Annotated in this window: 52 protein-coding genes, 1 pseudogene and 1 riboswitch (2 of these 54 running past the window's edge); of the genes and pseudogenes, 17 read left to right on the forward strand and 36 right to left on the reverse strand. The window is 64.0% G+C overall.

Annotated elements, in window-relative coordinates:
* The 5 genes in view from ligD to WM94_RS11235 are tightly spaced (at most 54 nt apart) and all read left to right on the forward strand, a layout consistent with a single transcriptional unit that may run on beyond the window.
* Window positions 1–1330, forward strand: the 3' portion of a protein-coding gene (gene ligD / locus WM94_RS11215; protein ID WP_061551222.1) for a DNA ligase D. 1163 nt of this gene lie to the left of the window's left edge; 1330 of the gene's 2493 nt are visible here — the last part of the coding sequence; its start codon lies off the left edge, out of view; it ends in the stop codon at window positions 1328–1330.
* Window positions 1331–1384: 54 nt separating this feature from the next.
* On the forward strand, window positions 1385–2428 hold the full coding sequence (locus WM94_RS11220) for an acyl-CoA dehydrogenase family protein (RefSeq protein ID WP_061551223.1): 1044 nt from the start codon (window positions 1385–1387) through the stop codon (window positions 2426–2428).
* Window positions 2425–3180 carry a PIG-L deacetylase family protein gene (locus tag WM94_RS11225; protein ID WP_061551224.1) on the forward strand — a complete coding sequence of 252 codons (756 nt, stop codon included), beginning with the start codon at window positions 2425–2427 and terminating at the stop codon, window positions 3178–3180. The genes WM94_RS11220 and WM94_RS11225 overlap by 4 nt, the downstream gene beginning before the upstream one ends.
* A gap of 11 nt (window positions 3181–3191) precedes the next feature.
* Window positions 3192–3791: a bifunctional 2-polyprenyl-6-hydroxyphenol methylase/3-demethylubiquinol 3-O-methyltransferase UbiG gene (locus tag WM94_RS11230; RefSeq protein WP_013972635.1), complete on the forward strand. Its 600-nt coding sequence runs from the start codon at window positions 3192–3194 to the stop codon at window positions 3789–3791.
* Window positions 3788–4447 carry a glycosyltransferase family 2 protein gene (locus WM94_RS11235; protein ID WP_061551225.1) on the forward strand — a complete coding sequence of 220 codons (660 nt, stop codon included), beginning with the start codon at window positions 3788–3790 and terminating at the stop codon, window positions 4445–4447. Before WM94_RS11230 ends, WM94_RS11235 begins: the two co-directional genes overlap by 4 nt.
* A 222-nt stretch (window positions 4448–4669) precedes the next feature.
* Here WM94_RS11235 and WM94_RS11240 read toward each other — a convergent pair whose 3' ends face one another.
* The 11 genes and pseudogenes from WM94_RS11240 to WM94_RS11290 all read right to left on the reverse strand — a co-directional run bounded on the left by WM94_RS11240 (window position 4670) and on the right by WM94_RS11290 (window position 14409).
* Window positions 4670–5491: a Ku protein gene (locus WM94_RS11240; protein ID WP_015270347.1), complete on the reverse strand. Its 822-nt coding sequence runs from the start codon at window positions 5489–5491 to the stop codon at window positions 4670–4672.
* Window positions 5492–5565: 74 nt separating this feature from the next.
* Window positions 5566–6471 (reverse strand): SDR family oxidoreductase, encoded by a 906-nt coding sequence (locus tag WM94_RS11245; protein ID WP_061551226.1) that lies wholly within the window; start codon window positions 6469–6471, stop codon window positions 5566–5568.
* Between the two features lie 127 nt (window positions 6472–6598).
* The gene (locus tag WM94_RS11250; protein WP_061551227.1) at window positions 6599–7186 is read right to left on the reverse strand and encodes a nucleosidase; all 588 of its coding nucleotides are present in this window, start codon (window positions 7184–7186) and stop codon (window positions 6599–6601) included.
* Between the two features lie 56 nt (window positions 7187–7242).
* Window positions 7243–8349, reverse strand: coding sequence for a carboxylate-amine ligase (locus WM94_RS11255; RefSeq protein WP_015270349.1), 1107 nt, complete (start codon window positions 8347–8349; stop codon window positions 7243–7245).
* 6 nt (window positions 8350–8355) lie between these two features.
* Complete coding sequence (locus WM94_RS11260; RefSeq protein WP_015270350.1) at window positions 8356–9309, reverse strand: class I SAM-dependent methyltransferase; 954 nt, start codon at window positions 9307–9309, stop codon at window positions 8356–8358.
* Window positions 9309–10643 carry an iron-containing redox enzyme family protein gene (locus WM94_RS11265; protein ID WP_061551228.1) on the reverse strand — a complete coding sequence of 445 codons (1335 nt, stop codon included), beginning with the start codon at window positions 10641–10643 and terminating at the stop codon, window positions 9309–9311. The genes WM94_RS11260 and WM94_RS11265 overlap by 1 nt, the downstream gene beginning before the upstream one ends.
* A 21-nt stretch (window positions 10644–10664) precedes the next feature.
* Complete coding sequence (locus WM94_RS11270; protein WP_039613375.1) at window positions 10665–10862, reverse strand: hypothetical protein; 198 nt, start codon at window positions 10860–10862, stop codon at window positions 10665–10667.
* Between the two features lie 60 nt (window positions 10863–10922).
* A pseudogene (locus WM94_RS11275) lies at window positions 10923–11042 on the reverse strand (general stress protein); the annotation flags it as partial.
* Between the two features lie 205 nt (window positions 11043–11247).
* Window positions 11248–12543 carry an NTP/NDP exchange transporter gene (locus WM94_RS11280; protein ID WP_061551229.1) on the reverse strand — a complete coding sequence of 432 codons (1296 nt, stop codon included), beginning with the start codon at window positions 12541–12543 and terminating at the stop codon, window positions 11248–11250.
* A 4-nt stretch (window positions 12544–12547) separates the two neighbouring features.
* Window positions 12548–13456, reverse strand: coding sequence for an aldo/keto reductase (locus WM94_RS11285; RefSeq protein ID WP_061551230.1), 909 nt, complete (start codon window positions 13454–13456; stop codon window positions 12548–12550).
* Between the two features lie 89 nt (window positions 13457–13545).
* Window positions 13546–14409 carry a Dyp-type peroxidase gene (locus tag WM94_RS11290; RefSeq protein ID WP_013972645.1) on the reverse strand — a complete coding sequence of 288 codons (864 nt, stop codon included), beginning with the start codon at window positions 14407–14409 and terminating at the stop codon, window positions 13546–13548.
* Between the two features lie 184 nt (window positions 14410–14593).
* On the opposite strand from WM94_RS11290, the gene WM94_RS11295 reads away from it, so the two are divergent.
* On the forward strand, window positions 14594–15487 hold the full coding sequence (locus WM94_RS11295) for a bile acid:sodium symporter family protein (protein WP_023661652.1): 894 nt from the start codon (window positions 14594–14596) through the stop codon (window positions 15485–15487).
* A 168-nt stretch (window positions 15488–15655) separates the two neighbouring features.
* Here WM94_RS11295 and WM94_RS11300 read toward each other — a convergent pair whose 3' ends face one another.
* Complete coding sequence (locus WM94_RS11300; protein ID WP_013972647.1) at window positions 15656–16123, reverse strand: sterol desaturase family protein; 468 nt, start codon at window positions 16121–16123, stop codon at window positions 15656–15658.
* Window positions 16124–16289: 166 nt separating this feature from the next.
* On the opposite strand from WM94_RS11300, the gene WM94_RS11305 reads away from it, so the two are divergent.
* Window positions 16290–16799, forward strand: coding sequence for a GNAT family N-acetyltransferase (locus WM94_RS11305; protein ID WP_061551231.1), 510 nt, complete (start codon window positions 16290–16292; stop codon window positions 16797–16799).
* A 334-nt stretch (window positions 16800–17133) separates the two neighbouring features.
* Here WM94_RS11305 and WM94_RS11310 read toward each other — a convergent pair whose 3' ends face one another.
* Complete coding sequence (locus WM94_RS11310) at window positions 17134–18702, reverse strand: sensor domain-containing diguanylate cyclase (RefSeq protein WP_061551232.1); 1569 nt, start codon at window positions 18700–18702, stop codon at window positions 17134–17136.
* Window positions 18703–18854: 152 nt separating this feature from the next.
* On the opposite strand from WM94_RS11310, the gene WM94_RS11315 reads away from it, so the two are divergent.
* The gene (locus WM94_RS11315) at window positions 18855–19355 is read left to right on the forward strand and encodes a DUF4142 domain-containing protein (protein ID WP_013972651.1); all 501 of its coding nucleotides are present in this window, start codon (window positions 18855–18857) and stop codon (window positions 19353–19355) included.
* An 8-nt stretch (window positions 19356–19363) separates the two neighbouring features.
* The gene (locus WM94_RS11320; protein ID WP_013972652.1) at window positions 19364–19615 is read left to right on the forward strand and encodes a hypothetical protein; all 252 of its coding nucleotides are present in this window, start codon (window positions 19364–19366) and stop codon (window positions 19613–19615) included.
* 108 nt (window positions 19616–19723) lie between these two features.
* Here the strand turns inward: WM94_RS11320 and WM94_RS30740 are convergent, their stop codons facing one another.
* From WM94_RS30740 to WM94_RS11340, 5 genes are all read right to left on the reverse strand, one after another.
* Window positions 19724–19894, reverse strand: a complete 171-nt coding sequence (locus tag WM94_RS30740; protein ID WP_230397094.1) for a DUF6021 family protein — start codon at window positions 19892–19894, stop codon at window positions 19724–19726.
* Window positions 19895–19949: 55 nt separating this feature from the next.
* A complete protein-coding gene (locus WM94_RS11325; RefSeq protein ID WP_023661657.1) occupies window positions 19950–20930 on the reverse strand; it encodes a DNA-binding protein in 981 nt (326 codons plus the stop codon).
* A 228-nt stretch (window positions 20931–21158) separates the two neighbouring features.
* A complete protein-coding gene (gene codA, locus WM94_RS11330) occupies window positions 21159–22400 on the reverse strand; it encodes a cytosine deaminase (protein WP_061551233.1) in 1242 nt (413 codons plus the stop codon).
* 223 nt (window positions 22401–22623) lie between these two features.
* Window positions 22624–23286, reverse strand: a complete 663-nt coding sequence (tenA, locus tag WM94_RS11335) for a thiaminase II (protein WP_013972655.1) — start codon at window positions 23284–23286, stop codon at window positions 22624–22626.
* Window positions 23283–23930: a TenA family protein gene (locus WM94_RS11340; RefSeq protein WP_061551234.1), complete on the reverse strand. Its 648-nt coding sequence runs from the start codon at window positions 23928–23930 to the stop codon at window positions 23283–23285. Before WM94_RS11340 ends, tenA begins: the two co-directional genes overlap by 4 nt.
* Before the next feature lie 80 nt (window positions 23931–24010).
* Window positions 24011–24125: riboswitch (TPP riboswitch) on the reverse strand.
* Between the two features lie 225 nt (window positions 24126–24350).
* Between WM94_RS11340 and WM94_RS11345 the strand changes: the two genes are divergently transcribed.
* The 4 genes from WM94_RS11345 to WM94_RS11360 all read left to right on the forward strand — a co-directional run bounded on the left by WM94_RS11345 (window position 24351) and on the right by WM94_RS11360 (window position 32377).
* Complete coding sequence (locus WM94_RS11345; RefSeq protein WP_061551235.1) at window positions 24351–27743, forward strand: Ig-like domain-containing protein; 3393 nt, start codon at window positions 24351–24353, stop codon at window positions 27741–27743.
* Window positions 27744–27925: 182 nt separating this feature from the next.
* A complete protein-coding gene (locus WM94_RS11350; protein WP_061551236.1) occupies window positions 27926–28909 on the forward strand; it encodes an SCO family protein in 984 nt (327 codons plus the stop codon).
* 81 nt (window positions 28910–28990) lie between these two features.
* The gene (locus tag WM94_RS11355) at window positions 28991–31312 is read left to right on the forward strand and encodes a bifunctional diguanylate cyclase/phosphodiesterase (protein WP_061551237.1); all 2322 of its coding nucleotides are present in this window, start codon (window positions 28991–28993) and stop codon (window positions 31310–31312) included.
* Window positions 31313–31426: 114 nt separating this feature from the next.
* On the forward strand, window positions 31427–32377 hold the full coding sequence (locus WM94_RS11360) for a site-specific integrase (RefSeq protein ID WP_013972660.1): 951 nt from the start codon (window positions 31427–31429) through the stop codon (window positions 32375–32377).
* On the opposite strand, the gene WM94_RS11365 is transcribed toward WM94_RS11360, so the two are convergent.
* The 3 genes from WM94_RS11365 to WM94_RS11375 form a co-directional block, all read right to left on the reverse strand.
* Complete coding sequence (locus WM94_RS11365; protein WP_247847743.1) at window positions 32367–33284, reverse strand: SMP-30/gluconolactonase/LRE family protein; 918 nt, start codon at window positions 33282–33284, stop codon at window positions 32367–32369. The two genes, WM94_RS11360 and WM94_RS11365, sit on opposite strands and share 11 nt — an antisense overlap.
* A 165-nt stretch (window positions 33285–33449) precedes the next feature.
* A complete protein-coding gene (locus WM94_RS11370; RefSeq protein WP_061302250.1) occupies window positions 33450–34589 on the reverse strand; it encodes a glycerate kinase in 1140 nt (379 codons plus the stop codon).
* Between the two features lie 222 nt (window positions 34590–34811).
* Window positions 34812–35909, reverse strand: a complete 1098-nt coding sequence (locus WM94_RS11375) for a sugar diacid recognition domain-containing protein (protein ID WP_061302249.1) — start codon at window positions 35907–35909, stop codon at window positions 34812–34814.
* Between the two features lie 163 nt (window positions 35910–36072).
* On the opposite strand from WM94_RS11375, the gene WM94_RS11380 reads away from it, so the two are divergent.
* From WM94_RS11380 to WM94_RS11390, 3 genes are all read left to right on the forward strand, one after another.
* Window positions 36073–37401 carry an MFS transporter gene (locus WM94_RS11380; RefSeq protein ID WP_013972664.1) on the forward strand — a complete coding sequence of 443 codons (1329 nt, stop codon included), beginning with the start codon at window positions 36073–36075 and terminating at the stop codon, window positions 37399–37401.
* Window positions 37402–37598: 197 nt separating this feature from the next.
* Window positions 37599–39119, forward strand: a complete 1521-nt coding sequence (locus WM94_RS11385; RefSeq protein ID WP_061551239.1) for an FAD-dependent oxidoreductase — start codon at window positions 37599–37601, stop codon at window positions 39117–39119.
* 71 nt (window positions 39120–39190) lie between these two features.
* The gene (locus tag WM94_RS11390) at window positions 39191–40201 is read left to right on the forward strand and encodes an aldo/keto reductase (protein WP_039613607.1); all 1011 of its coding nucleotides are present in this window, start codon (window positions 39191–39193) and stop codon (window positions 40199–40201) included.
* A gap of 116 nt (window positions 40202–40317) precedes the next feature.
* On the opposite strand, the gene WM94_RS11395 is transcribed toward WM94_RS11390, so the two are convergent.
* The 15 genes from WM94_RS11395 to WM94_RS11460 form a co-directional block, all read right to left on the reverse strand.
* On the reverse strand, window positions 40318–41298 hold the full coding sequence (locus WM94_RS11395) for an LLM class flavin-dependent oxidoreductase (protein WP_054573268.1): 981 nt from the start codon (window positions 41296–41298) through the stop codon (window positions 40318–40320).
* A 100-nt stretch (window positions 41299–41398) separates the two neighbouring features.
* Window positions 41399–42310 (reverse strand): LysR family transcriptional regulator, encoded by a 912-nt coding sequence (locus WM94_RS11400; protein WP_061551240.1) that lies wholly within the window; start codon window positions 42308–42310, stop codon window positions 41399–41401.
* A 77-nt stretch (window positions 42311–42387) separates the two neighbouring features.
* Entirely contained in the window at window positions 42388–43080 is a 693-nt protein-coding gene (locus tag WM94_RS11405) for a TraX family protein (protein ID WP_082810560.1), read from the reverse strand.
* 3 nt (window positions 43081–43083) lie between these two features.
* Window positions 43084–44160, reverse strand: a complete 1077-nt coding sequence (locus tag WM94_RS11410) for a metal-dependent hydrolase (protein WP_061551242.1) — start codon at window positions 44158–44160, stop codon at window positions 43084–43086.
* 267 nt (window positions 44161–44427) lie between these two features.
* A complete protein-coding gene (locus WM94_RS11415) occupies window positions 44428–45678 on the reverse strand; it encodes an OprD family porin (protein WP_061551243.1) in 1251 nt (416 codons plus the stop codon).
* Window positions 45679–45732: 54 nt separating this feature from the next.
* Window positions 45733–46932: a benzoate/H(+) symporter BenE family transporter gene (locus WM94_RS11420; protein WP_061551244.1), complete on the reverse strand. Its 1200-nt coding sequence runs from the start codon at window positions 46930–46932 to the stop codon at window positions 45733–45735.
* 161 nt (window positions 46933–47093) lie between these two features.
* Complete coding sequence (gene catA, locus WM94_RS11425) at window positions 47094–48008, reverse strand: catechol 1,2-dioxygenase (RefSeq protein ID WP_061551245.1); 915 nt, start codon at window positions 48006–48008, stop codon at window positions 47094–47096.
* Window positions 48009–48038: 30 nt separating this feature from the next.
* Window positions 48039–49367 (reverse strand): aromatic acid/H+ symport family MFS transporter, encoded by a 1329-nt coding sequence (locus tag WM94_RS11430; protein WP_061551246.1) that lies wholly within the window; start codon window positions 49365–49367, stop codon window positions 48039–48041.
* A gap of 57 nt (window positions 49368–49424) precedes the next feature.
* Window positions 49425–50186, reverse strand: coding sequence for a 1,6-dihydroxycyclohexa-2,4-diene-1-carboxylate dehydrogenase (locus WM94_RS11435; RefSeq protein WP_061551247.1), 762 nt, complete (start codon window positions 50184–50186; stop codon window positions 49425–49427).
* Between the two features lie 144 nt (window positions 50187–50330).
* The gene (benC, locus tag WM94_RS11440; protein ID WP_061551248.1) at window positions 50331–51341 is read right to left on the reverse strand and encodes a benzoate 1,2-dioxygenase electron transfer component BenC; all 1011 of its coding nucleotides are present in this window, start codon (window positions 51339–51341) and stop codon (window positions 50331–50333) included.
* Between the two features lie 72 nt (window positions 51342–51413).
* Window positions 51414–51899, reverse strand: a complete 486-nt coding sequence (gene benB, locus WM94_RS11445) for a benzoate 1,2-dioxygenase small subunit (protein ID WP_013972678.1) — start codon at window positions 51897–51899, stop codon at window positions 51414–51416.
* Window positions 51896–53254 carry a benzoate 1,2-dioxygenase large subunit gene (gene benA / locus WM94_RS11450; RefSeq protein WP_039613617.1) on the reverse strand — a complete coding sequence of 453 codons (1359 nt, stop codon included), beginning with the start codon at window positions 53252–53254 and terminating at the stop codon, window positions 51896–51898. The genes benB and benA overlap by 4 nt, the downstream gene beginning before the upstream one ends.
* An 83-nt stretch (window positions 53255–53337) precedes the next feature.
* Window positions 53338–54045, reverse strand: coding sequence for an RHS repeat-associated core domain-containing protein (locus WM94_RS31100; RefSeq protein ID WP_082810561.1), 708 nt, complete (start codon window positions 54043–54045; stop codon window positions 53338–53340).
* A 94-nt stretch (window positions 54046–54139) separates the two neighbouring features.
* Window positions 54140–55096: a benABC operon transcriptional activator BenR gene (gene benR, locus WM94_RS11455; RefSeq protein ID WP_061551249.1), complete on the reverse strand. Its 957-nt coding sequence runs from the start codon at window positions 55094–55096 to the stop codon at window positions 54140–54142.
* A gap of 258 nt (window positions 55097–55354) precedes the next feature.
* On the reverse strand, window positions 55355–56086 hold the full coding sequence (locus WM94_RS11460; RefSeq protein ID WP_061551252.1) for a hypothetical protein: 732 nt from the start codon (window positions 56084–56086) through the stop codon (window positions 55355–55357).
* A gap of 373 nt (window positions 56087–56459) precedes the next feature.
* Here WM94_RS11460 and WM94_RS11465 point away from each other — a divergent pair, with 373 nt between their 5' ends.
* Window positions 56460–56560 carry the beginning of a S8 family serine peptidase gene (locus WM94_RS11465; protein ID WP_061551250.1) on the forward strand. The gene runs 1534 nt beyond the window's last position, so 101 of the gene's 1635 nt are visible here — the first part of the coding sequence; the start codon lies at window positions 56460–56462; the stop codon falls past the right edge of the window.

The raw sequence follows: 56560 nt of genomic DNA on the forward strand, positions 1-56560 counted from the left end.
CCGCAGCCCTGACTGGATCAAGCTCAAGTGCAAGCAGCGCCAGGAGTTCGTGATCGTCGGCTACACCGACCCCAAAGGCAGCCGCAGCGGCTTTGGTGCCCTGCTGCTGGCCTTGCACGACAACGAGAGCGGCGAGTTGCGCTATGCCGGCAAGGTCGGCACCGGCTTCAGTGCAACCACGCTGGCCAGCATCCATGCCCGGCTGAAACCGTTGGAAATCGCCAGGCCGGCCCTTCCCAACCCGCCCACCGGGGCCGAAGCCCGGGGCGTGCACTGGCTGAAACCGCAACTGCTGGCCGAAGTCGCCTACGCCCAGATGACCCGTGACGGCATCGTGCGCCACTCAGTGTTTCACGGCCTGCGTGATGACAAACCGGCTACCGCCATCGACCTGGAGCGCAGCATGCCCGCCAAGACCCTGCCCAAGCGCAAGCAGGCCAAGGCCCCCGAGGCCTTGGGCGAGCTGCGCCTGACCCACCCCGAGCGGGTGGTCGACGCCACCAGCGGCGTTACCAAGCGCGAGGTCGCCGAGTACTACGCCGCCGTCAGCCAGTGGATACTGCCCCAGCTCGAGCACCGCCCGGTGGCGCTGGTGCGCGCGCCGGATGGCCTGGCCGGGGAGCTGTTCTTCCAGAAGAACGCCGGCCAACTGCATCTGCCCAACGTGCTCAGCTACGACAAGGCCGAGGCCGGCCAGGCGGCGATGGTCGTCAACCGCGCCGACACCTTGCTGGGTGCCGTGCAGATGAACATGATCGAGCTGCACACCTGGAACGCCACCGACAAGGACTTCGACAAGCCCGACCGCTTCGTCCTCGACCTCGACCCGGACCCGGCGCTGCCGTGGAAGGCCATGCTCGAAGCCACCCAACTGGCCCTGACGCTGCTGGATGAACTGGGCTTGAAGGTGTTTCTCAAGACCAGTGGCGGCAAAGGCATGCACCTGGTCGTGCCCCTGACCCGGCGGGCCAGCTGGGATGAAGTCAAGGCGTTCAGCCACGGCATCGTCGATTACCTGGCCAGGCTGTTCCCCGACAGGCTCAGTGCCGTGTCCGGGCCCAAGAATCGCATCGGGCGCATCTTCATCGACTACCTGCGCAACGGCAAGGGCGCGACCACCGCCTGCGCCTATACCCTGCGCGCCCGCGAAGGCCTGCCGGTATCCGTGCCGATCTGGCGCGAGGAACTGCCGCAACTCAAGGGCGCCAACCAGTGGAACATCGGCAACGTGCTTGAACGCCTGGGTGATGTGGACGACCCCTGGGCCGATTATGGCAAGACCAGGCAATCGATCACCGTGGGCATGCGCAAGCAGCTGGGGCTGGCCTGATGACGGCTTGCCTGCAGCGCCACGCCCGCAATGCCTCACCAAGGAGCCGAGCCCATGAGCATCGTCCAGGATTTTGACCTGACCAACCTTGATCGCCTGTTGCGAGCCTTCGGCGAGCGGCAGCAACCGCTCAACCTCGATACCCAGTTGCCGCAGCTGATTCAGGCACTGCAAGCCGACCACCTCGACCTGCTGCCCCTGCCCGGCCAGGGCAATACGCTACGGCGCTGGCAAACCCTCGCCCGGGTGGCAGGCTGTGACCTGGCCTTGGCCAAGCTGTACGAGGGCCACACCGACGCGTTGGCGATCCTTGCCGAATGCGCGGCTGCACACCACGCTGCCGAGGGTATATGGGGCGTGTGGGCCGCCGAACCGCCGGATTCCCGCGCCTGCATTGTCGCCCGTGATGGCGACCAGGTTCGCCTGGAGGGTCGCAAGGCCTGGTGTTCGGGCGCACTGCAGATCGACCGGGCGCTGATCACGGCCTGGGACCAGCATGACCAACCCCAGCTGGTGGCCATCGAACTGTCCCATCCCAGCCAGGGCCTTGTCATAGACCGCTGGCAGGCCATCGGCATGGCCACCACCGCCAGTGTCGAAGTCGAGTTCAACCACACCCCTGGCATCGCCATCGGCCGCCCCGGGCAATACCTGTCACGCCCCGGCTTCTGGCATGGCGGTGCTGGCATTGCAGCCTGCTGGTACGGCGCCGCCGAGGCATTGGCCGATTACCTGCGCGAACACTGCCGCAACCCCCGCCCCGACCCACATGCCGACGCTCACCTGGGCGCGGTCGATGCCGCCTTGTACGGCGCCAGGGCGGCACTGCGCGAATGCGCGGCATGGATCGACCGCCAGCCAGGCGCAGACGCCAGCTTCGAAGTGCGCCGCACCCGCGCCCAGGTGGAACAGGCCGTTGAACAGGTGATCCACCACGTTGGCCGGGCGCTGGGCGCCACTCCTTTCTGCCGTGACAACCACTTTGCCCGGCTGAGTGCCGACTTGCCGGTGTTCCTGCGCCAGAGCCATGCCGAGCGCGACCTGGCGGCGCTCGGGGAGCAATTGGCAAAACAGCCGGCGGGAGTCTGGCAACTATGAGCGAGAACCTGATCCAGGCGAACAGCGGTACACCGTGGGCGGACTGGCAGCAGGCCGCGCACCTGGCCAGGGCCACCTGGATCACCCCTCAGCAATTGTGCCCGCCGGGCCGCCGCCTGGTGCTGCTGGCACCGCACCCCGATGACGAGATTCTCATGGCCGGCGGGCTGCTGGCGGGCTTTCATGGCCGGGAAGACGACCTGGTGTTGATCTCCGCCACCGATGGTGAAGCCAGCCACCCTGGCTCTACCCACTGGAGCGAACACCGCCTGCGCCGGCAAAGGCCACTGGAGAGCCGCCATGCCCTGCAACAGCTTGACCTAGACCTCGGCCGCCTGGACTGGCGGCGGCTCCACCTCAAGGATGGCGCGTTGCCACGTGACGAGGCCTTTCTGCTCAACCACCTGAGCCAGTTGCTCAGGCCTGACGACCTGCTGATGGCCACCTGGAGCGGCGATGGCCACTGTGACCACGAAGCAGTAGGCCGGGCTGCCGCGCAGGCGGCCCGGATGCGCAAGGCGCAATGCCTGGAGGTACCCGTGTGGGCGTGGCACTGGGCACGACCGGACGACCCGCGTCTGCCGTGGCCGCGTGCCCACCGCATTCAGCTGGACGAGGCCAGCCTGGCCCGCAAGCGCAAGGCCCTGGCCGCCCATGTCAGCCAACTCGAACCGGACGGCCAGTGCCCGCCCGTACTGCCGCCGAACTTGCTGGATTGTCTGCTGCAACCTTTCGAACTGGTGTTCCTGTAAAAGGAGTTGTCATGAGCCTCGACCCACAGTATTTCGCCGACCTGTACGCCACCAGTGAAGACCCTTGGGCCTTTCGCACCCGCTGGTACGAAAAGCGCAAGCGCGAGCTGGTCATGGCCTGCCTGCCGCGCCAGTGCTACCAGCGCGTGTTCGAGCCCGCTTGCGCCAATGGCGAGCTCAGCGCCTTGCTGGCCGAGCGTTGTGCCAACCTGGTGTGCCAGGACCTGGACCCTACTGCGGTAGCGCTGGCCGGTGAACGCTTGGCTGGGCTGCGCAATGTCTCGGTGGAACTGGCGCGGCTGCCGGCGGACTGGCCAGGTGGGCGTTTCGACCTGATCGTGCTGAGCGAGGTGGGTTACTACCTCGACCCGACCGACTGGTTGCAGGTGATCGAACAGTCGGTGGCCAGCCTGACCTACGACGGCGGGCTGCTGGCCTGCCACTGGAAGCATCCCATCGCCGGCTGCCCGCAGGACGGGCGTGAAGTGCACCGCATGCTGGCCCGTCACCTTCCGCTGTATCTGCAGTTCCAGCATGACGAGGCGGACTTCTTGCTGGAGTACTGGTCCTCTCAGCCCAGCGTGGTCGACCTCGATGAGACCTGCCCATGATTGCCGTGGTGATCCCGGCCCACAACGAGGCCCGGCGCCTTGGGCGCTGCCTGCGGGCAGTACTGGCTGCCGCCCTGCAGGCGCAGCAGGCGGGGCACCAGGTGGAGGTGCTGGTGGTGCTGGACCGCTGCAGCGATGGCAGCGCCGCCGTGGCAAGGCGGTTCGGTGTACAGGTGCTGACCGTGGATGCCGGCAACGTCGGTATGGCCCGCCGGGTGGGCGCGGCATACATGCTCGAGCGCGGCGCGCAGTGGCTGGCGTGCACCGATGCCGACAGCCGGGTGCCGGCGCACTGGCTGCTGTCGCAACTGGCCTGCAGGGCCGAGGTAGTGTGCGGCACGGTGCACGTCGAGTACTGGCAACCCTGGCAGACAGCGGCCTTGCGCAAGCTGTACCACAGCCGTTACCAGGCACATGAAGGGCATCGGCATGTGCATGGGGCCAATCTGGGTGTGTGTGCCGACGCCTATGATCGTGTGGGCGGCTTCCAGCCACTGGCGGCGCATGAGGATGTGCAATTGGTCAGCGACCTGCAGGCCAGTGGTGCGCAGATCGTATGGACCGCCAGGCACAGCGTGGCCACCAGCAGCCGGCGCGACAGCCGCGCCCGCGAAGGGTTTGGTGATTATCTGGCGGGGTTGCAGACACAGGTTTGAGGAGGCTTGTGTTTGACTCTTGGTTCAGCAGTTTCTGTAGGAGCAGCCTTGTGCTGCGAAGAGGCCGGTCCTGACAAAGCCTTTCTATTGCTTGTACCGGCCTCTTCGCAGCACAAGGCTGCTCCTACAAAGGACGCTTCAAACGAGCGATATTTGTTCTCCGCGCGACAGCGCGGCCCCAAAGGGCTGGGCAATTTCCCACCCAGTGCAAGCGCAACGGAATCACGACGCCTTGCGTGTCTTCTTCGCCGGCTTCTTGCCACCGAGGCTGCGCTTGAGCAGTTCGGTGAGGTCGAGGATGTCTGCGCCTTTCCCTGCTTCCGTCGCCTCGCCCTTCTCCACGGTCTCGATCTTGCCCTTGCTGGCCTTTTCTTCCACCAGGTCCATGATGGTCTGGCGGAAGGCATCGTGGTAATCCGCAGGCTTCCACTGCCCGCTCATGTCCTCGACCAACCGCTTGGCCATGTCCAGTTCGCGCTTGTCCACCTTGGCCTCGGTGACGCTGCTGTCCAGCTCCAGCGTTTCCAGCCCACGCACTTCTTCAGGCCAGCGCAAGGTGATCATCACCAGCGCATCATCCAGCGGCCGCAGCAACGCCAGGTGCTGGCGGGTGTGCAGCACTACCGTGGCCAGCGCCACCTTGCCGGTCTTCGCCAGGGTTTCGCGCAGCAAGGCGTATACCTTGCCGCCACGGCGGTCGGGGGTAAGGTAATACGGCGTGTCGAAGTGCTGCAGCGGGATCTCGCCAGCCTCCACGAAGGAGAAGATATCGATCGTCTGGGTCGCCTCGGGCCGGGCCTTGCGGATTTCCTCCTCGCTGATCACCACATAGCGGCCCTTCTCGAATTCGACGCCCTTGACGATGTTGTCCTTGTCGATTTCCTTGCCAGTGACCTTGTTCACCCGCTTGTAGCCGACCGGCTCCATGCTGCGCTTGTCGAGCCAGTCGAAATCGACCCGCTCGGTTCGCACCGCGGTATTGAGGGCCACGGGGATATGCACGAGACCGAAACTGATGGCGCCTTTCCAGATTGCCCTAGCCATTGAAGGTGCTCCCAGGGTTGCCTGCCAATACCTGAATCGACTGCAACGGGCGGCGAAGGTTTAGCCGCCCCGCCCTACGGCAGCGGGTTGCCGCCGGTCACGCCGAACACCTCGCCGGTGATGTAGCTGGACTCCTGGCTGGCCAGCAACACATACACCGGCGCACACTCGGCGGGTTGCCCCGGTCGCTTCATCGGCGTTTGTGCGCCGAACTCGGGAATTTTCTCCGGCGGTTGGCCGCCACTGGGCTGCAACACGGTCCAGATGGGCCCCGGGGCCACGGCATTGACCCTGATGCCGCGCTCGATCACCTGCTTGGCCAAGGCCTTGGTGAAGGCGACGATCGCGGCCTTGGTGATGGCATAGTCGAGCAAGGTGGCCGAAGGCTGGTAGGACTGGATCGAGGCGGTATTGATGATGGTCGCCCCCGCCGGCATCAGCGGCACGGCCGCCTGGCACAGCCAGAACAGCGCGTAGACGTTGGTTTTCAGGGTGTGGTCGAACTGCTCGTGGCTGATCTGGCTGATGTCCTTGCGCGCCTCCTGCTTGCCGGCGACGTTGACCAGGATGTCCAGCCCGCCAAGTTGCTCATGGGCCTGGTCGACCAGCTCCTTGCAGAACTGCTCATCCTTCAGGTCACCGGCAATTGCCACCACCTTGCGGCCTTCGGCTTCAATCAGCTTGATGACTTCGCGGGCATCGGGTTGCTCGATGGGCATGTAGTTGAGGGCAATGTCGGCACCCTCACGGGCAAAGGCGATCGCCACTGCACGGCCGATGCCCGAATCCGCACCGGTGATCAGCGCCTTGCGCCCTGCCAGGCGGCCAAAACCCTTGTAGGTGGTTTCGCCGTGGTCTGGCTCGGGCTGCATGTTGGCATCCAGCCCCGGTGCTGGTTGGCCTTGGGCCGGGAATGGTGGATGCGGGTACTGGGTCAGCGGGTTCTGCATGCTGAACTGGTCGTGGGGTTTGTTAGGCATGGGGGCCTCTCCTCTGGTGTACCGGTGTTGGCCCATTCGCGGGCTTGCCCGCGAAGGCCGTCCTACCGTTTTCGAGGAGAGCCCTCATCGATGGTTTTTTTCGACTGGCCCAAACACCGACCAGCGGTCACACCGGGCTAAACAGCACCCGCCTGAAGGCCTCGGCAGCCAGGTGCACCTGTACCGCCCAGTCCTGCGCCGCATCACTGCCGGCATCATCGGAAATGTACTTCAGGCACACGAACGGGATGCCTTCGCTGCGTGCGATCAGCGCCAGCACGTAGGCTTCCATGTCGACCACGTCATAGGGTGCATCGCCATGGTTGATCTCGAAGCTGTCACCACTGCCGCAGGTCTCCAGGGGCAGGCCGGGGATCTGCGCCCCATGCTCCAGCACCACCGGGATGTCCGACAAAGGTGTCTGGTAACGGGCGAAGCCCAGTGGGGTCACGTCCATGTCGCGCTGCACGAAGCGGGTGCAGCACACCACCTCGCCCTTGCCATGGCGCTGGCTGCCGGCCGAGCCGAGGTTGACGATCAGCCTGGGCCGGCGCGCAGCAATGGCCTTGGTCAGGGCGATGGCGGCATTGACCTTGCCGATGCCGGTGAACACGGTGTTGACGTCAGCGAATACATCGCCGGCCTCGGCTTCGAGGGCGAAGACAAACAACGTGTCGTCCAGGGAAATGTCGGGGAATTGCTTGATCAGCATCATGGCGCAGGTGGTTCCGGGTGGCTGCGAAAGGCGCGGCCATTTTCGGTCAACCCCGGCTAATTGCAAGCCCCGGCGGCCACCACGGCTCGCAATGCCTGCGCCCTGCCCAAGCCTGCAGCGCTGGCCTGGGCCAGGCATTGCAGCTGCTGGTCGGCATGAGTGCCATCGCGCAGCAGGCGTTGTGCATGCAGGAAGGCGCGTTCGGCGTCTACAGTGTCGATCGGCAACTGTTCCTGCAACTGGGCCAACCAACCTGCGGCCGTGACCGGCTGCTGCTCATGCAGGCCAATGAACTCGCCCTGGCGCCCATGGCGCATGGCGCGCCAGTAGTTTTCCTGGGTGATCCAGCGCTGCTCGCGGTTGCAGGCGGACGAGTCATGCCGGTACACGATGCTGTGCTCGACCAGGTGACGAAATAGCGCGGCGATGCACAGCGCGTCCTCCAGCCGCGGGCAGCCATCGCAGATGCGCAGTTCGACCGTCGGGAAGCGCCGTGAAGGCCGGATCGCCCACCAGAAGTCGCCATCCGCGGCCAGCGACCCTGTGCGTTGCAGCAATGCACGGTAGCGCTCGTAGGCAGCCCAGTCCGGCAACGGCTCGGGCAAACCCATGTGCGGCCACTCCCCGCAAATTACCCGCCGGTAGCTCATGTAGCCGGTGCACTGGCCTGCCCACAGCGGGGATGACGTGCTCAGCACCAGCAACAGAGGCAGCCAGCCCAGTACACGGTTGATCAATTGGATGCGGTCGCAACCTGGCGGTACGCCCACGTGAACATGCAGGCCGTTGAGCAGGCTGCGCCGCGCCACATGCCGGTAGTCAGCGAACAGTTGCTGGTAATGCGCAGGGGTTGCAGGTTTCTGACGCAGCCAGGCGGCATTGGGGTGGCTTGCCGCGCCGTACAGGCCCATGCCCTCTTCGGCCAGCGCTGTGTTCAGCCGCTGGCGGCTGTGCTGGAAGAACTCGCGTGCCTCTAACAGGTTGGCGAACACCGGCGAGGCCACCTCGATCTGGCTGCGGAACATTTCCTGGGCAAAATGCTGGCCCAGCGCCTTGCGACAACGCCCGAGCACGGCTGGCGAAGGTGTGGCTGGCACCTGCCCCGTGTCCAGGTTCACCAGCAGGTATTCTTCCTCGATGCCGAACGTGCAGGGTCGGGCCATGCTGCCTCAGCTGTTGCGGGTGACTGTGAGCACCACCGCGGCGATGCGCTCGACCTGCTCGTAACCGGGTTCGTTCAGTTGCTCGCCAAACACGTCCGGGTCGATTTCCCGATATACCCAGGACCATTCCGGGCCCGCCAGGCGCAGGCGAATGGCTTCGAGCAAGGCATCACGGCCTTCGCTTATCGCCACTCCGGTATACAACAGTAGCGAGCCCCCTGAGCCGAGCCGCTCGCAAGCTTGCTCGACGATACGCAGCGAAAGCTGCGCGCCGAGCGAACCACCGCCATGCCGATAGGTACGTTGGCAGGCATCCAGCATGTACGGCGGGTTGGCAACGATAAGGTCGAACAGCCCGGTAATGCCGTCGAGCACGTCACTGGGTTCCACGGAAACATTGCTCAAGCCCGCCAATGCCGCGTTGATCGCGGTGTAACGCAGCGCGAGCGGGTTGATATCCACGGCGCTGACATGGGCATGGGGCGCCGCGCGGGCGATCAGCAAGGCGCCGACACCCGTGCCGCACCCGATATCCACGGCATGCTCGACACGCTTGGGGGTGCGTTGCAGGTGATCGTGAATCACTTGGGCGAAACGGTAGCTGTCGGGGCCGAGAAACACTGCGTCGGTTTCCTCGGTGGGGTAAGCAGAGTGCAGCAGCAGCAGGTCGTCGATCGTGGACCAGCGCACGGTGCTGATCAGCAGTTCTCCGTGCTGCTTGAGCACCTGAGCCCGCCGCATCTGGTCCAGCTCATCGGCAGAAACCAATGACGAACGGAACGGGCGGCTCCAGCCGAACACATCGCGCACTGTCCTGGCTTGCCCGGCTTCCGGGCGCGCATTCACGCGAGCATGGGTTGCCGGTGTGACACAGGTGAAGCGGTAGCCGTCGGCGCGCAGGCGCCTGCCCAATTGCAGCATTGCCTGGTCAGCCTGGATTTGTTGTGGATCGAGCAGCATCAGCGGGTTACCTCCTGATTCAGGCCGGTAGCACGCAAGTAGCGCCGGGTGGCCAGCAACCCTTCCGGTGTCGCATGACGGTTACCGGACATCGTGTCGATCAACGTCTGGATATCGGCGTCCGGGGCAGGAGTCGCGAGCGTATCATCCGATTCCACCTGCACCTCCCAGCTGCCGGGCAGCACGCGACGCCCGCGGGCTTGCAAGCCTGCAGCGATCCAGTCGTGCCATAGCTGTTTTTCATACGCCGTGAACACGCCATACATCGGTGCCGAGGGGCCATCGATGAGTCCCCACCAGCGGCTGTTGGCGGGTGCTTCACCACGGCGGATCCAGCCCTGTGCCTGCAAGGCTTGCAGAAACGCGGGCATGGCACCGGGCTCGGCCAGCCATTGGTTGACGGTGCGTTTTTGCAAGCGGCAATGGTCGGAATGCATGAATTGGCCAAAATTGCGCTTGCGCTCCAGTGCCGACAGCAGCTCGGATTCAAGATCGAAGCTGCTGATCAGGCTGGGTGTATCAAGCCCCAGGTCATTCAAGCGGTACCCGCTGCGCACCCGCTGGTAGAACTGACCAGCGTCGTCGACCGGGCAGAATTGGCGTAGCGCCTGGATGGACAGATGCGCATGCCCGCTGGCCGCGTTGTCGATGGTCACATGAAGCTGGAAATAATGGCCATCGATGCCCACTTCCGCCAGTTCGTAAGTGGTAATCAGCAAATGCAACGGTGGTTGTTCATAGCCCATGTTGTAGCCGATCAGCTCGGGAAGAAAATCATCGCCATTGCGCCCCAATGCCAACTGCAAGGCTCCTTGCAGGTAACGCTGGTCGTCCAGTTCAGGCAGGCCCAGGCAACCCAGCCGGCTCAACAGCCGTTGGTAGATCAGCACATGGTTGCAGCGCGGATCACCGCCACCCAGTTCTTCCAGGTAGGTGCGGATCAGGCCGTGATAGCGCGGATCGCCCCAGTGGCGCAAGGTGCTGTGCAGCCATGCCCCGTCCACTGCCTTGGTTGGCGCCACTTGTTGCAGGAACCACAACGCCTGTGCGCGGTTGGCAAAGTAGCGCCGAGGTGCGCCTTGGCGGCGTTGTTCGAGGTAACTGGCATAGGCTTCGGCCACCTGGCTTGCATGGCCGGCGCTCCAGGCTTCCAGCTGAGCAGGATCGGCAGGCAGGTCATCCGGCAAACGCTGCGCGCGTGCCAATTGTTCGCTCAGCCAGGCTGTGCTCGTGGTGTCTTGGCTCACGAGCAGCTTGTGGTAACGCTCCTTCAGGCTTGGCCCAGTTGCCGAAGCCGGTATCACCGCGCCGGTCTTGCGGGTCATTACCGTCATGCCGTAGTCCTTGTCCGCGTTTTATTGGCTGGGTTTCTGCCCGGGCATCGGTTCAGGGTCCGGCGCCGGTTGGGTAGCGGGTTTGTCGCCGGGTTGCTGCATCTGCAGCGAAGGTTTGCTTTGGTCGGCATCCTTTGCCGGGTGGTCGTTGTCCCGGTCGAAACAGCCACCCAGCAAGCCAAGCGTGCCCACCAGCGCTATCAGGGGGATCAATCGCATGGGGTTCTCCTTATGTGCAGAATCGCAGTGCCCGATCACCCGGGCACTGCGTAGGCTCACTTACGAACGGCCGCCCTTGCGGCCCGATTCGCTGGTACGGCCACCACCGGATTGCTGGCCGCCCTTGCGCCCAGCTTCGGAGGCTTTTTCGCGGTCATTGGCAAAGTTGCCCGGGTTCTTGTTGCCACCCTGGCTGCCTTGCTGGTTGCCGGTGCGGCTGTTCTCTTTGTTGGCCATGGTCTTAAACCTCGTATGACTTCGGAATGCACGGCATTACCCGCCGTACACCTGTTGGGAGTTCGGTCATTTCGGCGGATTCGGTTTAATGCGAAGCGTTCTGACCAGCGGCATTAAATAAGCGGCACCCGCATATTTGGCGCGCCTGTCAGTCGCGCGATGCGCTTTCCAGGCGTACCTGTCGCCTTCCCAGCACCCCGCCGGTCAGCGCCCAACCCAAGGCAATCAACGTACCGATCAACATCGCCAGTTGCGGATACTCGCCCATCACGTCCAGCGCGCGTTTGAGCCAACCACTCAACGCATCACCGCCGCGGTAGACCACGGTGTCGATGAAGTTCTTGGCCTTGTACTTGTCCTCGGCGGGCAGCACGGTAAACAGCATCTCCCGCCCCGGCCGCACCAGCGCGTACTCACCGGCCCGACGCACCACCATCACCACCACGAACACGGCGAACACCGGGGCCAGTGCCAGCCACAGGAAGCCCGCAGCCATCACCAGCGGCACCGCCACCAGCAGCACGCCCACCCCCAGCCGGCGGGCCAGGCGACCGGTGAGGAACACCTGGGTGAGGATGGCCAGGGCCTGTACCACGCTGTCGATCAGGCCGAACACCTGGGTTTGCCGGGTACGGTCGGTGAAGGTTTCGCTGACGATGCGTGCCTGCTCGAAATACAGGAAGGTGCTGACACTGGCGAGCAACACCACGAACAGGGCAATGCCCAACAGGTAGGGCGAGCGCAGTACGGCAGTGGCACCGGCAAACGGGTTGCCGCCCAGTGGCCGGGAATCCACCCGCTCGGCTTGCGCCGGTAGAGGGTTGAGCTTTCGCCAGCGTTGCAAGTACAACGTAGCGCCAATGCTGCCCAAAAGAAGCGCTGCGGCCAGCACCAGCAAGCCGGCATGGCCCAGCGGCGCTACCAGCAACGTGCCCAGGATGGGGCCGCTGAGCCCACCCAGGCTGGCCCCGGCCGCCAGCAGACCGAACAGGCGCTTGCCTTGTGCCGTGGAAAACAGGTCGGCGAGCACGCTCCAGGCCAGCGATATGCTCAGCAGGTTGAACACCGACAACCAGATGTAGAAGGCCCGCGCCGCCCATGAAGCTTCCGGATTGCGGGCGAACAGCACGGCGAACAGCACGGCGAACAGCAGCAGGTTGCTGGCGAAAAAGCCGTAGGTCCAGGGCAGGATGTACCGGCGCTGCACCTTGGAGGCCAGCCAGCCAAACAGCGGCAGGCACGCCAGGGTGGCGATGAAGGTGCCGGTGAACAGCCATTGCAGGTTGTCCACGCCACCGGCGACGCCCATGGTTTCGCGCACCGGGCGCAGCATGAAATAGCCAGTGAACAACAGGTAGAACAGCAGCAAACCGGCGATCACCGCTGGCCCTTCGCCGGGCTGGATGTTCAGCCCCTGGTCCAGGCGCCGCCGCCAGGCTGCCATGGTGTCAGGCAAACTGCTTGATCAGCGCCTGTTGCTGCGCCTGGGTCAGCAACGGCCCGTGCCCGGCCTTGAGCTGGTCAAGTTGGCGCTCGGGCCGGCTGGTCGCGGGGATGACCGTGGTCACCGCCGGGTGACTGATGGCGAACTTGAGAAACAGCTGCGCCCAGCTGCCGACACCCGCCTCTGCGGCCCAGCCGGGCAAGGCCTGGTCCTTCACCCGGGCGAACAGGCGGCCATCGTCGAACGCCCGGTTGACCAGCACGGCGACGCCCTTGTCCTGGCACAGCGGCAGCAGTTCGCGGGCGGCGTCGGGGGCATTGACCGAGTAGTTGATCTGGATGAAATCCAGCGGCTCGCTGCGCACGATGCGGGCTACCTCGTCCTGGCCACTGTTCAGGTAATGGGTGATGCCGACATAGCGGGTCTTGCCCTGCTGCTTCAATTCGCGGGCATAAGGCAGCTGGGTCTGCCAGTCGCGCAGGTTGTGGATCTGCAGCAAGTCGACCTTGTCGGTGCGCAGGCTCGCGAGGCTGCCGGCCCATTGCGCTTCGGCGTCTGCCCGGCTGTCGGCGGCGATCTTGGTGGCAATGAAGCATTGCCGGTGCCAGCCGCCCTCTTCCAGCAGCTGGCCGAGAATGCTGTCGGCGCCGCCGTAGTTGGGCGAGGTGTCGATAACCCGGCCACCGCCTTCGAAGAACGCCTGCAGTACAACTTTCAGCTGCTGGTACTGGGCGGAACCGGCTTGCACTTCGAAACTGCCGGAGGTACCGGCGCCGATCACCGGCAGCGCTTCACCGGTGCTCGGCACTTGGCGGGTCAGCAAACCCGCCGGGGCAGCGGCGTGCAACCAGGGGCTGGCGGCCAGCAAGCCCAAACTGGCACCCGCACGTAGGACATCACGACGTGCGTACATGGAAAAGCTCCCGTCATGAAGCAGAAACTTTCAAGGCTAGCCGCTGCCCCCGGCTGCGTCCGGTGTTTCTGTATCTGGATGTTTAGCGATCAGGCTTGCAGCAACAGGCTCAGGTCGACACCCGTCTCGCTCATCGGCGGACACCAGTAGTATCCACCGGTCAGTGGCCGGCTGAAGCGGTACAGGCCGTCGATGATGCCGTCCTCCAGGCCGCTCATGCGCCGCAGCTGCACCTCGAATGCATCGAAGCTGTGGCCCAGGGCCACGAAGGCCAGGCCAGCGCCCCGTTGGTCTGCCCAGGCCACCGAACGACGGACCATGAACGCTTCTGGTTCGAAACTTTCCTGGGCCGTGCGCTTGACGTGGGCGGACTCGGGGGCGTCGTCGAGCTCTTCGTTGTCGCTAAGGCGCCGGCCGATGATGTTGTCCTGGTCAGCCTGGGGCAGCGACTTGAAGTACTCCAGGTCGTGCTTCCACAGCTGGAACGCGGCAAAGCTGGAGCCATCGGCGCCAATTGCCGCCTGCACGGCCTCTTCGTCCACCGGGTTTTCGGTGCCGTCCTCATAGCCGGTCAGGTCATGGCCGCCACGGTGCAGGAAGCCATCGACGCTGTCGGCAAGGCGCAGGGCCGGAGCCAATGCCAGCTCAAGGGCCTGGGCCCGCAGCAACAGGTCACCGCGCTCGTCGCCACGCAGCCACAGCCACAGGGCGTGTTGGGTGCTGGGGTTCTCCACTGCAGCATCCAGCTGCGGGAAGGCGCGCAAGCCAGGTACGTCACGGCCCAGGGCCTTGGCCAGCGGGGCGCCGACACCCAGAATCAACTGTTCGCCATCGACCTGCGGCAGCAAGGCATCCAGGGCGGCAGGCAGGGCCTCGGGCGACTGCAGGGAGAAGAACAGGTGACGGGCGTGGGCCGGCACCGGGGTGGCAAGCAGACCTTGCTGGAACGGCATGACAGGCTAATCCTTGGTAAAAACAGGAATGCTACTGCGCCTGCAGGCCTGCTGCAACGCGGCATACAGCCTCGCTGGGCACTGCGCTCGGTAACAAACGGTTACCAAGGGCTGGCGTTTTGCGATTAGCTATCAATCGGGGCCGACCTACACTCCACCGGATCCTTCGCCCGAGAGACCGCCCATGACCGCCTCCCCTTTGCTCACCGCTTTTCTGCCGCTGGCCCTGGGCATCATCATGCTCGGTCTCGGGTTATCGCTGACCCTGGCCGACTTCGCCCGCGTGGTGAAGTACCCCAAGCCGGTGGTGGTAGGCCTGGTTTGCCAGATCCTGCTGCTGCCGCTGGTGTGCTTCCTGATCGCCAACGGTTTTGGCCTGGAGTCGGCGCTGGCGGTGGGGCTGATGCTGCTGGCCGCCTCGCCGGGCGGCACCACGGCCAACCTGTTCAGCCACCTGGCTCATGGCGATGTGGCATTGAATATCACCCTGACGGCAGTCAACTCGCTGATCGCGATCCTGACCATGCCACTGCTGGTGAACCTGTCGCTGAGCTGGTTCATGGCATCGGACCAGGCCATACCGCTGCAGTTTGCCAAGGTGATGCAGGTGTTTGCCATCGTCCTGCTGCCGGTGGCGCTGGGCATGCTGGTGCGCCGCTTTGCACCCGCCTTCGCCGCGCGCATGGAGAAGCCAATGAAGCTGGTGGCTGCGTTGTTCCTGGCGTTCACCATCGTCCTGGCGCTGGCCAAGGACTGGCAGACCGTGGTTGCCTACGCGCCGGTGGTGGGCCTGGCCGCGCTGCTGTTCAACCTGCTGAGCCTGAGCGTGGGCTACTGGGTACCGCGCCTGCTGAACATTCCCAAGCGCCAGGCGATTGCGATCGGCATGGAGATCGGCATCCATAACGGCACCTTGGCGATTGCCCTGGCATTGAGCCCTTCGCTGCTGAACAACGCCACCATGGCAGTGCCGGCGGCGCTGTACAGCCTTATCATGTTCTTCACCGCGGCGGCGTTTGGCTGGTGGGTGAGCCGCGGGCATGTGGTGGCGCAGCCCAAGGGTGAAACGGTGAATTGAGGGCCTTTCCACGTACCCTGTGGGAGCGGGTTTACCCGCGAAGAATCCAACTCGGTGCATGGCACCGGCTGCGCCGGTGTTCGCGGCTGAAGCCGCTCCCACAGGGTCCCTGCTGACTCAATGAGTCATGTGCAGTTGCATCATCGTGGGCTGCTCTGCCAGTCCCTGTCACAACTGGCTGCGCTTGTGCCGCAACTGCTGTTTCAACACCTTCAAAGGCGGTGCATAGAAGAACCCGAACGACACACTCCCCGTTCTCCCCTTCACCGCATGATGCAACCGATGTGCGCGGTGCAGGCGCTTGAGGTAGCGGTTGACCGGCCGTGGCTTGCGTGGCCAATGCCGATGAAAGAACCCGTCGTGGGCCACGACATACAGCACGCCGTACCCCGCCACGCCGCCACCTACCCACTGCAAGGGCGCAAAACCACCCTTGCCCAGGGCCATCAGCAGCGTGGCGATCAGCCCCAGGGCTACCAGGTACAGGTCATTGGTTTCGAGCATGCCCAGTTGCGGCTCATGGTGCGAGCGGTGCAACCACCAGCCCCAGCCATGCATGATGTACTTGTGAGCCAGCGTGCCAACGCCCTCCATGGCCACCAGGGTGCCGAACAGTACGGCGAGATTGAACAGCATGGAACGGTCCGGGGGATGGCAAGGGAAGGCGCAAGGGTACCGATTGCCCGCGTTTTTTTCCATGCAGGCGTGACCGGTTGACGAAAGGTGTAAGCTCGGTGCGCTGCAATTGCAGCCGCAGGTGCTGGCGGCAGACCAGGACGTACAACTTGAAAAGGACTGATTGATGCGCATCCGCCCTACCCTTGAGCGCGATATTCAATGGCTCCCGGACGTCGAGCGCTCGGCGGCCCAGGCTTTTGCCGCCCGGCCGGCGCTGGCATGGCTGGCGCAAGGAGATGTGATGGACTGCGGCGCCCATCAGGCATTTGTCAAAGCTGGCGGGAGCTGGGTGGCCGAGGGGCCGGATGGGCGCATTCTGGGGTTTGCCTGTGCCCGGTTCGAGGATCAGGCGCTGCATCTTCATGAAATTTCGGTGCGCCGGGAGGCCCAGGGGCAAGGTGTCGGGCGCAAGCTGTTGCAGCAGGTGGTCGATGCGGCGCGCCATGTGGGGGCGCGGGAGCTGACCTTGACCACCTTTGCCGATGTTCCATGGAATGCGCCGTTCTATGCGCAGTTGGGGTTCGAGGTGATCGGTGAGGGGCTGCTGGATGCACGCTTGCAGCAGATTCTGGCCGATGAGCTTGCCCAAGGGCTTGCGGGCCGTTGTGCGATGCGCCTTGGCTTAGATATTTAGACCCCGGGGCTGCTTTGCAGCCCATCGCCGGCAAGCCAGCTCTCATAGAACAACACATGACTCATTGGTTCGGCGAAGCTCTGTAGGAGCAGCCTTGTGCTGCGAAGAGGCCAGTACTGACAAAGCCTGTCTATTGCTTGTACCGGCATCTTCGCAGCACAAGGCTGCTCCTACAAAGGACGCGTCAGACGAGCGATATTTGTTCTCTGCGCTACAGCGCAGCCCAAAAGGGATGGGCAATCTCCCACAGGTAATGTGCATCTCTTTGGCACTGCGCGGTCCCTGTGGGAGCTGGCTTGCCGGCGATGGGGCCGGTACAGGCAACCAAGGGCCTTTATTCATCTACGCCCACCACTGCACGTTCTGCCAGGCAATACCCGTCCCGACCCCGGCGCTTGGCCTGGTACAGCGCCGCATCCGCTGCCGCCATAAGGCGCTCGGCCGTCACCCCCTCCCGCGCCAGGTCACCCACCGCAATCCCCGCACTGCACGACACCCGCCCCAGTGGGCTACCTGCATGCTCCAGCATCTGACGCCGCAACAGCTGTTGCACTTCCTGCACCAGCAGCTCCGCCCCGCGGGCATCGGTATCGGGGAGCAGCAGTGTGAACTCCTCGCCACCATAGCGCACAGCCAGGTCGGCCGGCCGCTTCAGTGCCTGCTGCAGCACCTCGGCAAAGCGCCGCAGGCACTGGTCGCCCGCTGGGTGCCCGTAACGGTCGTTGTAGGCCTTGAAGTAATCCAGGTCGAGCATCACCAGCGCCAGCGAGTAGCCCTGGCGTCGTGCCCGACGCAGCTCCGGCTCGAACACTGCATCCAGCCGCCTGCGGTTACCCAGGCCGGTCAGGCTGTCGGTCAGTGCTAGGGCCTTGAGGGTCTGGTGTGCCTGGTGCAGTGCCCGCTCGATGACAATACGCTCGCGTAACTGGCGCAACACCACACCACCAAACGCTGCCAGCCCCACCAGCAACAGCAGCAACACTGCCACCGACTTGATCGCATCGTGCCGCCAGGGCGCGACGATCGATTCCCGCGACAAGCCGGCCTCCACCACCAACGGGTAGCTGGCCGGCGCGCGATAGCCATACAGCCGTGGCGTACCGTCCACCACGGCGACCGCCTCGGCCACCCCTTCGCTTGCATTCGGCAGGTGCTTGCGGAAGATCTCGCTGCTGCTAAGGCTGCGGCCAATCACCTGTTCGACGAACGGCCGCCGCACCAGGATGGTGCCGTCGCGCTTGGCCAGTACCAGCGCGCCGCGTTCGTCGATCTTGAAGTCGCCGTAGTAGCGTACGAACCAGTCCACCTTGATGGTGCCCAGCAACACCCCGGCGAAGCTGCCATCGGCGTGTTGCAGGCGCCGCGAGATGGGGATGATCAGGTCGCCAGTAGAACGGCTGCGCACCACCGAGCCGATGTGGACCCTGCGGTCGGTATGCTCGCGGTGGTAGATGAAGTAGTCGCGGTCGGCATTGTTGGCATTGGGCGGGACTACCGCCTGGTCGGTAACGATCCAGCTGCCATCCGGGCCATACACGAACAACCCGTGCAACTGCGGCATGATGCTTTTCTGCTGGACCAGCAAGGTATGCAGGCGCGGCCGGTCGATGTGCTCGAAGCCGTCGCCTTCCAGGCGCTCGGCCAGCGCCGCGGTAATTGCGTCGACCTGGCGGATGGCATCTTCGGCATGCTGCGCCGTGGCCCGGGCCAGGTTGGAGACCATGTTCTCGGCATTGGTGAAGGCGTGCCGGTAGTCGCGCCAGATGCGCCAACCTTCCACCACGACGAAGGCGAGCATCACCACCAGCATGAACGCGAGTACCAGGCGGAACAGCGCCACGGCCCGGCCCTCGCCGGTTATCGCGAAGAGCCCGTCCTCATCCTGTTTCCTGGCTGCGCACATTGAAATCCCTAGCCTTACCGCGTTCGCCGCGTTTCACTATAGTTCAGCATCACCTGAGCGCAGCCGACCAGGAAAAAGATTAAACCTTTGCTCCCCATTCACCCTCAACCGTACGCGACACTGAGGTCGCGCCACGGTTTAAGGAGTGAAGCATGAGCAGTCTCTTCATCAAGCGTGTCGGTTTTTCCATGGTGTTGGGCTTGGCATCGGTGCAGGCAATGGCGGCGAGTTCCGATGACTTCGTCGAAGCGGCCACCGAGGCCGGTATTGCCGAAGTGGTCACCGGCAAGCTGGCTCTGGAAAAAACTCAGAATGCCGAAATCAAGACCTTTGCCCAGCAGATGGTCAGCGACCACACCAAGGCCAATCAGAAACTCGGCGACATCGCTCGCAAGCTCGACATCTCCGTACCCGATGAGGCGGCAATAACCGACAAGGTCAAGAAAATGATCCTGGAATGGCGAGAGGAGTCATTTGACAAGTCTTACGTCAACAACCAGGTCGACGCTCACGAAAAGGCGGTGGAGTTGTTCAAGAAGGAAGCCGCATCTTCCGACAAGGCTGAATTGAAGGCCTTTGCCAGCGAAACCCTGCCCAAGCTCGAACAGCATCTGGAGCATGCCAAGGCGCTTCAGGCCAAACACGGCAAGTGAGGCCCGCCATGAGTAACGATGCATTGAAAGCCGAAGTGCTGACTCGCCTGTTGCACGCTCACCCCCAAGGGTTGGGCAAGGAAGTGCTGGACAACTACCGGGGCGAGAAAGCCGTGGCCGGCATGCTCAAGACCCTGCAGGAGGCCGGTTTGATCCAGGATGGCAGCGTGGCGGTGAGCAGCGACCACCAGATCAGCGTGAACTACCCCATCAAACTCTCGGCTGCGGGCGTGGAGGCAGCCAGGCAGGCAGAGTCCTGAGTCAAGCGAGCGTAGCTTGCCTGGCAAAGGCCTCGAGACAGCGTGCCCCAAGCAGTACCGTGTTGATCGCGGGGGCCGCTGAGCGGCCCTTAGCGACAAATGCCACCTTCACGGGGATTTTTCGACGTCCCGCGGTGGCTTGGCAGGTCCTTGAGGGTCGACTTGCGGATCCTCCACATCTGGCGAATCGGGGTCGAAACCCAAGTCCTGGCGTTTGTTCGCCTTCTCGGACGAATGGGGCCCTTGGGGATGTTTTTCTGGCTGTTGTGGTTCAGGCATGAGGTTTTCTCCGGTGAGTGTCTAGGGAAGAAACCACCGGCCGGGAAAAGTTTGATTAATCTACAGCTAGCCGGGCTCGGCATTGAACCAACGCTTCATCACGTTGCTTCAGCTGCTCCTCGAGCTGCTGCAGTTGACGAGCCTGCTCCGTGCACAAGTCGCGCCTGGCCTCGAGGCTCTGTGCCTGCACATCCAGCTGCCGACGCATTTCCTCGCTTGCACCCTGCGCCTGGGCCAGGATCGTGCGCAAGCCCTGGATCTGCGCATCACGCTGCTCCAGCAATTCGTCCTGCGCCCTGCAGGCGCTGGCGGCCTGGCGATGCTCACCCAGCAAGCGCTCGTTGTCGCGGTGCAGGCGGGTCAGCTCGTCCTGCTTGACGATCATGCCTTGCTGCAGTTGACGCACCTCCACCTGCAACTGTTGCAGCTGCGCTTCGTGGCGGCGCTGCTCCTGTTCCCGCTGTTCGCGGCTGGCGTTGCGGTAGTGTTCCAGCGCATCGCGGGCATGACGGTGCTTGTCTTCCAGTGATTTTACCTGCTCCTCCTTGTCGGCCAGGCGCACCTGCAGCTCGCCCAGCGACTGGTTGAGGCTGGCACTGCGCAGCTGTTCGGCCTGCAGGGTGCTTTGGGTGGAAAGCAGTTTTTCCGATTCGGCGGCCAGTGCGGCCACATCGATCTGATGCTGTTGGTGCGCCGCAGCCAGTGCCTGCTGGGCAATCGCCAGTTGTGCCTCCAGCTGTTCGCGCTGTCGAGTGAAGGCGCTTTCGGCCTGCTCGATCTTCAGGTCGGCCTCGTCCTGCAACTGGGTTGCCAGTTGCCCGACCATTCGGCTCAGCACGTCACTCAGTGCAATGCCGCCCTCGGAAGCCACGGGTTGCTGGCCGTTCAACTCTTTCAGATAGCGGTGAATCGTGGTCTTGGAGCCGGTGTTGCCCAGCTCGATACGTATCGCATCGATGCTGGGGTTCTCGCCCCGGGCAATCAGCGCCTGACGTGCCTGCTGCACTACAACCTTGTTTATACCGCCCCGGGCCATGCTTGCTCCTACGATTTTGTACCGTGTTATGTACCATGTAATTACATACCGATTATGAAGGCAAGCAATTGCCCAAGCAAACATTTCCTATGGTGGAATAATCACGGCTTATCGCATGTGAATGGTTCCTGGGAGCTGTGCGCGGGGATAAACCAGTACGCCAGACAGCAAAGCGCCCCGCTCGGCTTCAAGCCGGCGGGGCGCTGCAGAATGCTGAAGCAGGGAGCGTCAGCTGTAGTGTTCAACCCTGGCAGGTGTTCTACGCATGAGCACCTTGCCGTTGCGTACCGACACCAGCGCATGCCCCTGGCTGCGCACCATTTCGTAATCGTCCGGCGCAGACAGCAGCAACAGGTTGGCCGGCCGCCCCGCTTCGATGCCGTAACGCTCGCCCAGGTTCAGGGTGCGGGCGCTGTTGTCGGTGATCAGGTCCAGGCAGCGCTGCAGGTCTTCGTAGCCAAGCATGTGGCAGATGTGCAGGCCGGCCTCGAGAATACGCAGGATGTTGCCATTGCCCAGCGGGTACCAAGGGTCGACGATGGAATCCTGGCCAAAGCACACGTTCATCCCGGCCCGGTCGAGTTCGGCCACGCGGGTGACGCCGCGGCGTTTCGGGTAGTTGTCGAAACGCCCTTGCAGGTGAATGCTCTCGGTCGGGCAAGATACGAAATTGATACCCGACTGCTTGAGCAGGCGGAACAGCTTGTAGCAGTAGGCATTGTCGTACGAGCCCATGGCCACGGTATGGCTGGCTGTCACCCGGGCGCCCATGTCGCGCACCCGCGCCTCCTCGGCCAGCACTTCGAGAAAGCGCGACTGCGGGTCGTCGGTCTCGTCGCAATGCACATCCACCAGGCAGCCGGTACGTTCGGCCAGGTCCATCAGGAACTTGACCGAAGACACGCCCTGGTCGCGGGTGTTCTCGAAGTGTGGAATGCCGCCGACCACGTCGGCACCGATGGCCACCGCTTCGGTCATCAGCGCCCGGCCGTTGGCGTACGACTCGATACCCTCCTGGGGGAAGGCGACGATCTGCAGGTCGAGCAGGTGGCGCACTTCGTCACGCACTTCGACCATGGCCTTTAGCGCAGTCAGGGTGGGGTCGGTGACATCGACATGGGTACGCACATGCTGGATGCCATGATCCACCAGCATGCCGATGGTCTTCTTTGCGCGGTTCTTGATGTCGTCGTGGGTGGTGATTGCCTTGCGCTCGGCCCAGCGCTCGATGCCTTCGAACAGGGTCCCGCTCATGTTCCACTGCGGCTCGCCGGCGGTCAGCGTGGCGTCCAGGTGGATGTGCGGTTCGATAAAGGGCGCCACCACCAGGTTCTGCCCGGCATCCAGGTCATCGGCAGCGCGCGCCGCCACCCCTTCGGCCTGGGGCACGATGGCGGCGATGCGTTCGCCGCTGAGTTCGATGCGGAACAGGCCAGGCTTGCCACGCAGGCGTGCGTTGATGATGTTCATGATGCTTCTCCCTGGGCTTTGCGGGTGGCCCTACCAGCATAGTGGCCGAAATCTCATCTGCCCGGTTAGCGCGGACCTTTGTCGGAGCGGCCTTGTGTCGCGAAAGGGCGGCGAAGCAGCCCCAGGATTTCAGCGCAGAAGCACAAATTGCTGGGGCTGCTTCGCAGCCCTTTCGCGACACAAGGCCGCTCCTACAAGAGTCCGCGCAGGGCCATGCAGTGCGTTATTGGCTAGCCAACCCCATCTGCCAAAAGTCCGCCTCCAGGCTGGACGCCTGGCCGAAGATCTCCACCAGCTCGGCAAACCGTTGCTCGGTCATGCTCCGCGCTGCCAGCTCGTCCAGATGCTTGCGCGCCGCTGTGGCGACACCCTGGTAGCCCTCGCCGGCATACTCGGCGATCCACTCGCGGTACGGGTGATTGCTCAGATCGCCAATGCGCTCGGACAACGCCCGGCCAATCTCCGCATAACCGATCACGCAAGGCGCCAGCGCCACATGCAACTCCAGCAGGTCGCCCGCGGCACCGCAGTCCAGCACATAGCGGGTATAGGCAACCGTGGCCTGGTGTTCGGGCGCGGCCTCGATATCAGCCTGGGTCAGGCCCCAGCGCGCGCACAGGCGCAAGTGCAGCTCGGTTTCATCCAGAATCGCCGCCAGCCCGGCCTGCGCGGCGCGGATGTCGGCCGGTCGACGGCTCTTGTAGGCAGCCAGTGCCCAGGCGCGGGCGAACTGGATGAGGAACAGGTAATCCTGTACCAGGTAGGTGCGGAAGGCGGCTTCGCTCAACGTACCCTCGCCCATCTGGCGCACGAATTCGTGGTCGACGTAGCTGTTCCACTGCGGCGTGGCGGCAGCCTTGAGGCGGTCGAAGATATCCATGCTCATTTGTCCTCCGGGTAGACAGCATCGAAGAAGGCCAGCTCCAGCGCCACGGTGCGCTGGTAGAAGTCACCCGCCAGCACGGCGTCCTGCGGGCCGACGCGGTCGAGTTCGGCTTGCAGGAAGGCAACGAAGTCCTGGAATGCCGGGTTGTCGTGCAGGGTGATCCATTCAGCGTGGACGAAGTTGTCCGGCATCGGCTTTGGCGCCTTCAACGCCCAGTCCAGGTACAGGCCTTCGGCGACGTTGAGCACCGCCAGCGCGGCCGCATAGGACCGGGTGGCCGCCGCTTCGCGCATGATCGCCTTGAAGCCTGCGGTCGGGACGGTGTCGGCTGGTTCGCTGCGTTGTGCGGGGCTTACCCCCAAGGCCTCGAAGGCGCGCAGGAAGTAGGTGTTCTCGTCACTGGAGATCATCCCGGCAAAGCGCCCGAAGCGCAGGCGCGCCTCGAAGGTGTCGGCGGTGGCGATGGCCGCGCCCAGCAGGGTCAGGAAGCTGTCGAGGAAGCGGTGGTCCTGCACCAGGTAGTCGACCATGATCGGGGCCGGCAGGCTGCCGTCGCACAATTGGGTGACGAAGCGGTGGCCAACTGCCGCCGACCAGGTCGGCTCGCTGCGGCGGCGCAGGGACTGGCTGAAGCGTTCGGTCATGTTGCTGTCCTTGATGGGGGGTGACAGCGAGACCGCGGTGATTGGCATGGACGGGCCTCGCAGTGAGGCCGGCAAAAAGGCAGGTTTCAAAGTCCCATCCCTTCGCCGGCATGATCCGGATCAGGTTCGAAGGGTCACCGCGCTGCAGCATCCAGCGGTTTCTCAGCCCGTTCCCGGGCTCCCCTTGGTGGCGCTCAGGTATACCCCAGGGCGCCGCGGCTGTCACCACCCAATCTGTGGGCAATGGGTGACCCACTAGTGGGGGCCCTCACCCATTTTTGACGCCGTGGCATTTAGCGCGCATCAGGCGCCACAAGGATTTATTTAGAAACATATTCCTCGTATTTGGGTTGGCACACCCGTTGCTCCAGCCCCGGAAACGGGCAAATAGCCATGACGGCGCAAACGAGGCGCAAGGCAATGAAAACACCTGCCATGATCCACCCAGCAAGGCATGCATTCCAGCTGTCCACCGTCGCTACGCTGATGCTCGGCCTTGGGCTGGTCACGGCGACAGCGGCGCCCATGGACGACAACAGCATGCCCCCGCCGACCGACCCGTCGGCCTACACTAACCAGCCGACTGACCCGACCCAGCCCTTGCTGGACCTCTATAGCATGCCAGAGGCGAATCAAGGCTCACTCGAACTGACCGATGGCGTGTACGGTGACCGGAACACGGTAAGCGCAAACAACGTGTTGCCACCGGCCCTGCAAACCGGGGAAAAATACCCCACCAATGGCAAGCCAAGCCCATTGTTCGGCGCGTTGCCGTTTACCCAGCAGTTACTGCTGTTCGAGGAATTCGGCACGGAAAGGCTCGACCCCACGCTGCCGCCGCCCACTCTGACCTTTCCCGTGCCGACCCTGGGCGCGGCACCAGCGCAGGACCCCAACGTGGTGGCCCGCAGCGGCCCCAGCGGTACAGCCCTGGAAGCCTTCCTCAAACAGCCGGGCCTGTACCCCTTCCCGACCCAGTATTCCAACGTGCTCGACCGCAACCCATGGAAGGCGCAGATCGAGATGTTCCTCAACCGCCAACCGGTCGGTTCGCCTGCGGAAGGCCGGCCACCAGGAAAAGGCTGGTCGCACCAGCGCTGGAACGAGTTCTACCCGCAGGCGGGGTTCAAGACCGCCCAGGCCGGTGCGCGCATCAACCTCGGCCTGCGTGACCGCAAGCAGCTGCACAACTATGCAGTTGGCGAGTTCGCCCCGGGCGGCCTGTACTACCAGACTTCCGATATCCCGAACACACTGGGCACCACCAAGGGCATCGACACCCGCTTCCACCCGAAGATGCCGCTGCAAAACCACAAGTCGCTATGGACCTTCGACGGCACCTTTCCGCCCAAGCTGCTGATGGTGCGCTATGGCCAACCGATCCTGATGCGCCATTACAACGCGTTGCCGATCGACCCCTCGGCCAACGCCGGGTTTGGCCTGCACACCCTTTCGACCCATGAGCACAACGGCCATTCCCCGGCCGAGAGCGATGGCTATGCAAACGCCTACTTCTTCCCGGGGCAGTACTACGATTACCGCTGGCCGCTGCAACTGGCTGGGTATGACACCATCAACACCCGTGCCGAAGACCCACGCGCTGCGTTCCCTTGCTCGGCGGGCGAAACCTTGTTCGTCAACGATGCCAACCCCGGCCTGAAAACCTGCCAGAACGGCAGCATCAAGATTCGTGGTGACTGGCGCGAAACCATGAGCACCCACTGGTTCCACGACCACATGATGGATTTCACGGCGCAGAACGTCTACAAGGGCAACGCCGTGATGATGAACTACTACAGCGCCCTGGACCGCGGCAACGAGGCCCTGCAGGATGGCGTCAACCTGCGTTTCCCCAGTGGCTCGGGCATGCCGTGGGGTAACCGCGACTACGACGTCAACCTGGTGATCGCCGACAAGGCCTGGGATGCCAACGGCCAGCTGTGGTTCAACCCGTTCAACACCGATGGCTTCCTCGGCGACCAGATCCTGGTCAACTGGCAGTACCGGCCAACGCTCAAAGTACGCGCGCGCAGCTACCGCTTCCGTATCCTCAATGGCTCGGTGTCGCGCTACCTGAAGCTTGCCGTCGTGCGGGAGATCGCCGGCAACAGCGGGGAGTTCAAAGGCCCTACCGGCTCCAACCTTTCATACGCGCGGGTACCGTTCCACATGATCGCCAACGACGGCAACATCATGGAACACACCGTGCCGTTCGACGGCACCATGGACCTCAACGGTGACGGCAACCTGCAGGACAACAACGGCGTCCTGCCGCTGCAGGGCATCGCCGAACGCTACGACATCATCATCAATTTCGCCAAACACGGCATCAAGGTCGGCGACAAGCTGTACCTGGTCAACCTGGAGGAACATCAGAGCGGCAAGGGCCCGGAGGGTGCCATTGCCCTGGCCGATGTGCTGTCGGAAAAATACAAGGCGGTGATCAAGCAGACCAGCAACGGACCTGAGTGGGACAACGGCGACCCGGCGATCGGCAAGTTCATGCAGTTCGTGGTTCAGCCCTACAGCGGCCAGGACCTGAGCATGGACCCGGTTGCCTATGAGCCGGCCAAACCGGGCAAAGCCGAAGGCCTGAAAATGCTGCCGCTGCCGATAGACCGTAATTCGGCCACCGACCAGGCCAAGCTCAAGGATGCCCGCCATCGCGAGTTCATCTTCGGCCGCTCGGACGGTACCGACACCCAGCCCTGGACCATCAAGACAGATGGCAGCTTTGGCTACTCCATGGACCCACGTCGCATCAACGCGGCGCCACAGTTGGCCCAGCAGTCTACCGACGGCGGTTTCAGCGGCGACGGCACATTGGAAGTGTGGAAGATCATCAATGGCGGCAATGGCTGGAGCCACCCGGTGCATGTGCACTTCGAGGAAGGCGTGATCCTCAGTCGCGACGGCAAGGCCCCGCCAGAATGGGAAAAATGGGCGCGCAAGGACGTGTATCGCATCGGCCCGGATATCGATTCTTCGGAAGAGGTGGAAGTAGCCCTGCGTTTCCGCGAGTTTGCCGGGACCTACATGGAACATTGCCACAACACCCAGCATGAAGACTCGTCGATGCTGCTGCGCTGGGACCTGGAACACCCAGGCCAGTTCCAGGTGATGCCGACCCCGCTGCCGGGTTGGGATGGCGTGGAGTACGTGGCTTCGGTTGGGCTGCCGACCTTCCGCACCGAAGACCATGATAACGACGACCCGACCAACAAACCGCCGGTTGCGGCCAACGACAGCGCAGCTACCACGGCCGGCAAGCAGATCACCTTGAACGTGCTGGCCAACGACACCGACCCGGAAAACAACCTGCCGTTGACCGTAGTCGGCCTCAGCCAGCCGGACTCCGGCCAGGGCACTACCAGTACCGACGGCAGCACGGTCACCTACGTCCCACCGGCCACGGTAACCACACCGTTCACCGCCAGCTTCAACTACACGGCTCGTGACGCCAAGGGCGCCGAATCGGTGGCCCCGGCCACGGTCAGCATTGCGGTGAGCCCGGCAGCGGCGGTCGACCAGATCCAGGTCACCAGTGCCACGGTGCAGGTGCGCAGCGGCAACCGCTTTACCTGGGATATTTCGGGCACCACCACGGTGGCCACCGGCAACAGCATAACCGTGACTGCGGCAACCACCAGTGGCCCGCTGCTGCTGGGTACGGCCACGCTGAGTACCACTACCAGCGGCGCCCGTTGGCGCCTGTCGACCACAACCACCGGCAGCGGCCCGGCCACACCGGCGACCGTGACCGTGAAATCGGCGCTGGGGCAGAGCGTGACGGCGCCGGTCAGCATCAGGTAACCGAAAAGCGGGGGCCGCTGTGCGGCCCATCGCTGGCAAGCCAGCTCCCGCCTCGACCGCATCGGCTTCAAGCATATGCGGTCCTTGTGGATGCTGGCTTCCATCTCGCCCCCTGTGGAAGCCGGCTTGCCGGCGATGGGCTGCATGGCAGCCCCGCTACCGTTATCGACGAGGACCGCATCATGTCCGGCTCATGGCGTTTCCTGCTGGTGCTCTCGCTGTTCGCCGCCAGTATCCCGTTCTGGCCGTTGCAACCACAGCAACCCGTGGCCGAGGAAGCTGCAACTCCCTGGGGCGCAAACTACTTCCCCAACATCCCGCTGCTCAGCCAGGACGGTGAAAAGGTGCATTTCTTCGACGACCTGATCAAGAACAAAGTGGTCGCCATCAATTTCATCTTCACCGGCTGCTCCGACTCCTGTCCGGTGGAAACCGCGCGCCTGCGCCAGGTGCAGAAAATCCTCGGTGACCGGGTCGGCAAGGACATCTTCCTCTACTCCATCAGCATCGACCCCTACAACGACACCCCCGCCACCCTCAAGCGCTACGCCGAAAAGTTTGGCATCGGCCCCGGCTGGACGCTGCTTACCGGCGAGCCGGCCGATATCGAACAATTGCGCCGCAGCCTGGGCCTGTACATCGATGGCCTGGAAAACGGCCGCTCCAAGGACCACAACCTGAGCCTGATCATCGGCAACCAGGCCACCGGCCGCTGGATGAAGGCCTCGCCTTTCGAAAACCCATACATTCTCGCCGACCGCCTGGGCAACAGCCTGCACAACTGGAAACAGGCCAGTGCCATGGCCAATGACTACGCCCAGGCTCCCGAGGTGCGCGCACCCAGCAGTGGCGAGCAACTCTTCCGTACCCGCTGCTCGTCCTGCCACACCCTGGGCAATGCCGAGCCCGGACAACCCGGCATCGGCCCCGACCTGCTCGGCGTGACCCGCCAGCGTGATGCCAACTGGCTGACCCGCTGGCTGAAGGAGCCCGACCAGATGCTGGCCCAGAAAGACCCCCTGGCCATGCTGCTGTACGAACAATACAACCGCGTGGCCATGCCCAACATGCGCCTGGGCGATACCGAAGTCAGCGCGCTGATGAGTTACATGGAGGAAGAAACTGCACGCCTGCAGACGCCGCTGGCCGATAAGGGAAATCCTTAAAGGCAATTGGCCACCAGTCATTAGGCTGTCATCTTACTGTCGTATTTTTCGACCATCACCCAGGGTCGGGAACTATCAGCAGTGATTCGCCGTTCGCTTTCATCCGCCAGCCTTCTGCGGCTGCTGATCCTGATGCTCTGTGCAGCCACCCTGGCCTTTGTCTGGGGGCTGCATGTTTCGCAGAAGGTTGCCGCCCGCCAGGACGCGCTGTCGGCCAAGGCCGCCGAGCACCTGAACCTGGCCAGTATCGTTGGCGAAAGCCTGCGCCAGTTGGTGGATCGCGCCCAGGCCGTGGGCCGGGTCGCCCAGGACGACATGAAGATGCTGAGCCAGGGCAGCGTCAGCCTGGCGCGCATGCTTGCCGAAGACCCGGTATTCAAGCGCATGAGCCTGTACGACCGGCAAGGCCGGCTGTTGTCGGCCAGCCATGCCGACGAGGCCGCCGAGCTGCCCGAAGACTGGCTGCGCCAGCTGCAGCGGCACGTTGCCCGCTACGGTTTCAAACCGTTCCTGCCCAGCGTGCAGCCCCCCGGGCAAGCGACCACCGTGCCCAACTGGCACCTGCCCTTCCTGCTGCCGCTGACCAACCTGCCCGGTCGCGAAATCGACAATATCCTGGTGGTGCAGCTGGACATCGACTACCTGGCGGTGCTGCTGCAGCACATCGACCTGGGCGGCAGCGGGCTGGTGCGCCTGCTGCAGGATGACGGCCTGGAGCGGGTGCGCATCGATAGCAGCGGCGTGGTGGCCGGTGACGCACTGCTGCCCGGGCTGCCGGACAGCGGCAGTGAAGCAGGCATGCTGACCCAGTACGCGGCCGGCGCCCCCTACCAGAGCCTGTACCGGCGCCTGCCGGAGCGGGGTTTCAGCGTGGTGGTCAGCCAGCGCCAGGACGAAATCCTCGCGCCCTCGACGCTTGCCTATTCCCGGCAGTTCTGGTTGAACCTGAGCATGACCCTGATGATCCTCGCCAGCCTGCTGTGGACCTTGCGCCTGTTGCGCAAGCGCCAGGAGGCCTTCAGCGCGCTGGAACAGGCACAGCAGGTCAACCAGCAGTTGATCGACCGCCTCGAGGACGAACACCGGCGCAGCAGCCATGCCGCGGCCACCGACCACCTCAGCGGCCTGCACAACCGCCGCCAGTTCGTCGAGGTGGCCGGCCAGGTGCTGACCCGGCAACGCGGCAAGCGCCGGCTGATGGCGATCCTGTTCATCGACATGGACCGCTTCAAGTCGATCAACGACTCGCTCGGGCACAAGATCGGCGACCTGCTGCTGCAGGCCGTTGCCGGGCGTATCCAGCGCCTGCTGGAGCCCGGCGACGAGGCTTCGCGCTTTGGTGGCGACGAGTTCGTGGTGCTGCTGGCCGGCGAGCGCAGCGAGGAGCAGATCAATGCCTGGGTCCGCGTACTGGTGCAGAAGCTGTCGGCCACCTATGCGCTGGACGGCCAGGAGGTCAACACCAGCCCCAGCGTGGGCGTGAGTATCTGCCCGCGCGACGGCCAGGACATCGACAGCCTGATCCGCAGTGCCGATGCCGCAATGTACTCGGCCAAGCAGGCCGGGCGCGCGCAGTACCGTTTCTTCGACCCGTCGCTGAACCTGGCCGACATCCACGCCTTCACCCTCGAACAGGCCTTCGGCAGCGCCCTGGCCGAGCGCCAGTTCGTGCTGCACTACCAGCCACAGATCCGCCTCGACACCCAGCAGGTGCTGGGCTACGAAGCGCTGGTGCGTTGGGACCACCCCGAGTTCGGCCTGCTGTACCCTGACCGGTTCATTGACCTGGCCGAACGCAGCGGCTTCATTGTCGAGCTGGGCTGGGAGGTGTTGCGCCTGGCCTGCGAGGCCCTGTCGGGTTGGGACGCCCAAGGCCGGAAGACGCGGCTGGCGGTCAATGTATCTGCGCTGCAGCTACGCCAGGCAGACTTCGCTGCACGGCTACTGAGCGAACTGCAGCAGTACGCCATCGCCCCGCAGCGGCTGGAGCTGGAAATCACCGAAACCACCATCCTCGACCCCGAAGGCACGGCGGTGGCGCACCTGCACACCCTGCGCGACGCCGGGCTGGGCATCAGCCTGGACGATTTCGGCCGCGGCTACGCCGGTTTTGCCCACCTGCATTCGCTGCCACTGAGCAAGCTGAAGATCGACCGCTCGCTGATTGCGCCGCTGTCCAACAGCCACGACGACAGCCCGATCGTATCGTCCACCATCATCCTTGCCAAACGCCTGGGCCTGGAAGTGGTGGCCGAAGGCGTGGAAACCCGCGAGCAAGTGGTGTGCTTGAAGCTTGCCGGCTGCGATATCGCCCAGGGCTACCACTTCAGCCGGCCGCTGTCACCGGCGCAGCTGCGTGACTACCCGCTCTTCAACGGTGTCGAGGACAAGGCCTGCGTGTAACGCAAGCCAGATTGGGGCTGCTTCGCAGCCCCCGACAATCCCGCCAGCATCGCAGCCAGGACAGGCAATCCATTTCGGTTTATCGTGTGCCCATCATCCACTCGCCCCCGCACCATGACCGACATCGAGCGCTACCTCCGCGCCGCCACCCGTGACAACACCCGGCGCAGCTACCAGGCCGCCATCGAGCATTTCGAAACCCACTGGGGCGGTTTTCTGCCGGCCACGGCCGAGAGCATCGCCCGCTACCTGGCCGACCACGCCGACCAGCATGCCGTCAGCACCCTGCGCCAGCGCCTGGCGGCGCTCAGCCAATGGCACGTCGCCCAAGGTTTCCCTGACCCGACCAAGGCGCCACTGGTGCGCCAGGTGCTGCGCGGCATCCGCACCTTGCACCCGACACCGCCCAGGCAGGCGGCGCCGCTGTTGCTGCAGCACCTGCAAAGCGCAGTGCAATGCTTCGAAGAAGAAGCCCGCCAGGCCCGCGAACAGCATGACCTGGCCACCCTGCGCCGGGCGCGTCGCGACGCTGCGCTGCTGTTGCTGGGCTTCTGGCGCGGTTTTCGGGGTGATGAACTGGCCCGCCTGCGCGTGGAGCACATCCAGGCCGAGGCCGGCGTCGGCATCACCCTGTTCCTGCCGCGCAGCAAGGGCGACCGCGAAGCCCTGGGCGTACAGCATCGCACCCCGGCCCTCAAGGCCTTGTGCCCGGTCACGGCCTACCTGCAATGGCTGGAAGTCGCCGGCATCGCCCATGGGCCGGTGTTCCGCAAGCTCGACCGCTGGGGCAACCTCGGCGACACCGCGCTCAACAGCAACAGCCTGGTCGGCCTGCTGCGGCGCATGCTGGAGCGCGCCGGGGTACCGGCGGCGCTGTATACCGGGCACTCGCTGCGCCGAGGTTTTGCCACCTGGGCCACGGCCAACGGTTGGGAGCTGAAGGCGCTGATGAGCTATGTGGGCTGGAAAGACGCGAAGTCGGCGTTGCGCTACATCGACGCGGCGCAGCGCTTTGGCGAACTGGCCGTGCTACCGGCCAGCCAGGCGCAAAAGCTTATTCCTTGAAGGTGTGACGGGCGATGCCGCCAATTTCCGGGTTGATGGCATACAGGTCGCCAGCGTCGGGGTAATGCTGCAAGTCTTCGGCACTCATGCCCAAGCGCGCGGTGCTGATGAACAAGGTATTCATCCCCTCCCCACCGAAGCAGCAACTGGTGGGGCACGGCACTGGCATCAGTACCTGGTCGGTGAGGTGGCCATGGCGGTCATAGCGTAACAGGCAACTGCCATGGTACTGGCACACCCACAGGCCGCCGTCACGGTCCAGCGCAAGGCCGTCCGGCCGCCCCAGTTCGGCAGGGGTTTCGGCAAACAGAGTGACCGCGCCAAGCCGGCCTTCGGCCAGGTAACTGGCGCGGTAGATCGAGCGCGCCGCCGAGTCCACGAAGTACACCGTGTGGCCGTCCTGCGACCAGGCCAGGCCGGTGGGCAACGCCATGTCGTCGTGGATCACCTGATCGTTCAACTGCCCGTCAAAGCGGAACAGTGCCCCGGTGTTGCCGCTCAGGGCATCGTCCATCAGCCCGGTCACGAATCGGCCCTGCGGGTCGCAGGCGCCGTCGTTGAAACGGTAGGTCGAACGTGGGTGAACCGAGACCGAATGCCGGCGTACCTTGCGCAGCGGCACGTCGAAGATGGCCACGCTGGCGTCTTCGGTGAAAATCAGGTTGCCCTGGTCGGTCAACGCCAACGCGCCGATGCGTGCCGCGGATTCGTACAGGCACTCGGCTTCGCCATCGGGCATCAGGCGGTTGATACGGCCGCCAGAGATATCGACGAAGTACAACGCGCCGCTGCATTCATCCCAGACCAGGCTTTCGCCCAGGTCGGCGCGGGTGTTGGCGACGTTGACTGGCACATGGCTGCATGCCTTGAGGCGGTTACGCAGTTCGTCCACCTCCGCCAGCGTCATGGAACAGGCCAGTCCCAGGCCCTGTGCGGCATCGGTGAAGACCGCAACGTTGTCGTGGAAAGGCTCTGTGACGGGCATTTGCTGGCTACCTTCGATTCTCCTTTCTACGATAACAACAAAAAAATCAATGACCAAGCGCGGGGTGCGGCAGACTGCAGCGGTCGATCAAGTTCGCGTTGCGCAGCGCCACAGCCGCCCGATATCACAAGACCGCGCCCGCAGCAGCTCAGCAGCATTGGCACAAGCCTGCTCCAGGCTCATCGGCCCGCTGGCCAAGGCAAAGGCAGCGTCGACGCCATGGGCATACAGCTGCTGGTAGCCTTCACCCAAGGTCCCGGCCAGCACCACCACCGGCACCCCATGGCGCTTGGCAACCCGAGCCACCCCCATCGGCGTCTTGCCACGCAAGGTCTGGGCGTCGAAGCGCCCTTCGCCGGTCACTACCAGTTCTGCACCTTGCACCAAGGCATCCAGGCCGGCCAGTTCGGCCACCACTTCCACCCCAGGGCGGAATTGCGCGCCCATGAAGGCCCGGGCTGCGAACCCCATGCCGCCAGCAGCGCCACAGCCTGGGTAGTCCCGCACATCCTCACCCAGCAGTTGCGCACAATGGTCGGCAAAATGCCCCAGGGCCTGGTCCAGCGCCTGCACCTGCTGTGGGTTGGCGCCCTTCTGCGGGCCGAAGATCGCCGATGCGCCGTTGGCGCCACACAGCGGGTTGTCGACGTCTGCCGCGACTTCGAACTGCACCTCGGCCAGGCGCGGGTCGAGGTCGCTGGCATCGATGCGGGCCAGCTTGGCCAAGGCCAGGCCGCCCTGTTCCAGCGCTTGCCCGTGGACGTCCAGCAGGCGCAGGCCCAGCGCCCGCAACATGCCGCTGCCCGCGTCGTTGGTGGCGCTGCCGCCAATGGCCAGCACTACCCGTTGCGCGCCGGCGGCCAGGGCGGCGGCAATCAGCTCGCCGGTACCCCAGGTGCTGCTGCGGCAGGCATCGCGCTGGCCAGTCGGCACCAGTTGCAGGCCACTGGCCTGGGCCATTTCGATGATCGCCGTGCGGCTTTGCGGCAGCCAGCCCCAGCCCGCCTCCACGCTTTGCCCCAGCGGCCCGCGCACTGTCTGACGACGCAGCTCGCCGTGGCTGGCGGCAAGAATCGCATCCATGGTGCCTTCGCCACCGTCGGCCATCGGGCACTCGACCAACTCGGCCTCCGGCCAGGCCTCGGCCAGGCCCGCCGCGATGGCACGGGCGACACCGGCAGCGTCGAGGCTGTCCTTGAACGAGTCGGGGGCAATGACGATCTTCATGGGGTTTCTCCTGTCCTGATGAGCGGCATGCTGACAGGTGGCCGCAAAGGTGGCCTCGGTCAAATGCACAAAACGCCGGGCGGGTTGTTTGGGCAGATGCCTTTCACCTGCACTGGCCCTATCGCCGGCAAGCCAGCGCCCACAGGTTCAACACAGGCCTGAGAGCAGCATGCATCCTGTGGGCGCTGGCTTGCCGGCGATAGGGCCGGTGCAGGCGGCCCTTCAGTCGGCAGGCAGCAGCTGCAACCCCAGGTACAGGCTAAGCATCCCTTCCATGCGCTGCGGGTCGACCTCGCCCAGCTCGGCAATCCGCTCCAGGCGGTAGCGCAAGCTGTTGCGGTGGATGCCCAGGGCATCGGCACAGGCCTGGCTCTGGCCGTCATGGGCACACCAGGCGCGCAGGGTGGTGAGCAATTGCCCGCTGCCGTCCTTGCTGCGAATACGTTGCAACGGCTCCAGCAATTCATCCAGCGCATCGTCGTTGCGGTGCCGCCACAGCAATGCCGGCAACCGGTAACGTTGCAGGCTGAGCAGGCGCTCGCCGGGCAGTACCTCGCGCCCATAGGCCAACAGGTCGCGCACCCGGCGATAACCCCGGCGCAGTTGCTCCAGGCTTTGCGCGACACTGCCCAGGGCCAGCCGCTCCACGTCCCAGCCATGGCGCTGCAGGCGTTCCAGCAGGCGAGTTTCGTCCAGCGCCACACCTGCCGGGCGACACCACAACAACGACTGGCGGGCCGGGCTTACGCACCAACTGTCCGGGTAGCGGCTCATCAACCATGCCGCCAGGGTTTCGGCGGCTGGCCCCGAGGCCAGCTCGAACAGGCACGGTACCCGCGGCAGCTGGGGCTTGAGGCCCAGTTGCCGGGCCTCGTCGAGCAACCGGGGAGAATCGCCGCTGCCGCCCAGCAACAGGGCCAGCAAATCGTCACAGCGCTGGCGTCGCCATTGCTGGTCGGCCTGCAAATGGCGCTGGGCCAGCAGCATTTCGGCGGTCATGCGCACCAGCTCGCCATAGGTGCGCACTTGCTGCGGGTCACCGGTCAAGCCGAGTACGCCCATCAATCGGCCATCCAGCATCAGCGGCAGGTTCACCCCGGGCTGCACGCCCTTCAGACACTTGGCAGCGTCCGTATCCAGCTCGACGATGCGGCCGTTGGCCAGCACCAGTTGCGCACCCTCGTGGCGGGTGTTGATACGCTCAGGTTCGCCACTGCCGAGGATCAACCCCTGGCTGTCCATGACATTGACGTTGCATGGCAGAATGGCCATCGCGCGGTCAACGATATCCTGCGCCAGGTCATGGTCGAGTTCGAACATTGAGCGGTCCTTTGGGTGTCAGGGATTTGGGCTCGGGCACAGCAGCCCGGTGCAAGTGCTGTGCAAAAGCACAAAGACAGGCACGCCGCAGTCCCCGAGACTCGTCAGGGCGAGCGCCGGAACAGGCGACGCGGCGACAACCATAACAACAGAGAACCCGATCATGGCATACAGCCCCGCCCCTGACCAAGGCACGGACACCACCCGCAACGCGCTGTACCGGCGCATCACCCTGCGGCTGATTCCGTTCATTTTCATCTGCTACCTGTTCAACTACCTGGACCGCGTCAACGTCGGCTTTGCCAAGCTGCAGATGCTCGACGCCCTGAAGTTCAGCGAAACGGTGTACGGCCTTGGCGCCGGCATCTTCTTCATCGGCTATGTGCTCTGCGGCCTGCCGAGCAACCTGGCGCTCAACCGCTTCGGCCCGCGGCGCTGGATCGCGCTGATGATGATCGCCTGGGGCAGCCTCTCCACCTGCCTGCTGTTCGTCACCACGCCCACCGAGTTCTACGCCTTGCGCCTGTTGACCGGCGCCGCCGAAGCCGGCTTCTTCCCGGGCGTGGTGCTGTACCTTTCGCGCTGGTTCCCGGCGGCCCGCCGCGGCCGCATCATGGCGCTGTTCATGTCGGCGATCCCGGTATCGGGCCTGCTCGGCGGGCCGTTCTCCGGCTGGATCCTCCAACACTTCGCCGCCGGCCAGCACGGCCTGGCCGGCTGGCAATGGATGTTCCTGATCCAGGGCCTGCCGACCGTTGCCCTGGGTGTACTGGCGGTGTTCCTGCTCAGTGACGGCTACCAGAAAGCCGCCTGGCTGAGCCCGTCCGAACGTCAGCTGATCGCCGCCGACCTGGACGCCGATGCCGCCAGCAAGCCGAGCACCACCGGCGACGGCGTGCTCGCCGTGCTGACCAACCCGCTGATCTGGACCTTCGGCTTTGTCTACTTCTGCATCCAGAGCGGTGTGTATGCGATCAACTTCTGGCTGCCGTCGATCATCAAGAACATGGGCTTCGACAACCCGCTGCTGATCGGCTGGCTCAGCGCCATCCCGTACCTGCTGGCCGGCGTGTTCATGATCCTCTGCGGGCGTTCTGCCGACCTGCGCAACGAGCGCCGCTGGCATCTTGTGGTGCCGATGCTGATGGGCGCCATCGGCCTGCTGATCGCGGTGAACTTCGCCGGCAACCCGACCATTGCCATCCTCGGCCTGTCGATCGCCACCATGGGCGCGCTCACCGGCCTGCCGATGTTCTGGCCTATGCCCACCGCGCTGCTCAGCGCCGGCGCGGCTGTCGCGGGCCTTGCGATCATCAACTCGGTGGGCCAGATGGCCGGTTTCCTCAGCCCGTACCTGGTCGGTTTCATCAAGGACCAGACCGGCTCGACCGATGCTGCGCTGTATTCGCTGGCGGCGTTGATCGTGCTGGGTAGCCTGGTGGCCTTGCGGGTTACCCGGGCTGGCGCGCTGAGTACTGCAAGGGCCAGTTGAGGCATTCGCGGGTAAACCCGCACCCACAGGATCACCACCAACTCGAAGATGGTGGGATCCATGTGGGAGCGGGCAAGCCCGCGAAGAGGCCAGCCCAGGCCACATAAAATCCACACCCTCCACCGATCGTCAGCTCAACGCATCCCATCCCCAGCCCAGGCGTCAAATGGTTCCAAAGGTCCCTTTGGAGAACCCCCATGACCCAGCACGCCGTGGCCCGACTGGCTCAACTCGACGAACACCGCCCCCTGCGCGTCCAGGCCGGCAGCGAGGAGATCATCCTCATCCGCCAGGGCGACCAGGTGCACGCCTACCAGGGCAACTGCCCCCACGAAGGCGCGCCACTCAATGAAGGCGTGGTGTGCGGCGGCCTGCTGGTGTGCCCCTGGCACAAGGCCGCGTTCGCTGTGGACGAGGGCGCGGTCTGCGAACCGCCGGCCCTGGCCGACCTGCGCCGCTACAAAACCTGGGTCAAGGGCGACGAGGTCTGGGTCGACGACCAACCCCTGCCCAGAACCGAGCCGCCCCGCCACAGCGACGCCCGCTGTTTCGTGGTGGTCGGCGCTGGTGCCGCGGGCAGTGCCGCAGTTTCCACCCTGCTGGCCCATGGCTTTGCCGGCCGCCTGGTCTGGATCGATCAGGAGCGCCAACCAGCCTACGATCGTACTTCCCTGAGCAAATTCGTGATCGCCGGGCAGATGCCGCCCGATGAGGTGCCGGCCCTGCTCGACGCCGACGCCCTGCGCAAGGGCCAGCTGGAGCGCAAGCATGGCAAGGTGCGCACCCTGAACACGCAGAAGCGCCAGATCACCCTGGCCGACGGCCAGCAGATCGACTATGACGCCTGCCTGCTGGCCACCGGCGGCAAGGCGCTGCGGCCCGATATCCCGGGCGTCGACCTGCCTGGGGTATTTACCCTGCGTTCACGGGAGGATGCCGCGCACCTGCTGGATGCTGCCGAGCCCGGCCAGCCGGCAGTGATCGTCGGCGATGGCTTCATCGGCCTGGAAGCCGCGTCGGCCTTGCGCAAGTACGGCGTGCAGGTGCACCTGATCACCCGCCATGAGGTCCCCCTGGCCCGGCAACTGGGCGAGCGCATTGGCCGTAGCATCCGCGAGTTGCACGAACGCAAGGGGGTCACCTTCCACGGCCCTACCGAGGTCGTACGGATCGAGGGCCAGGACAAGGTCGAGGCCGTGCTGCTGGCCAACGGTGAGCGGCTACAGACGCCATTGGTGCTGCTGGGCACCGGGGTAAGGCCTGCGACCGCGTTCATTCAGGGCGTGCTGCTGACCGAGGACAAGTCAGTGCAAGTGGACGCCGAAATGCGCGCCGCAGATGGCCTGTGGGCCGCGGGGGATATCGCCACCTTCCCCCTCAGCGGGCGCCCGGTGCGTATCGAGCACTGGCGGCTGGCCCAGCAACATGGAGTGATCGCCGCCGCCAACATGCTCGGCGAGCAGCGCCGCTACGCCGACGTACCGTTCTTCTGGACCTACCAGCACGGCCGCACCTACGAAGTACTGGGCCACGCGCGGGACTGGAACCGTATCGAGTTCGTCGGCGAGCCGGAAAAAGGCGACTTCATTGCCTTGCAATGCGTGGATGAGCGGGTCGAGGCAGTTGTCGCCAAGGGCTATTCCGATGCCATGGCGACGCTGTCGCAACGCCTGAAGCGCCCGTTGACCTTGCAGGAGGCCTTGGCGCTGATCGGTTGAGGCTGCCTTTCATTGCGCCCCGGTTGTGTGTAAAACGGGTAGATCAGCCGACCGCACAAGGACCCAAGCGCATGATCTACCGCCCCCTCGGCCACAGTGGCCTGCAGGTTTCCGCCCTTACCCTGGGCAGCATGATGTTCGGCGAGCAGACCAGCACCGAGGACGCCCTGCGCATCATCGACAAGGCCTGGGACCAGGGCATCAACTTCATCGACACTGCAGACGTGTACAACGCCGGACGTGCGGAGGAAATCGTCGGCGAAGCGGTGGCCCGCCATCGCCATGACTGGATCGTGGCCAGCAAGGTCGGCTTTGGCCCGGCCGATGGCCTTCCCAACCGCAGCGGCCTGTCGCGCAAGCACATCTTCAATGCCCTCGATGCCACGCTGACGCGCATGGACATGGACTACCTGGATATCTACTACCTGCACCGCGAAGACCACAAGGTGCCGCTGGAGGAAACCGTGCAGGCCATCGGCGACCTGCTGCGCCAAGGCAAGATCCGCTACTGGGGCGTGTCCAACTTCCGCGGCTGGCGCATCGCCGAGGCGTGCCACATTGCCGAGCGCCTGGGCGTGCCCAGGCCGGTGGTGAGCCAGCCGCTGTACAACATCGTCAATCGCCAGGCCGAACCGGAGCAGCTTACCGCTGCGGCCGCCCATGGCCTGGGCGTGGTGCCATTCAGCCCGCTCGCGCGGGGCGTGCTCAGCGGCAAATATGCGCCGGGGGCGGTGCCGGATGCCGGTAGCCGTGCCGGGCGCCAGGACAAGCGCATCATGGAGGTGGAATGGCGCCAGGAGTCGCTGGCCATTGCCCGGCAGATCCAGGCCTATGTGGAAGCCAAGGGCGTGGGTATCGTCGAGTTCGCGATTGCCTGGGTACTGAACAATCGGCTGGTCAGTTCGGCGATTGTCGGGCCGCGGACCGAAGAACAGTGGGATACCTATGGCGGGGCGCTGGCGGTGAAGATTACCGCGGAGGATGAAGCGTTCATTGATTCGCTGGTCACGCCGGGGCATGCATCGACGCCGGGGTTCAATGATGTGGCGCATTATGTGAGTGGGCGGTTGGCCCGTAGCTGATCGTTCTCCTGTTCTGGCCTCTTCGCGGGTAAACCCGCTCCTACAGGATTGCCCATGACTCCAGAGCCTGTGCAACCGCTGTGGGAGCGGGTTTACCCGCGAAGAGGCCGGTAGCTTTAACCCAGCTGCGCCAGGGCCTGCGCGGCATAGGCATGCGAACGCTGCCGTGCCAGCGGGTCGTGGATGCGGCAGTCGATCATCAGTTCATCCGCACCGGTCTGCTCGATCAGCGTGCGCAACCCTTCCCTTACCCGGTCCGGCCCGCCGGCCACGGTGCAGGCCATCACCTGCTCAAGTACCTCGCGTTCATGGTCCGGCAGGCTCTCGACATAGCCCTCCTGCGGCTTGGGCAACAGGCCGACGCGCCCGACGTGCAAGTCCAGCATCCACTTGCGATGGGAGCTGGCCAGGTAATCCGCCTCGGCATCGCTGTCGGCGGCGAACAGGTTCATGCCCACCATCACATACGGCTTGGCCAGTTGTGCCGAAGGCTGGAAGTTGGCCCGGTAATGGGCAATGGCCTGCAGCAGGTAGCGCGGGGCAAAGTGCGAGGCGAAGGCATAGGGCAGGCCCAGTTTCGCTGCCAGGTCGGCACCGAACAGGCTGGAGCCGAGAATCCACACCGGTATGTCATGCTTGCCAGGCACGCCGCGCACCCGCCGTTTGCCATTGTCAGCCAGGTAGTCGCGCAGTTCGGCTATGTCCTGGCTGAAGTCGCGCTCTGGCGCAGCACCACGCAAGGCGCGCACGGTAGGCCCGGAGCTGCCCGGCGCACGGCCGAGGCCCAGGTCGATGCGGCCAGGGTGCAGGGTGTCGAGCGTACCGAACTGCTCGGCCACAACAAGCGGCGCGTGGTTGGGCAGCATGATGCCACCGGCGCCAACGCGGATATGCCGGGTGGCGTTGGCGATTTCGTTGATGACCAGTGACGTGGCGGCCGAGCCGATGCCCGGCATGTCGTGGTGCTCGGCGATCCAGTAGCGGCTGTAGTGCTGTTGCTCGACATGGCGCGCCAGTTGGCGGGACTCTTCGATCGCGTCGGCGAAGGTCTTGCCTTCGCCGATCATGACCAGGTCCAGTACGGACAGTGCAGTCATGGGGTCTCCACAGGGATTATCAGTGACTGCCAGTTTCCCTGCTGCGCAGCCAGTGATAAACCCGGCTTCAGGCCCGGCATAGGGGCCTGCCATTCCCCAATCAGTCTTCCCAGGGCACGCCCGGTTCCCAGCTGGCTACCAGCAGGTCGATAAAGCCGCGTACCCGCGGCGACAGGTGGCGCTTGCTTGGGTAGACGATGCGAATCGGGTCCGCCGGTGGCCGATAGGCTTGCAGCACCTCCACCAGGGTGCCGGCGCGCAGGTCGTCGCCGGTGATGTAGGTGGGCAGGTGAACCAGCCCGAAACCCGCCCGGGCGCCAGCGAGCATCGCCTCGGAGCTGTCGATGTTCAGCCGCCCGGGGTCTTCGCACAGGTGCAGCCCCGCTTCGGTATGAAAGCGCCACGGCATGACCTTTTCGCCGGCCAGGAAGGCGATCTTGTCATGGCCGTAGAGGTCGCCGGGCACCTGTGGTACGCCGCGTGCGTCCAGGTATGCGGGAGAGGCGCAGGTGACGAACTGCTGCCAGCCCACCGTACGGGTCAAGAGTTGCGAGTCTTCCTTCGGTACACCGATACGCACCGCAACGTCGATACCCTCCTCGACCAGGTCGACGAAACGGTCGGTGAAGCGTATATCCGCGCGCAGCTCGGGCCACTGGTTCAGGTAGCGGTCGAGAATCGGCAGCACATGGCGCTGGCCGAACGACAGGGGTGCTGTCAGGCGCAGGGTGCCGGTGGGCTTGCCACGGCGCTGGGCCATGGTGCTTTCCACCTCGTCCAGGTCGTCCAGAATCTGCCGCCAGCGCTCGTAGGCCACCAGGCCCTCGTCGGTCAGGCTCAGCTTGCGCGTGGTGCGGTTGAGCAAGCGCACGGCCATGCGCGCCTCCAGGCGAGCGATGCTCTTGCCCACCGCCGAGCGCGTCAGGCCCAAGGTGGCGGCGGCGGCGGTAAAACTGCCGGCCCTCGCGGCGCTGACGAAGGCGGCGATGTCGCCGAAGCGGTTGGGTTCCATGGGTGGTTCCTGGGTCTGGTGCGGCTGGTTTAGATAGGTATGGATTTGTGAAATGCAAGCAGGACTGTCGAGAGCGATCAAGCGAAGACCTTGATCACCAATAAATGCACGGGATAGAACAGGTAGCCCCAACGTCCCACTGCTGGCACCCGCCAATCATCATGACGCAGCAACAGCAATCCGACCGGAATGGCCAAGGCTGCAGCAGTCAGCGTCAGCACGGTAATGGGAGCCAACAGATGTTCCCGCAACCAACTGTTGGTCAGGTTCCCAGCCATGGCCAACAGGCTGGGCAACAACCAGGCCGCCCCTTCCTTGCGCCGGGCCATCAACCAGGCGCCCGGCAGCATCACCCCCGGCAGCCCGTACATCAGCTGTTCGCTGAACAGCCACCCTGCAAGCAGACCGGCAAAGCCAAGCACGCGCGCCGAGATCAACGGATGATGCACACCCCAGGCAACCAGCAACCCCAACACCAGGGTCGGCATCACGCTGAATGTTGAAGAACCACTGTCCAGCCAACGGTACGCAGGTTCCGACAGCACCGCGAACACCAGCATCAGCCCCAGATAACGCAGGTTGCCGCGGGTATAGAGCGTCCCGCACCTGGTGCGCGCCACATTCACCGCAATCGCCAGGCAAAACAGTGGAAACGCCAACCGGCCAACCACGAACAAGCCATCGGCATCAGGCCACAGAAAACGCAGGTGGTCGGCGACCATGGTCAGCATCGCCGTCCACTTGACCAGGTCCAGCCCGGCTGAACGCACGCCTCAGCGCCCGCGCTCGACTGTGGCAGGCCCCAGGTAGCGATCGGTCCAGGCAGCCAGCGGCAAAGGTGGCTGCTGCTCGACGATCCGTCGCCAGATCAGCACCAGGTCGTCGCCATTGAACGCCGCGCCTGGCCCGGCACCCTCCCACAGCGATGGCACATCGGCAATCCAGTGCCCCTGGCTGTCTCGGTGGGCCATGTTGAAGCGGAACGTGTAGTTACCCGGGATGCCCATGCGCAGGTCGCTGACCACCAGCGCATCGCCGACCTGGTCGTAGCGCAGCCAGTCATCGGTGAACCAGCGCAAGCGCTGGTGCAACGGGTGCCCGGCCAGCGCTTGCGCCAGTTGAAGATTACGCGGCAAACGTTGCATTTCTGGCGGGTGCTGGTCGAACCCGCTGCTGATGCCCTCGTAGTAATCGCCATCCGGGGTCTTGGCAAGCACCCGCCAGACCAGGCTGTTGAACGCTATCGGCACGGCACGCACCTGGCTGACGGCGATGCCTTGGCGGTCGAGGGCAGCCTGGAACCGCTGCTCGGCCGCCATGCGTCCGGCCAGGCCGAACCCCAGGTAGGCTGCGCTGAAGAGCAAGGCCAAGGTCATTAGCTGCACCGCCTTGCTTGTCAGCCCCTTGATACTTGCGTAGATCACCGCGGCCAGCAGCGGCAATGTGTAGACCGGGTCGATGATGAACACCGCCGCCCAGCTTTCCGGGGTGGCCGGCAAGGGCCAGAACAACTGTGTGCCGTAGACCGTGAAGGCGTCGAGCAACGGGTGGGTGACCAGCACCAGCCAGAACGCCAGGAACAGCCTGGGCAAGGTATAGCCTTTGCCTGGCCAGCACTTGTTGACCAGCCAGGCCAGCAGCAAGGCCAGCCCGGTGAGCACGAACAGGGAATGAGAAAAGCCGCGGTGGTAAGTCATCTGCGACACCGGGTCGGCGTAGCGGATGATCACGTCCAGGTCGGGAAGCGTGCCCAGCGCCGCACCATACAACAGTGAGCGGCGGCCCTGGATGCGGCCGAGCAGGGTACCTTGCAAGGCCGCGCCAAGTACGGCCTGGGTGATGGAGTCCAAGGGTGGCATTCCTGAAAAGGTGGTTTCCAGAAGCTACCTTCATCCAGCCCTGATGCGCAATTCCCTTGGTTATGGGCTTTCATTGTGGGAGATGGCCCAGCCCTTTGGGCTGCGCTGTCGCGTAGATAACTGAAATTGCAAGCACTCCGCATACCCTGTGGGAGCGGCTTTAGCCGCGAAGAATCCAACGCGGTGCATGGCACCGGCTGCGCCGGTGTTCGCGGCTAAAGCCGCTCCCAAAGGTCCCGCTGGCAACCTGTGGATGCGTCAGAACAACTGCCAGGTGTACACCAGCGTCAGACGGTTCTCGTCGATGTCGCTGCGGTAGTTGGACCGGGCCATGGCATTGCGCACCCGGATCCCCAGCCCCTTCAGCACCCCGCCCTGCACGGCGTAACCGATGTCCAGGTCGCGCTCGCGGTCGCGTCCTTCATAACCCAGCCCGGTGTCGACATTGTTACCGGTGATGTAGCGCACGGTCGCGGTCAACCCCGGCACGCCCATGGCCGCGAAGTTGTAGTCGTAGCGCACCTGGTACGAGCGTTCGTCGGTGTAGGCGAACTCATAGGTCGGTACTTCGTTACCCAGCGGCGAGATGTTGGCGAACACCCGTGGGAAGGGGCTGTCGCCATAAATGCCCTGGTAGCCGGCATGGAAGCTGTGCCCGCCATGCCGGGCAGTGAACATCGAAAAGAACGCCTGGTTGTCGATGTTGCCGAGCAACGCATCGCCGTCCTCGCGCGCGGTGAAATACCCCAGGTTGGCACTGAGCACCCAGTTGCCCAGGGGCTTGCTGTGCTTGAGGCCGACAAAGCCCTGTTCGTAAATGTCCTCCAGCTGGCCATACCACAGGCTGACGCTGCTCTGGTTGGCATTGAACGCATAGTCCCCGCCCAGGTAGTTGAAGGCGTCGCTTTCTACCTGGCGGATCGGCACATGGCCGAGCATGGCGTTCATCTTGCCGTCGCCGCCTTCGTTGCGCAGGTGGGTGCTTTTCAGGTGCCCGGCCTGCACGGTCAGGCCGTCGATTTCCGCCGAGCTCAGGCTGGCGCCCTGGTAGGTCGGTGGCAACAGGCGGATGTCGCTGAAGGTCAGCACCGGCAGGTTGGGTTGCAGTTCGCCGACGCGCAATTCGGTTTTGGACAGCCGGGCCTTGAAGGTGGGCGCGATGCGGCTGTATTCGTCGGCGGCGCGGCCATCGCCGTGCACCGGCAGCAACCCGGTATTGGTGCGATCGGGGCTGCTGTCGAGCTTGATGCCCAGCAGGCCCAGGGCATCAATGCCAAAGCCGACCGTGCCCGGGGTGTAGCCCGACTTGAAGTCGAGGATGAAGCCCTGGGCCCACTCCTCGGCCTTGGATTGCCGGTTGGCCCCGACGATGTCGGAGAAGTCGCGGCTGAAGTAGTAGTTACGGGCACTCAGGGTGGCCTTCGAATCTTCGAAGAAGCCGCCTTCGGCGGCCAGCAACGGTTGGCTGAGCAAAGTCAGGCCCAGGGCGACGCAAGGGGTTTGGTTCATTCCGAAGCTCTCTTGATCTTGTTTTTATGGGTAAAGCGTTGGAAGCACGGCGGTTCATGGGGTACGGCGCAGCACCTCCCGGGCACGTGGCTGGCGCAGCCTCAGCAACCCATGGCTCAGCAGGCCGAACAGCAGGCCCCAGAAGGCTGCCGACAGGCCCAGGAAGGCCACCCCCGAAGCGGTGACCAGGAAGGTGAACAGCCCGGCATCGCGCTCGGTTGGTTCCGCCAGGCTGCGGGCCAGGGCTTCGCTGATGGCCCCATACAGGGCCAGCCCGGCCAGGGCGGCGATCAGGGCGGCGGGGAATGCTGCGAACAGCGACATCAGCGTGGCCCCGGCGATCCCCAGCAGCAGGTACAGCGCACTGCCAGCCACCGCCGCGACATAGCGCCGCCGTGGGTTTTCATGGGCCTCATGCCCGGTGCACAGGCTGGCGGTGACCGCCGCCAGGTTCAGCCCGTGGCAACCGAACGGCGCCAGCGCGGCACCGGCCAGGGCGCTAGCGCTGATGATCGGGCTGGCCGGCGTGGGGTAGCCGGCGTTGCGCAGTACTGCCATGCCCGGCATGAACTGCCCGGTAAGGGCCACCAGCACCAGCGGCAGTGCCAGGCTGAATACCGCTGCCAGGCTGAACTGCGGGGTGACCCACTGCGGCGACGCCAGCTCCAGCACCAAGGCCTCGCTGCGAAACGCCCCGCTGGCCACGGTCACCAGTGTGCCCACGCACAGCACCGCCGCCACGGCGTAGCGCGGCTGCACCCGGCGCATCAGCACGTAGGTGACGAACATCGCCAGTACCAGCAGCGGTTGCACCGGCAAGGCGCGGAACACTTCGATGCCGAAGCTGAACAGGATGCCGGCCTGCATGCCGGCGGCGATGGAGCCCGGCAGGCGCGCGATGATACGGTCGAAGGCCCCGCTGATGCCGATCAGCAGCAGGACCAGGTTGGCAACCAGGTAGGCGCCAACGGCCTGTTCCAGGCCCAGTTGCGGCAAGGCGCTGACCAACAGCGCCGAGCCAGGGATCGACCAGGCGATCACCACCGGCACCCGGTAGCGCAGGCTGAGCAGCGCGCCGAGTACGGCACTGCCCATGGACACTGCCCAGACCCAGGAGGACAGTTGCCGATGGGACAGGCCGGCGGCTTCTGCGGCGTGGAAGATGATCACCAAGGGGCCTGCGTAGGAGATCATCGTGGCGATGCAGCCGGCGACGATGGCGGACAGTGAACTGTCCTTGATCAGGGTTTTCATGGCACCTCTCGCAAGGCATCTGGCCGGGCTAAGTGACCGGCTCTTGTTCTTGTGTTGCCTTCTTCGCGGGTAAACCCGCTCCCACAGGGACTACACAGGTTCCAGCATTTGCGCCGTACCTGTGGGAGCGGGTTCACCCGCGAAGAAGACAACTGGGTGGATCAGGCCTCCTGCAACGCCCGCGGCCGCCCACTGCGCTGCTCATCGGCACCGCCCCGGGCCTGCTGCAACTGGAAGTCGAATTTCAACTCGGCATGTCGCCCCGCCTCGCCCTCGACGAACACCACCTCGCCCACCAGCCCATCCCGCGTGGCATAGGCAAAGTCATCCCACAGGTATTTGTCTCCGGCCAGGTTGATCTGCGTGGTCAGGTGTCGGTACCCCGGTGCCGAGATGAAGAAGTGCACATGCGCCGGACGCTGGCCGTGACGGCCGAGCAGGTCCAGGCACTCCTGGGTCGGCCCCTGTGGATCGCAGCCATACCCGGACGGCACGATGGAGCGTGCGCGGTAGCGGCCTTCGCCATCGGTGATGATGCGCCGGCGCAGGTTGTACTCGGACTGGCTCTGGTCGAAGAACGAATAGGTGCCACGGGTATTGGCATGCCACAGGTCGACCGTGGCCCCAGGCAACGGCCGCCCTTGTGGGTCGAGCACCTGGCCCTCGAGGTACATCGGCGTGGCCACGCCCTCCTCGCTACCGTCATCCATGCGTACTTCACCTTCCGCGATCGGCGCGCCGGCCACGTACAGCGGGCCTTCGATGGTGCGTGGAGTGCCGCCGACAAGGCCTGCCTGCTGGTCCTTGGCATCCTGCAGCAGGTCGAGGAAGTGCTCGATGCCCAACCCAGCCACCAGCAACCCGGCCTCGCCGCGGCCACCCAGGCGGTTGAGGTAGTCGACGGCATGCCAGAACTCGTCTTCGCTGATGTCCAAGTCTTCGATCAACCGCGCGGTGTCTTGCAGCACGCGTTGCACGATGCGCTTCAGGCGCGGGCTGCCGGCATCGTTGCCAAAGCCTGCGGCCTCTTCGAAGAACTGCTGTACCTCGGCAGTGTGGGAAATTTTCACGGTCATGGTGGTTTACCTCATGTTGTTTTTCTGGAGTTACGCCTGTGCCGCAACCGCCTGGGCGTGCCGACGGCCGCTGGCCAGGTGCACGGCCATTGCCAGCGCGGCAATTGCGCCAGGGATGGCGAATGCGATGAAATTGAGCTGCAGGGGCAGGTTGACGCCCATCAGTGCACCACCCAGCAGCGGGCCGACGATGGCGCCGTTGCGGCCGATGCCCGAGGCCCAGCCCAGCCCGGTGGAACGCACCGATAGCCCGTACAGCTGGGCGGCGCCGGCATACAGCAGGATCTGCGTGCCGATGGTGGTGGCGCCGGCAATGAAGATCAGCAGGTACAGCACCGGCATCGGGCTGTTCACGCCCAGCAGGCTGATCGACAGCGCGGCGGCGATGAAGAACGCCACTTTGACTTTGACCAGGCTGTAACGGTCGCCCAGCCAGCCACCGAGAATCGCCCCGGCCATGCCACCGAAGTTCAGCGCCAGCAGGAACGACAGGCTCGAGCCCAGGCTGTAGCCGGCGTTGGCCATCAGCTTCGGCAGCCAGGAGCTGAGCGCGTAGACCATCAGCAGGCAGCAGAAGAACGCCAGCCACAGCGCCAGGGTGCGAATGGCCAGGCCGTTGCGAAACAGTTCCAGCACCGAAGCCCCGCTGCCTTTGCGGTCGGCCGCCTGCAGCACATCGTCCGCCTTCACGTCGCAATCCGGGTCCAGCCGCTTGAGCATCTTGCGGGCCTCGTCGGTACGGCCCTGGCGTACCAGGAAACCGATCGATTCAGGGAGGTAGTACAGGATTACCGGCAACAACAGCAGTGGCACCGCTGCGGCGAAGAACATCGATTCCCAGCCAAAACGCGGCAGCATGAAGATGCCGACACCCGCCGAGAGCATGCCGCCCAGCGAGTAGCCACTGAACATGATCGCTACCAGCGTGCTGCGCAGTCGCTTGGGCGCGTACTCGTTCATCAGTGCCACGGCGTTGGGCATCAGGCCGCCACAGCCCAGGCCGGCAATGAAGCGGTAGATGCCGAACTCGCTCGGGCTGCTGGCAAACCCGTTGAGGATGGTTGCCCCGGAGAACAAGGCGAAACAGATGGCGATGCCCTTCTTGCGCCCGATGCGGTCGGCCAGGCTGCCGAACGCCAGGGCGCCGAACATCATGCCGAACAGCGCATAGCTGCCCAGTGCACCGGCCTGCAACGGGGTCAGGCCCCACTCTTTCATGATGACCGGCAGTACCACGCCGTAGATGAACAGGTCATAGCCGTCGAAGATCAGCAGCAGGCCGCACCAGGCCATGACCATCCAGTGGAACGGGGTAAAGCGCGCGTTATCGATGATCGGGTGTACGTCAAGGGTTCGCATGGCATCTGTCGCTCTTGTTTTTGTTGTGAAAGAAAGCTTTTTGCCTTGGGGTGTCGCTCAGCCGAGGTCGCCGCCCCCTACCGGCAAGGTCACGCCGGTGATGTACGAGGCTTCGTCGGAAGCCAGGAACAGGATTGCGCCCACCTGCTCGTCGATGCTGCCGTAGCGGTGCATCAGGCTGCTGTCGAGGGTCTGGTCGACGATCTGCTGGTACCAGTGCTTTTCCTGTTCGGTCTGCTCGGCACTGTTGCGCGGTACGCGCCGGGGTGGCGCTTCGGTGCCGCCGGGAGCAGTGGCGTTGACCCGGATGCCACGGCCGGCGGTTTCAAAGGCCAGGCACGCAGTCAGCGCGTTGACGCCACCCTTGGCTGCGCCGTAGGGCACGCGGTTGACGCCACGGGTGGCGATGGACGAGACGTTGACGATGGCGCCGCTGCAACGTTCGAGCATGTATGGCAGTGCGGCATGGCAGCACCACAGGGTGGGGAACAGCGAACGGCGTACTTCGGCTTCGATCTGGTCCACTTCGTAGTGTTCGAAGGGCTTGGCCCAGATGGTGCCGCCAACGTTGTTGACCAGGATGTCGAGGCGGCCGAACGCTTCAACCGCGTTGGCCATGACCCTGGCGCAGTCACCATATTGTTCCAGGTCGGCGGTGAGGGTGAGCATGCCCTCGCTGGCCAGTTCGTGAACCAGTTCGGAGCGGTCTACCGCTATCACTTGCGCGCCTTCGGCCTTGAGCCGCCAGCACACGCCACGGCCGATGCCCTGGGCGGCACCGGTGACCAGGGCGACCTTGCCTTGGAATCGGTTGTTCATATGCAAATCTCCGCTAGCCCGCGGTCCCTGTGGGAGCGGGTTTACCCGCGAATGCGTCCGACAAGACAAAACCGCTGTACCTGCCGGCCTCTTCGCGGGTGAACCCGCTCCCACAGAAGCGGTGTTATGTTCGGATGAAGGAAATCAGGCCGCCGCCGCGAACTTCTCGTAGTAGAAGTTCGCCGGTGTAATGCCCTGCTCGCGCACGTACTGGCTGACCGCCTCGACCATCGGTGGCGGGCCGCACAGGTACACATCCACATCGCCATCGTTGAGGTGGCGCGGTTCGATGTGCTGGGTCACGTAGCCCTTCTGCGGGTACTGGCTGTCGGGGTTGGCCACGCAGGCACTGAAGGTGAAGTTGGGGATGCGCGCCGCCAGCGCCTGCAGGCGGTCGAGTTCGACCAGGTCGAAGTCGTTGGTCACGCCGTAGATCAGGTGCAGCGGGTGCTCGCTGCCCTGCTCGGCGATCTTCTCCAGCATCGCCGTGAACGGCGCCAGGCCGGTGCCACCGGCCAGCAGCAACAGCGGACGCTGGATCGGCCGCAGGTAGAAGCTGCCCAGCGGCCCGGCCAGGGTCATGCTGTCGCCGGCCTTGGCCAGGTTGGTCAGGAAACTGCTCATCAACCCACCCGGCACGTTGCGGATCAGGAAGCTGACCTCGCCGTCCTTCTGCAGCGAGCTGAACGAATAGGCTCGGCTCTGCTCGCTGCCCGGCACCTTGAGGTTGACATATTGCCCCGGCAGGAAGGCCAGGCGGCTGAGGGATTCACCCTTGATCGACAGGGCAATGGTGCTGGCCGACAGTTGGCGGACATCACTGATGGCGGCCTCGAAACTGGCCTGTTCGGTCTTGCACAGCTGCGACGAGGCCGGGATGCGGATGACGCAGTCGCTCTCGGCGCGCATCTGGCAGGTCAGTACGTAACCTTCGGCGACTTCGTCTTCGCTCAGGGCATCTTCGATGAAGTTGTCGCCCAGGTCGTAGCGGCCGGACTCGGCCTTGCACTTGCAGGTACCGCAGGCGCCGTCGCGGCAGTCCAGCGGGATGTTGATGCCCTGGCGGTAGGCGGCGTCGGCCACGGTTTCATGGCCGGTGGCCTCAATGAAGCGGGTAACCCCGTCTTCGAAATTCAGTGCGATCTGGTAGCTCATGTTGCACCTCGCGGGCGAGCCGGGCCACGGTACGTCGCAGGACGCTCCGGGCAGCGCTCGCAAAACCCTGGATCAGATGTGGTAGATGTCGATGACCTGGCGAACGTAGTCGTTCTTCAGCACCACCTTCTTGGCCTTGATCAGCGGCTGCTCGCCGCGCAGGTCGAGGGTGTAGAAGCTGGTGCCGAAGTAACTGTCGGTGGTCTTGTAGCGGAAGCTCAGGGTGTGCCAGTTGAAGCGCACCTGGCAGCTGCCCTCGCCCTGCTCGACGATCTCGATGTTGCTGATGTTGTGCGAGGTGCGGGTGTCGGGCACGGTCGCACTGGAGCGCTCGGTCTTGATGCGGAACACCCGGTCTTCCAGGCCGCCACGGTTGCCGTACCAGATCAGCGAGATTTCGCTTTGTGGGTCTTCGGTGAGGGTGTCGTCATCGTCCCAGCTCGGCATCCAGAAGGTGCAATCGCTGGCGTACATTTCCAGCCACTGATCCCACTGGGCGTCATCCAGGTAACGCGCTTCGCGGAAAAGGAAGTCGCGCACGGTTGCATACAGGCTCATTGCACGGCCTCCACGGGGATCAGTTGCTGTTCATCCTTCAAGGCCTGGATCATGGTTTCCTGCCAGTACTTGTGCTGCAGCACGAACAGGCCTTCGTCCTCGGTGCGTACGCCCGACAGCAGCGGCTTGAGCTCGATTTCCCGGGCCGCCTCGTCGGCGCCTTCCACCCAGTGTTCAGCGCCGCGGGACATGTCGTTCCAGCCGGTACCGCCGCCGTAGCCGGTCTGGCACGAGCGGAACTCTTCCAGGTCGTCGGGGGTGGCCATGCCGCTGACGTTGAAGAAGTCTTCGTACTGGCGAATACGCTTGGCGCGGGCATCGGCGCTCTCGCCTTTCGGCGCGATGCAGTAGATGGTGATTTCAGTCTTGTTCACCGAGATCGGCCGGGCGATGCGGATCTGCGAGCTGAACTGGTCCATCAGGTACACGTTCGGGTACAGGCACAGGTTGCGCGAGTTCTCGATCATCCAGTCGGCACGGGCCTGGCCGAAGTCGGCGGCCAGTTGGTCGCGGCGCTCGTAAGCCGGGCGGTCCTCAGGGTTGGCCCAGCGGGTCCACAGCAGCAGGTGGCCGTGGTCGAAGGAGTAGAAGCCCCCGCCCTGCTTGGCCCAGGCGCCAGCGCTCATGGTCTTGATCTCGTCACCCGCCTCGCGCTGCTTGCGCTGGTTCTGGGTGGCGGCATAGTTCCAGTGCACGGAGCTGACGTGGTAGCCGTCGGCGCCGTTCTCGGCGGTTAGCTTCCAGTTGCCTTCGTAGATGTACGAACTGGCGCCGCGCAGCACTTCCAGGCCTTCCGGCGACTGGTCGACGATCATGTCGATGATCTTGGCCGACTCGCCCAGGTGCTCGACCAACGGCTTGACGTCGGCCTTCAGGCTGCCGAACAGGAAGCCACGGTACGACTCGAAGCGTGCCACCTTGGTCAGGTCGTGGGAGCCGTCGCAGTTGAAGCTGTCGGGGTAGCCGGCGTTGCTTGGGTCTTTGACCTTGAGCAGCTTGCCGCTGTTGTTGAAGGTCCAGCCGTGGAACGGGCAGGTGTAGCTGGAGCGGTTGCCGCGCTTGTGCCGGCAGAGCATGGCGCCGCGGTGGCTGCAGGCGTTGAGGAAGGCATTGAGCTCACCGTCCTTGTTGCGCGCGATGAAAATCGGCTGGCGCCCCATGGTCAGGGTGAGGAAGTCGTTTTTCTCGGGTATCTGGCTTTCATGGGCCAGGTAGATCCAGTTGCCCTCGAAGATGTGTTTCATCTCCAGGTCGAACAGGCGTGGGTCGGTGAACATCTCGCGCTTGCAGCGGTAGATGCCCTTTTCACGGTCGTCCTCGAGCAAGGCATTGAGGTAGTCGAATCCCAGGGACATGGCCAGGGTCTCCCTTGTTATTGTTTAGACCTGGTCAGGTTAGGGAGACCGCTTGCGGGGGACTATCCGGATTGTGCAGAGTGCTATCCAGCTTTGCCGGGATCTCGCACGTTCGGAATTTGCCGTTTGGGGTCATGTAGCCAGCTGATTGCACTAGGAGTATTTTTGGCGAGCTTCATCTTTTCGTAGAGCGGAACGAGCACGCCGATCGCCTCGCTTAGTCGACTCTGCGAACTGATAGGTGCTGCAGCTTGGCTGACTGTCCAACCCGCTTCCCGTTTCAAGTTTTCTCCATAATTGCTGATCAGTTTCAGCGTGGTGCCTTCCACCAGCAGAATTTGAGGATCAGACCGTTCCGCCGATGTCATTATGTGGCTCAACTGATTCCCATAACCACGGCCCAGCTCATTGACCGCTCCCACGATACGTTCGCTTACTACCGGAGAAGTCGTTGTTTTCCCTTTGGATTCTGGATTTCGCATGTGAAACCCTGCCTTAGGGCGAACGCTCGGCAACCGCACTCTGGGAAGCTTGAAGTGACCGCTCGGGTCAGTATTATTAACGGGATCCCCAGCACAGTAGACGTAACAATTCAACCCTCCAGCGCCCATCGGGCTCCAGCTGTCAGGGCTGAGGAACCTCATCAATATCGGATTGAACGCACGGTATCCATTCCCCAGCAAATAGTGCCCTGCAACCGGCGCTTTTCTCTGCCCGCTGAAGCGCAGCACTGGTGCGTATTGACTGCATCCATCATGTCCATAAACGGTGTACTGCAATGAAGTCGACATGATTGCAACCTTTTACCCGAGATAAGACAAATGGTGTGTTGTGCATGAAATGCAAACAACTGGCAGAAATGTCAGGTGGCCAAGCGGGCGGATGTCATCCCCGCCGCTTGAACGTCTGCGACGGCAACTCACCAAACTGCTGCCGATAGACCTCGGAAAAACGCCCCAGATGAAGGAAACCGTAATCCAGGGCCAGCTCCGTCACACTGCGCACCCCACAGGTCGGATCGCTCAGGCATGCATGCACCCTCTCCAGCTTGCGCTGGCGCACGTAATGTTTGGGTGTGGTGCCCAGATGCTGGTCGAACAACGCATACAGTGATCGCAAACTCATGCAGGCCTGCTCTGCCAGTACCTCAGCCGACAACTCCAGCTTCAGGTTGCGCTCGATGTAGTCAAGAATGCGCTCAAGCCCCGCTTGCGGCCCGCTCAGGCATTCGCGACGGATATTGGTACTCATCAGGGTCAGCAGCTTGCTGGCGACGATCTGGCTGTAGTGGCCCTGCACCCTGGGCAGCGAATCGCTCACCTCTGCTTCCTGGCAGACCATGGCCAGCAGGTTGACGAACCCGTCCAGCTCGTCCAGCCGGTAATGGTTGCGCAAGAACCGCACCCCGCCATCAGGGCGGTGCCAGCGCTGTTCGTCGCAGATCGAGTCCAGTAGCCGGGTCGGCACCTTGAGGATGAATTTCTCGCAGTCTTCCGAGTAGGTCAGGTCAACCGGGTCGTCGGGGTTGATCAACAACAGTTCGCCCGGCACCAGGTGGTGCTCGCGCTTGTGCCCACGCCACAGGCAGTTGCCGTTGAGCAGCACCTGCAGGTGGTAGATGGTTTCCAGTGCCGGCGAGGTAACGCGCACGCTGCCGCCGTAGCTGATGCGGCACAGGTCCAGCTCAGCGAACTTGCGGTGACTGAGACTGGCTTGCGGATGAGTGGTGCGGGACAGACCGATGCAATGCTGGCCTACGTGCTGGTTGACATAATCGGACACAGCATAAGGGTCGGCGTGATGAAACACGCTACTGCGCTCGCTCAGCAGGCGGCTTTCCATAGGCAAGGTTACCCGGATCGTTATTGTTCTGGTTGCCGCATCCTACGGCCCGGCGGGCTGTGGTTGCGGTCGTCACGGTCATTCTATCGAGCCGGCTGCGAGTCGCGGGGGCAGGCGACAACCGGTGGATGGGCACACTTAAGCAAAAAGGCGGGGGTTGGGCAATGCGACCTTGGGAATGGATGGGCGGATAGCGAACAGTAAGGACAGGTCAGTGTTCGTTTATCGAACGGCTCAGGCAGCCCGGCACCGCTCACTTCACTGCACCGGCAGGAAATTCATCAACAGCAGGCTTTGCGCATAATTCAACCCAATTCGTCGATAACGCTCATCCAGCAACTCCGCCAGCAAGTCCAGCCGTGCCACGATCTTGCCGAACTCCACGGCAAAACTCAGGTTGCTGCCCTCTTCCGAGATCTCGTTGGAGAACAACAGCAGCACACCATTGGCATCCTGCCGCTGGCTCAACATCCAGGTGGCCTTTTCGATATTGCGCGCCGCGTTGTTGACGAACAGCGGGTCGATGGTATCGGTCATGTAGAACTCGGTACGGCCGCCGTGCGCGGTAATCAGCATGCTGCCGATGGCGTAGATGAACGCACCGACCCGGTCACCGCGAAACTCGGGGCTCAGGGCGTAGCTCAAGGCTGCCAGGTCGCGACGGTTGCCCAATTGCGGCAAGGGCTGGCGTTGCTCGATGGCGATACGGATCTGCCGCTCGGCAGTTGCAGCATCCACGTAGCCGGACAGCTTCCACTGGTTGGGGTTGCGCAGGTACAGCTTGTTCATCAGCAGGTACAAGCTCTGCAGGTTGTCGCGCATGGACAGCGTGGCCAGGCGGTCGACGCTGGTCTGGAACAGTTCGCTGGGCTTGCCGTTGCCGAACTGGTCGAGCACGTCGCGGCCCTGCTGCTGGGTGCAGGCGCACAGGCATGTGAGGGCGCCTGCCATTAGCACGCGGGGGAAGAATTTTGGCTTGCTTGCAACCATCGGCACCGGGTCGATATTCGGCGGCCGCACCGTGGATCAGTGTGGCCTGGCCAAGCATAGAGCCCGGAAATTGGAAAAAGTGCTATGTGCGCCAATTATGAGGAGCTCGATGAACTGACATCACGTGGATACGCCATACGTCAGGATGACGCCGTACGATGGCAGATTGACTGCGCAAAATGCCGCGCCGGTCATGCCCGTACGGGTAATCCATCAGGCATTCACTCAAAGCTCCATCAGATCAACCTCGCAGTCTTGCTAGTTTACGCTTTGTTTCGAGGGGCTAATAATTTTCCTGTAGAGAATTATATGGAATAGCTATCTATATCATGGCAGCAGACGCCTGCTTGCCCCTCAATGCATCGGTATACACATGAAAAAAGAACTTGCAATATCCAGGCACGCGAAGTTTGACAATACTATCCATTTGAGGTTACTGGGCTATTTGGGTCTCGTTTCCTGGGGGTCAACCAA

The sequence above is a fragment of the Pseudomonas sp. ABFPK genome (genome assembly GCF_001586765.1).
Taxonomy (GTDB): Bacteria; Pseudomonadota; Gammaproteobacteria; order Pseudomonadales; family Pseudomonadaceae; genus Aquipseudomonas; species Aquipseudomonas asiatica.

Excerpts from the sequence above, each read along its gene's own strand:
- WM94_RS11315 (WP_013972651.1), top strand. The coding sequence starts at position 18,855 with ATGAGCAGTCTCTTCATCAAGCGTGTCGGTTTTTCCATGGTGTTGGGC.
- WM94_RS11255 (WP_015270349.1), bottom strand. The coding sequence starts at position 8,349 with ATGGCCCGACCCTGCACGTTCGGCATCGAGGAAGAATACCTGCTGGTG.
- WM94_RS11375 (WP_061302249.1), bottom strand. The coding sequence starts at position 35,909 with ATGTTCGAACTCGACCATGACCTGGCGCAGGATATCGTTGACCGCGCG.
- tenA (WP_013972655.1), bottom strand. The coding sequence starts at position 23,286 with ATGAGCATGGATATCTTCGACCGCCTCAAGGCTGCCGCCACGCCGCAG.
- WM94_RS11345 (WP_061551235.1), top strand. The coding sequence starts at position 24,351 with ATGAAAACACCTGCCATGATCCACCCAGCAAGGCATGCATTCCAGCTG.
- WM94_RS11460 (WP_061551252.1), bottom strand. The coding sequence starts at position 56,086 with ATGGTTGCAAGCAAGCCAAAATTCTTCCCCCGCGTGCTAATGGCAGGC.
- WM94_RS11320 (WP_013972652.1), top strand. The coding sequence starts at position 19,364 with ATGAGTAACGATGCATTGAAAGCCGAAGTGCTGACTCGCCTGTTGCAC.
- codA (WP_061551233.1), bottom strand. The coding sequence starts at position 22,400 with ATGAACATCATCAACGCACGCCTGCGTGGCAAGCCTGGCCTGTTCCGC.
- WM94_RS11230 (WP_013972635.1), top strand. The coding sequence starts at position 3,192 with ATGAGCCTCGACCCACAGTATTTCGCCGACCTGTACGCCACCAGTGAA.
- WM94_RS11395 (WP_054573268.1), bottom strand. The coding sequence starts at position 41,298 with ATGACTGCACTGTCCGTACTGGACCTGGTCATGATCGGCGAAGGCAAG.
- WM94_RS11360 (WP_013972660.1), top strand. The coding sequence starts at position 31,427 with ATGACCGACATCGAGCGCTACCTCCGCGCCGCCACCCGTGACAACACC.
- benA (WP_039613617.1), bottom strand. The coding sequence starts at position 53,254 with ATGTCCCTGGGATTCGACTACCTCAATGCCTTGCTCGAGGACGACCGT.
- WM94_RS11370 (WP_061302250.1), bottom strand. The coding sequence starts at position 34,589 with ATGAAGATCGTCATTGCCCCCGACTCGTTCAAGGACAGCCTCGACGCT.
- catA (WP_061551245.1), bottom strand. The coding sequence starts at position 48,008 with ATGACCGTGAAAATTTCCCACACTGCCGAGGTACAGCAGTTCTTCGAA.
- WM94_RS11295 (WP_023661652.1), top strand. The coding sequence starts at position 14,594 with ATGACCGCCTCCCCTTTGCTCACCGCTTTTCTGCCGCTGGCCCTGGGC.
- WM94_RS30740 (WP_230397094.1), bottom strand. The coding sequence starts at position 19,894 with ATGCCTGAACCACAACAGCCAGAAAAACATCCCCAAGGGCCCCATTCG.
- WM94_RS11415 (WP_061551243.1), bottom strand. The coding sequence starts at position 45,678 with ATGAACCAAACCCCTTGCGTCGCCCTGGGCCTGACTTTGCTCAGCCAA.
- WM94_RS11220 (WP_061551223.1), top strand. The coding sequence starts at position 1,385 with ATGAGCATCGTCCAGGATTTTGACCTGACCAACCTTGATCGCCTGTTG.
- WM94_RS11435 (WP_061551247.1), bottom strand. The coding sequence starts at position 50,186 with ATGAACAACCGATTCCAAGGCAAGGTCGCCCTGGTCACCGGTGCCGCC.
- WM94_RS11235 (WP_061551225.1), top strand. The coding sequence starts at position 3,788 with ATGATTGCCGTGGTGATCCCGGCCCACAACGAGGCCCGGCGCCTTGGG.
- WM94_RS11285 (WP_061551230.1), bottom strand. The coding sequence starts at position 13,456 with ATGTACGCACGTCGTGATGTCCTACGTGCGGGTGCCAGTTTGGGCTTG.
- benB (WP_013972678.1), bottom strand. The coding sequence starts at position 51,899 with ATGAGCCTGTATGCAACCGTGCGCGACTTCCTTTTCCGCGAAGCGCGT.
- WM94_RS11245 (WP_061551226.1), bottom strand. The coding sequence starts at position 6,471 with ATGCCTAACAAACCCCACGACCAGTTCAGCATGCAGAACCCGCTGACC.
- WM94_RS11310 (WP_061551232.1), bottom strand. The coding sequence starts at position 18,702 with ATGTGCGCAGCCAGGAAACAGGATGAGGACGGGCTCTTCGCGATAACC.
- WM94_RS11385 (WP_061551239.1), top strand. The coding sequence starts at position 37,599 with ATGACCCAGCACGCCGTGGCCCGACTGGCTCAACTCGACGAACACCGC.
- WM94_RS11390 (WP_039613607.1), top strand. The coding sequence starts at position 39,191 with ATGATCTACCGCCCCCTCGGCCACAGTGGCCTGCAGGTTTCCGCCCTT.
- WM94_RS11350 (WP_061551236.1), top strand. The coding sequence starts at position 27,926 with ATGTCCGGCTCATGGCGTTTCCTGCTGGTGCTCTCGCTGTTCGCCGCC.
- benR (WP_061551249.1), bottom strand. The coding sequence starts at position 55,096 with ATGGAAAGCCGCCTGCTGAGCGAGCGCAGTAGCGTGTTTCATCACGCC.
- WM94_RS11265 (WP_061551228.1), bottom strand. The coding sequence starts at position 10,643 with ATGACGGTAATGACCCGCAAGACCGGCGCGGTGATACCGGCTTCGGCA.
- WM94_RS11280 (WP_061551229.1), bottom strand. The coding sequence starts at position 12,543 with ATGGCAGCCTGGCGGCGGCGCCTGGACCAGGGGCTGAACATCCAGCCC.
- WM94_RS11380 (WP_013972664.1), top strand. The coding sequence starts at position 36,073 with ATGGCATACAGCCCCGCCCCTGACCAAGGCACGGACACCACCCGCAAC.
- WM94_RS11365 (WP_247847743.1), bottom strand. The coding sequence starts at position 33,284 with ATGACGCTGGCGGAGGTGGACGAACTGCGTAACCGCCTCAAGGCATGC.
- WM94_RS11240 (WP_015270347.1), bottom strand. The coding sequence starts at position 5,491 with ATGGCTAGGGCAATCTGGAAAGGCGCCATCAGTTTCGGTCTCGTGCAT.
- WM94_RS11305 (WP_061551231.1), top strand. The coding sequence starts at position 16,290 with ATGCGCATCCGCCCTACCCTTGAGCGCGATATTCAATGGCTCCCGGAC.
- WM94_RS11250 (WP_061551227.1), bottom strand. The coding sequence starts at position 7,186 with ATGATGCTGATCAAGCAATTCCCCGACATTTCCCTGGACGACACGTTG.
- WM94_RS11270 (WP_039613375.1), bottom strand. The coding sequence starts at position 10,862 with ATGCGATTGATCCCCCTGATAGCGCTGGTGGGCACGCTTGGCTTGCTG.
- WM94_RS11400 (WP_061551240.1), bottom strand. The coding sequence starts at position 42,310 with ATGGAACCCAACCGCTTCGGCGACATCGCCGCCTTCGTCAGCGCCGCG.
- WM94_RS11420 (WP_061551244.1), bottom strand. The coding sequence starts at position 46,932 with ATGAAAACCCTGATCAAGGACAGTTCACTGTCCGCCATCGTCGCCGGC.
- WM94_RS11430 (WP_061551246.1), bottom strand. The coding sequence starts at position 49,367 with ATGCGAACCCTTGACGTACACCCGATCATCGATAACGCGCGCTTTACC.
- WM94_RS11225 (WP_061551224.1), top strand. The coding sequence starts at position 2,425 with ATGAGCGAGAACCTGATCCAGGCGAACAGCGGTACACCGTGGGCGGAC.
- WM94_RS31100 (WP_082810561.1), bottom strand. The coding sequence starts at position 54,045 with ATGTCGACTTCATTGCAGTACACCGTTTATGGACATGATGGATGCAGT.
- benC (WP_061551248.1), bottom strand. The coding sequence starts at position 51,341 with ATGAGCTACCAGATCGCACTGAATTTCGAAGACGGGGTTACCCGCTTC.
- WM94_RS11290 (WP_013972645.1), bottom strand. The coding sequence starts at position 14,409 with ATGCCGTTCCAGCAAGGTCTGCTTGCCACCCCGGTGCCGGCCCACGCC.
- WM94_RS11260 (WP_015270350.1), bottom strand. The coding sequence starts at position 9,309 with ATGCTGCTCGATCCACAACAAATCCAGGCTGACCAGGCAATGCTGCAA.
- WM94_RS11325 (WP_023661657.1), bottom strand. The coding sequence starts at position 20,930 with ATGGCCCGGGGCGGTATAAACAAGGTTGTAGTGCAGCAGGCACGTCAG.
- WM94_RS11340 (WP_061551234.1), bottom strand. The coding sequence starts at position 23,930 with ATGACCGAACGCTTCAGCCAGTCCCTGCGCCGCCGCAGCGAGCCGACC.
- WM94_RS11300 (WP_013972647.1), bottom strand. The coding sequence starts at position 16,123 with ATGCTGTTCAATCTCGCCGTACTGTTCGGCACCCTGGTGGCCATGGAG.